41 protein-coding genes and 1 pseudogene (1 of these 42 running past the window's edge) are annotated in these 57,671 nt (G+C 56.3%); 20 read left to right on the top strand and 22 right to left on the bottom strand.

Annotated features, from left to right (window positions below):
- On the bottom strand, positions 1-29 hold the 5' end (the start) of the coding sequence (locus FHS27_RS28300; RefSeq protein ID WP_246421162.1) for a TadE/TadG family type IV pilus assembly protein. Its footprint begins 418 nt before the window's first position; the window shows 29 of its 447 coding nt (coding positions 1-29); the start codon lies at positions 27-29; its stop codon lies beyond the left edge, outside the window.
- Positions 30-102: 73 nt separating this feature from the next.
- A complete protein-coding gene (locus FHS27_RS28295; protein ID WP_184309381.1) occupies positions 103-570 on the bottom strand; it encodes a hypothetical protein in 468 nt (155 codons plus the stop codon).
- 323 nt (positions 571-893) lie between these two features.
- On the opposite strand from FHS27_RS28295, the gene FHS27_RS28290 reads away from it, so the two are divergent.
- From FHS27_RS28290 to mnmD, 3 genes are all read left to right on the top strand, one after another.
- Positions 894-1,817, top strand: a complete 924-nt coding sequence (locus tag FHS27_RS28290; protein ID WP_246421160.1) for an RluA family pseudouridine synthase — start codon at positions 894-896, stop codon at positions 1,815-1,817.
- A 213-nt stretch (positions 1,818-2,030) separates the two neighbouring features.
- Complete coding sequence (locus FHS27_RS28285) at positions 2,031-3,023, top strand: GGDEF domain-containing response regulator (RefSeq protein ID WP_184309377.1); 993 nt, start codon at positions 2,031-2,033, stop codon at positions 3,021-3,023.
- Positions 3,024-3,089: 66 nt separating this feature from the next.
- Positions 3,090-3,890 carry a tRNA (5-methylaminomethyl-2-thiouridine)(34)-methyltransferase MnmD gene (gene mnmD / locus FHS27_RS28280; protein WP_184309375.1) on the top strand — a complete coding sequence of 267 codons (801 nt, stop codon included), beginning with the start codon at positions 3,090-3,092 and terminating at the stop codon, positions 3,888-3,890.
- Here the strand turns inward: mnmD and xerD are convergent.
- Positions 3,875-4,828, bottom strand: coding sequence for a site-specific tyrosine recombinase XerD (gene xerD, locus FHS27_RS28275; RefSeq protein WP_184309374.1), 954 nt, complete (start codon positions 4,826-4,828; stop codon positions 3,875-3,877). The two genes, mnmD and xerD, sit on opposite strands and share 16 nt — an antisense overlap.
- Positions 4,829-4,947: 119 nt before the next feature.
- Between xerD and galE the strand changes: the two genes are divergently transcribed.
- A complete protein-coding gene (galE, locus tag FHS27_RS28270) occupies positions 4,948-5,931 on the top strand; it encodes a UDP-glucose 4-epimerase GalE (protein WP_184309371.1) in 984 nt (327 codons plus the stop codon).
- A 226-nt stretch (positions 5,932-6,157) separates the two neighbouring features.
- On the opposite strand, the gene FHS27_RS28265 is transcribed toward galE, so the two are convergent.
- From FHS27_RS28265 to FHS27_RS28255, 3 genes are all read right to left on the bottom strand, one after another.
- Entirely contained in the window at positions 6,158-7,195 is a 1,038-nt protein-coding gene (locus FHS27_RS28265; protein ID WP_184309369.1) for a ThuA domain-containing protein, read from the bottom strand.
- A 387-nt stretch (positions 7,196-7,582) separates the two neighbouring features.
- Complete coding sequence (locus FHS27_RS28260; RefSeq protein ID WP_184309367.1) at positions 7,583-7,876, bottom strand: DUF167 domain-containing protein; 294 nt, start codon at positions 7,874-7,876, stop codon at positions 7,583-7,585.
- Positions 7,877-7,913: 37 nt separating this feature from the next.
- On the bottom strand, positions 7,914-10,118 hold the full coding sequence (locus tag FHS27_RS28255; RefSeq protein ID WP_184309365.1) for a heavy metal translocating P-type ATPase: 2,205 nt from the start codon (positions 10,116-10,118) through the stop codon (positions 7,914-7,916).
- A gap of 237 nt (positions 10,119-10,355) precedes the next feature.
- Here FHS27_RS28255 and FHS27_RS28250 point away from each other — a divergent pair, with 237 nt between their 5' ends.
- Together FHS27_RS28250 and FHS27_RS28245 are read left to right on the top strand one after the other, a co-directional pair.
- Complete coding sequence (locus FHS27_RS28250) at positions 10,356-11,579, top strand: M20/M25/M40 family metallo-hydrolase (RefSeq protein ID WP_184309363.1); 1,224 nt, start codon at positions 10,356-10,358, stop codon at positions 11,577-11,579.
- Positions 11,580-11,695: 116 nt separating this feature from the next.
- Positions 11,696-13,063: a PP2C family protein-serine/threonine phosphatase gene (locus FHS27_RS28245; protein ID WP_184309361.1), complete on the top strand. Its 1,368-nt coding sequence runs from the start codon at positions 11,696-11,698 to the stop codon at positions 13,061-13,063.
- Between the two features lie 285 nt (positions 13,064-13,348).
- Here FHS27_RS28245 and FHS27_RS28240 read toward each other — a convergent pair whose 3' ends face one another.
- Positions 13,349-14,707 carry a DEAD/DEAH box helicase gene (locus tag FHS27_RS28240; protein ID WP_246421157.1) on the bottom strand — a complete coding sequence of 453 codons (1,359 nt, stop codon included), beginning with the start codon at positions 14,705-14,707 and terminating at the stop codon, positions 13,349-13,351.
- Between the two features lie 296 nt (positions 14,708-15,003).
- Between FHS27_RS28240 and FHS27_RS28235 the strand changes: the two genes are divergently transcribed.
- A complete protein-coding gene (locus tag FHS27_RS28235; protein WP_315854731.1) occupies positions 15,004-15,915 on the top strand; it encodes an esterase/lipase family protein in 912 nt (303 codons plus the stop codon).
- A gap of 25 nt (positions 15,916-15,940) precedes the next feature.
- Here FHS27_RS28235 and uvrA read toward each other — a convergent pair whose 3' ends face one another.
- The 4 genes from uvrA to FHS27_RS28215 form a co-directional block, all read right to left on the bottom strand.
- Positions 15,941-18,529 carry an excinuclease ABC subunit UvrA gene (uvrA, locus tag FHS27_RS28230; protein WP_184309357.1) on the bottom strand — a complete coding sequence of 863 codons (2,589 nt, stop codon included), beginning with the start codon at positions 18,527-18,529 and terminating at the stop codon, positions 15,941-15,943.
- Positions 18,530-18,558: 29 nt separating this feature from the next.
- Positions 18,559-19,824: a CPBP family intramembrane glutamic endopeptidase gene (locus FHS27_RS28225; protein ID WP_184309355.1), complete on the bottom strand. Its 1,266-nt coding sequence runs from the start codon at positions 19,822-19,824 to the stop codon at positions 18,559-18,561.
- Positions 19,825-19,828: 4 nt separating this feature from the next.
- Positions 19,829-20,509 carry a CDP-diacylglycerol--glycerol-3-phosphate 3-phosphatidyltransferase gene (gene pgsA / locus FHS27_RS28220; protein WP_184309353.1) on the bottom strand — a complete coding sequence of 227 codons (681 nt, stop codon included), beginning with the start codon at positions 20,507-20,509 and terminating at the stop codon, positions 19,829-19,831.
- Positions 20,510-20,747: 238 nt separating this feature from the next.
- Complete coding sequence (locus FHS27_RS28215; RefSeq protein WP_246421155.1) at positions 20,748-21,959, bottom strand: prenyltransferase/squalene oxidase repeat-containing protein; 1,212 nt, start codon at positions 21,957-21,959, stop codon at positions 20,748-20,750.
- Between the two features lie 443 nt (positions 21,960-22,402).
- Between FHS27_RS28215 and carA the strand changes: the two genes are divergently transcribed.
- Both carA and proS read left to right on the top strand, forming a co-directional pair.
- The gene (gene carA, locus FHS27_RS28210; RefSeq protein WP_009093522.1) at positions 22,403-23,587 is read left to right on the top strand and encodes a glutamine-hydrolyzing carbamoyl-phosphate synthase small subunit; all 1,185 of its coding nucleotides are present in this window, start codon (positions 22,403-22,405) and stop codon (positions 23,585-23,587) included.
- 304 nt (positions 23,588-23,891) lie between these two features.
- The gene (proS, locus tag FHS27_RS28205) at positions 23,892-25,391 is read left to right on the top strand and encodes a proline--tRNA ligase (protein ID WP_184309351.1); all 1,500 of its coding nucleotides are present in this window, start codon (positions 23,892-23,894) and stop codon (positions 25,389-25,391) included.
- On the opposite strand, the gene lnt is transcribed toward proS, so the two are convergent.
- The 4 genes from lnt to FHS27_RS28185 all read right to left on the bottom strand — a co-directional run bounded on the left by lnt (position 25,342) and on the right by FHS27_RS28185 (position 32,090).
- The gene (lnt, locus tag FHS27_RS28200) at positions 25,342-27,174 is read right to left on the bottom strand and encodes an apolipoprotein N-acyltransferase (protein ID WP_184309349.1); all 1,833 of its coding nucleotides are present in this window, start codon (positions 27,172-27,174) and stop codon (positions 25,342-25,344) included. The genes proS and lnt overlap by 50 nt on opposite strands.
- 227 nt (positions 27,175-27,401) lie before the next feature.
- On the bottom strand, positions 27,402-28,577 hold the full coding sequence (locus FHS27_RS28195; protein WP_221225455.1) for a hypothetical protein: 1,176 nt from the start codon (positions 28,575-28,577) through the stop codon (positions 27,402-27,404).
- 329 nt (positions 28,578-28,906) lie between these two features.
- Positions 28,907-29,665, bottom strand: a complete 759-nt coding sequence (locus tag FHS27_RS28190) for a hypothetical protein (RefSeq protein WP_221225454.1) — start codon at positions 29,663-29,665, stop codon at positions 28,907-28,909.
- 205 nt (positions 29,666-29,870) lie between these two features.
- Positions 29,871-32,090: a dockerin type I domain-containing protein gene (locus FHS27_RS28185; protein WP_246421153.1), complete on the bottom strand. Its 2,220-nt coding sequence runs from the start codon at positions 32,088-32,090 to the stop codon at positions 29,871-29,873.
- A gap of 284 nt (positions 32,091-32,374) precedes the next feature.
- Between FHS27_RS28185 and FHS27_RS30845 the strand changes: the two genes are divergently transcribed.
- The 3 genes from FHS27_RS30845 to FHS27_RS28170 all read left to right on the top strand — a co-directional run bounded on the left by FHS27_RS30845 (position 32,375) and on the right by FHS27_RS28170 (position 37,059).
- Positions 32,375-33,121, top strand: coding sequence for a pathogenesis-related transcriptional factor and ERF protein (locus FHS27_RS30845; protein WP_221225453.1), 747 nt, complete (start codon positions 32,375-32,377; stop codon positions 33,119-33,121).
- Between the two features lie 225 nt (positions 33,122-33,346).
- Positions 33,347-35,557, top strand: coding sequence for a protein kinase domain-containing protein (locus FHS27_RS28175; protein ID WP_184309347.1), 2,211 nt, complete (start codon positions 33,347-33,349; stop codon positions 35,555-35,557).
- A 227-nt stretch (positions 35,558-35,784) separates the two neighbouring features.
- Positions 35,785-37,059, top strand: a complete 1,275-nt coding sequence (locus FHS27_RS28170) for a TlpA family protein disulfide reductase (protein ID WP_221225452.1) — start codon at positions 35,785-35,787, stop codon at positions 37,057-37,059.
- Positions 37,060-37,235: 176 nt separating this feature from the next.
- On the opposite strand, the gene FHS27_RS28165 is transcribed toward FHS27_RS28170, so the two are convergent.
- Together FHS27_RS28165 and FHS27_RS28160 are read right to left on the bottom strand one after the other, a co-directional pair.
- On the bottom strand, positions 37,236-38,582 hold the full coding sequence (locus tag FHS27_RS28165; protein WP_184309343.1) for a nucleotide sugar dehydrogenase: 1,347 nt from the start codon (positions 38,580-38,582) through the stop codon (positions 37,236-37,238).
- A gap of 23 nt (positions 38,583-38,605) precedes the next feature.
- Entirely contained in the window at positions 38,606-41,404 is a 2,799-nt protein-coding gene (locus FHS27_RS28160) for an O-antigen ligase family protein (protein WP_184309341.1), read from the bottom strand.
- Positions 41,405-41,557: 153 nt separating this feature from the next.
- Between FHS27_RS28160 and FHS27_RS28155 the strand changes: the two genes are divergently transcribed.
- The 6 genes and pseudogenes from FHS27_RS28155 to FHS27_RS28130 all read left to right on the top strand — a co-directional run bounded on the left by FHS27_RS28155 (position 41,558) and on the right by FHS27_RS28130 (position 48,669).
- The gene (locus FHS27_RS28155; protein ID WP_221225451.1) at positions 41,558-42,997 is read left to right on the top strand and encodes an amidohydrolase; all 1,440 of its coding nucleotides are present in this window, start codon (positions 41,558-41,560) and stop codon (positions 42,995-42,997) included.
- Positions 42,998-43,781: 784 nt separating this feature from the next.
- Complete coding sequence (locus FHS27_RS31280) at positions 43,782-44,243, top strand: DUF4339 domain-containing protein (RefSeq protein WP_246421151.1); 462 nt, start codon at positions 43,782-43,784, stop codon at positions 44,241-44,243.
- A pseudogene (gene mch, locus FHS27_RS28145) lies at positions 44,207-45,269 on the top strand (methenyltetrahydromethanopterin cyclohydrolase). The gene FHS27_RS31280 and the pseudogene mch overlap by 37 nt, the downstream one beginning before the upstream one ends.
- Before the next feature lie 16 nt (positions 45,270-45,285).
- Positions 45,286-46,248, top strand: a complete 963-nt coding sequence (locus tag FHS27_RS28140; RefSeq protein ID WP_315854727.1) for an ATP-grasp domain-containing protein — start codon at positions 45,286-45,288, stop codon at positions 46,246-46,248.
- Entirely contained in the window at positions 46,245-47,990 is a 1,746-nt protein-coding gene (locus FHS27_RS28135) for a fatty acid CoA ligase family protein (protein ID WP_184309335.1), read from the top strand. The genes FHS27_RS28140 and FHS27_RS28135 overlap by 4 nt, the downstream gene beginning before the upstream one ends.
- Before the next feature lie 238 nt (positions 47,991-48,228).
- Positions 48,229-48,669 (top strand): hypothetical protein, encoded by a 441-nt coding sequence (locus FHS27_RS28130; RefSeq protein ID WP_184309333.1) that lies wholly within the window; start codon positions 48,229-48,231, stop codon positions 48,667-48,669.
- 356 nt (positions 48,670-49,025) lie between these two features.
- On the opposite strand, the gene FHS27_RS28125 is transcribed toward FHS27_RS28130, so the two are convergent.
- Positions 49,026-49,226, bottom strand: coding sequence for a small basic protein (locus FHS27_RS28125; protein WP_184309331.1), 201 nt, complete (start codon positions 49,224-49,226; stop codon positions 49,026-49,028).
- Between the two features lie 308 nt (positions 49,227-49,534).
- Between FHS27_RS28125 and FHS27_RS28120 the strand changes: the two genes are divergently transcribed.
- Positions 49,535-50,929 (top strand): sulfatase family protein, encoded by a 1,395-nt coding sequence (locus FHS27_RS28120; protein ID WP_246421149.1) that lies wholly within the window; start codon positions 49,535-49,537, stop codon positions 50,927-50,929.
- A gap of 15 nt (positions 50,930-50,944) precedes the next feature.
- Here the strand turns inward: FHS27_RS28120 and FHS27_RS28115 are convergent, their stop codons facing one another.
- Positions 50,945-51,151: a dodecin gene (locus FHS27_RS28115; protein ID WP_009093499.1), complete on the bottom strand. Its 207-nt coding sequence runs from the start codon at positions 51,149-51,151 to the stop codon at positions 50,945-50,947.
- A gap of 309 nt (positions 51,152-51,460) precedes the next feature.
- On the opposite strand from FHS27_RS28115, the gene FHS27_RS28110 reads away from it, so the two are divergent.
- Positions 51,461-55,057, top strand: coding sequence for a 3-keto-disaccharide hydrolase (locus FHS27_RS28110; protein ID WP_184309327.1), 3,597 nt, complete (start codon positions 51,461-51,463; stop codon positions 55,055-55,057).
- Positions 55,058-55,330: 273 nt separating this feature from the next.
- Here FHS27_RS28110 and FHS27_RS28105 read toward each other — a convergent pair whose 3' ends face one another.
- Genes FHS27_RS28105 through FHS27_RS28095 form a run of 3 tightly spaced genes read right to left on the bottom strand, consistent with a single transcriptional unit; the run spans position 55,331 to position 57,623 of the window.
- Positions 55,331-56,356 (bottom strand): LuxR C-terminal-related transcriptional regulator, encoded by a 1,026-nt coding sequence (locus FHS27_RS28105; RefSeq protein WP_184309325.1) that lies wholly within the window; start codon positions 56,354-56,356, stop codon positions 55,331-55,333.
- 17 nt (positions 56,357-56,373) lie between these two features.
- A complete protein-coding gene (locus tag FHS27_RS28100) occupies positions 56,374-56,832 on the bottom strand; it encodes a response regulator (protein ID WP_184309323.1) in 459 nt (152 codons plus the stop codon).
- Positions 56,829-57,623 (bottom strand): sensor histidine kinase, encoded by a 795-nt coding sequence (locus tag FHS27_RS28095; protein WP_184309321.1) that lies wholly within the window; start codon positions 57,621-57,623, stop codon positions 56,829-56,831. Before FHS27_RS28095 ends, FHS27_RS28100 begins: the two co-directional genes overlap by 4 nt.
- Positions 57,624-57,671: the final 48 nt, after the last annotated feature.

Below are 57,671 nucleotides of genomic sequence, written 5' to 3'. Positions count from 1 at the left end.
GGTCGAGCATGGCGTTGGGTTAGGTGCATCGTGGTCTCGAAAATCGGCAAGCAGGAATACAGTGTCTCTGACAAAATCCGTCGAACGGGTTTCCAACGACTGCTATTTGGTCACGTTGGACGCTTCGTTCTGTTCAGCGGTCAAACCGGCACGATCAATCAGAGTGTTGAACCCGTTTGCGATTTCAAGCCAATAATCGTTGTTTCGAAATTTGAGGTGACGCACCGGGCGTCCTTCGGCAGCGTTGGCGAGTTCGACTCGCAATCGCGAAATTGGACCTGCGAACCGATTCGTGAGCTTGAGCGTGTCGAGTACGAACGCGGGAATTAACGCGGCGGTAATTACGAAGAAAGGCAGGAATCGACGGAAGCTATCGACGACCGTTTGTTTCCAGCTGACGTCGGGTTGTTCGAACAGTCCGATCCAGATGACCAGAGCGATTGAATTGCATGCGAAGAGCGCCATCCAGTGAACCGCGATCTTCCAGACCACGCCGTACTGCACCTCACGATCAATCACCGTCCGTGAGCGTTTTTTTCGAAACAGTTTGTCTTTCGGCTCGGCTGACATAGCAAGAAAAATCTGGCGATACGAGTATGGTGGTGAACGCGAGAAAAATGTCGCAATCAACAATCGACAAAAAGGTTGTCGATGCCATCAACGCTAGGTCGCCCCCCGGCAGAACGAGTTCGCAAAACGACAAAATCGAGCCCCGTGGAAGTTCCCGAACGTCTGATATTGACGATTGTGGCGATTGTCCCGGTGACCATCCTCCGGCCGAAACTCGTTAGGGATACTGAGTCTCGAGTCCCGGTGGTACTCTACGCGTCAATCCGCACCTGTTACGAAATTGACTCCGAGCACTGCATGCAGGAAATGACCCCGATATGGCGATGAAACAGCTTTCCGAAACCGTCACGGAAGAGACCGCCGGACGCACCGACGCGTTCGTACGCCGCATCTGCGAGACGTCGCACAGCCAATCCAGAGGGTTGATCGATCGAGGCTGCGTATCAGTCGACGGCGAGCCCTGTGACGATCCAGCGAACCCGCTGGAACCCGGCGACAGCGTGACCGTGCGATACGACCCGACGCAGAGATATCGGGAGAAGAAGGAAAAACGATGGGATGACCGAACGTTTTCGGTCGCCTACGAGGACGAACACCTGATCGTCGTTGATAAGGCAGCGGGCACGTTGACCGTTCCGACAGATCGTGGTGATCCCAATACTCTGGTCGAGCGGGTGTCGATTTACATCAGCCACTCCCGCAGCGAACGAGAAGCCTGTCTGGTTCATCGCCTCGACCGCGAAGTCAGCGGTTTGCTGATCTTCGGCAAACACGCGGCCGTCGCGGAGCAATTGATCGAGCAATTCAAAAATCAGAAACCTCGACGAGTTTACTCGGCCATCGTCGCGGGAACGCTCCCAGATGACGAAGGAACGTTTCGTTCGCATCTAGCGACGGGAAATAACCTGGACCGCTATGTCACGGCGCCGTCAAAACACAGCGAAGAGGCGATCACGCATTACAAAGTTCTGCAGCGAATGGAAGACGCGACGCATGTCGAAGTCGTCTTGCAGACCGGCAAACGCAACCAAATTCGTGTTCAGTTCGCCTACGCCATGCACCCGATTCTGGGGGACACACGATACGAACCAGAGCGAGCCCAGCATCCTCGTTGGATTCGCAGACGGATCGCCTTACACGCCGCCTCGTTGTCGTTCGTTCATCCCGTCACGGGCGAACAAAAAACGATTGAGTCACCACTCCCAGCGGCGATGAGCAAGTTCCTTCGGGGCAGTAAAAAAACATAAGCTCCGGAGCCCGTGAAACCGACACAAACGGATCATTGCATAAAACCGGAATATAGGCTTCGGAGATTGCAGTGAATGCATGTCAACGTTCCGCATTCCGAAGGCAAGGCCATGTTACCTATCCCATGTTTTGACGTGGTCGTGCGGGAAAGCAAGTAAGTCTTGTGTTCCTTCCGACCGCGATTTCAATTCAGGCGCTGGGGCATTGAGAACATGGGCGAGTACGAAAACATCATCCGCGAACTAGAACAACAGAAACAAAGCGGGACGCTGGATTTTGCGAGTGTCCGATGTGCAGGCAAGCATCATCGCGTTCTCTTAATTGAAGACGATCCGATGGACGCTTCGATCATCGAACGGTCATTCGCGAAACAAAACAAAGTCAGCATCTCCGTCGATCACGTTAGCAACATGTGCGCGGCGATCGACCGATTGCAAAACCACGACTACGACGTCGCACTCGTGGACATCAATCTCCCCGATGCCCGCGGCGCCGAATCGTTTGAACAGTTACGTGCGTTCGATTCGTGTTTGCCGATCATTGTTTTGACCGGCCAGGACGATGACGATTTGGCGATTCGAGCGATCCAGTGTGGTGCTCAAGACTATATCGCCAAGGGCCATTTCACGACGGCGTCGCTGATCCGCGTGATTCGATTTTCGATTGAACGCCAACGGATGGTGCTCGGCTATCTCGCGGAGGCCGACAATGATCCGCTCACGGGATTGTCCAACCGGCGAAATTTACAACGACGATACTCGCGTTTTCTGAGCGACGCACAAAGCCAAGGCCGATCACTTTTTGTGGCATTAATCGATTTGGATCGGTTCAAAGAGATTAACGACACCTACGGACACTGTGTCGGTGATGTTGTTCTGCAACGCGTCGCAAAAGAGATGGTGGCAACGATTTCGGCGGACTCCTCGATCGTTCGATTCGGCGGCGAAGAGTTCTCGGTCATGATCACGGCACAAACGATTGATCCGGTTCGACAGCAAATCGAAACAATGCTGAATCGACTCGCTGAAATGACCATGCAAATTGGCGACATTGAAATTCGCGTCACGGCCAGTGCGGGGCTCGTGGAAGCCGGTGTCGACGAAAACTGGGAAGACGTGTTTGGTCGTTGCGACCAGATGCTCTACAACGCAAAAGCCTCCGGTCGCAATCGACTCGAAGCTATGGCAGAATCAGTGCTGTCGTAGTCCGTCAGAAGCGAACCCGTTGTGGGTTCGGCTACGACGAGATTCGGTCAATGGGATTCTCGCCTCATGGCCCCGCCACGACGTGTGCAATTGTCTTGCCCACAACCTGACTGGTTGATTGAAATTACGGACGACGACAGCCGAACGTTGGTCCATGTCGACAACGAGGTGTCGTATCACAGCCGATGCGGCGCCGCTTCGGAGTGCGATCACGTCTATCTGATCAACGGCGGCTGCTCGATCGAAACGGGAACGGACACGTTTTCCGGTTGGCCGTCGACGATACTCGAAATCGGTTTTGGCACCGGTTTGTCGATGCTCCGCACACTGGATCGAATGGTGCGTTACGAGCGTCCGTTGAAATTCATCAGTGTGGAACGACGCCCCCTGATGTGCGAAACGCTCCGCTTGCTCGATCTTTCGCGAGGGTTGCACCAGCCTGAGTTGGCAGAACAATTTCTGAATTGGTATGCCGAGCAGATCGAAACGACGTTCGTGGATCGGCAACGCGATTCAGGATCACTTTTTTCATCGCATTGGAAATTGTCGGCGATGCACGAGGTTGAACTTGTCGTGGGTGATGCCCGCGACTTCGCTGCACACGCGAACGTGATTGCAGACGCCGTTTATTTAGACGCGTTTGATCCAAAGACAAACCCAGAGCTTTGGGAGATCCCGTTCTTGCGGATGCTTGTACAACGTCTCCGACCAGGCGGTCGGCTGGTGACGTACTGCGTCGCGACCGAGATCCGTCACCGAATGGAGGCAGTCGGTTTGGACGTGCTCCGAGTCCCCGGTCCTAAGGGTGGCAAGCGTGAAGTGATGATCGCAACGAGACAATCCGATCGCGATTATGCCCGCGGATGAAACTCGCGGTGGACGCGTTGCAACCGGCTATGTTCAACATGCGTGTAGATCTGCGTTGTTTGGATGCTCGCGTGCCCGAGCATTTCCTGGACCTGCCGGAGGTCAGCGCCGCCGGCGAGTAGATGCGTCGCAAAACTATGTCGCAATGAGTGCGGACTGATCTCGGAAAGAATTCCGGCACGTTCGGCGTATCGCTTCACCAATCGCCAAAGTTGCACTCGATCGAGTGGTCTGCCACCTCGCGATAGGAACAACTCGTCGCAGAGAGATGGGGCCCGTGCTGCGAGAATCCCCCGAGCTTGCGAGAGATACAGTTCGATCGCTGCGATCGCGCGGCCGCCGATCGGAACCATCCGTTGCTTGTCACCTTTGCCGTGGCATCGCAGATGTTTTTCCGGCAATGAGAGATCACGAACTCGCAACGAGCAAACTTCCGATGCGCGACATCCGGTTGCGTACAGGACTTCGAGAATCGCGCGGTCACGTTCCCAAAATTGATCACTCTTCTTCACCGCCGAGAGGAACGCTTCAACCTCGGTCGGCGACATGACGCCAGGCATCCTCTGCCAGGACTTCTGCGTCGCGAGCAGCTCAGCCGGGTTTTCCGTCGCGATGCCTTCGAGTTGAAGGTATTTGTAAAACGTACGAACGGCGACGATGTTGCGAGAAATTGACGCGGGAGCGAGATTGCGATCGTGTAAAAACCCGATGAAATCAGAGAGGTCGTTCACCTTCATATCCGCCGGTTTACGTCCATCGAGCCACGCGACGAACTGTTTCATGTCGCGGCGATAGGCATCGATGGTATTTTTGGCGAGGTGGCATTCCCGTTTCAGATAGACGTGGAAATCTGAACAGATCGAATCTCCCGACTCGACTTTCTTAGGCGCTGCCGCCCCGTTTTGCAGTTGCTGCAGCTTTGTCAGTCGTTTCGCCATGTTTTTTCTCCCGTCGCCTGATCCGACCGTTGGTGGGCATTCGAGTCCCGTGTTAGCAAATCGTCTGATTGATTACCATGCAAGTCTTATCGACCCTTGCTCCCCATTGATTGATGCAGATGAACGTTTTGGTTGTAGGTGGCGCCGGATATATCGGATCACACGCCGTCGCACGGTTGATTTCCGAAGGTCACCGAGTAGTCGTTTTCGATAACCTCTCCCGAGGCCACTGCCAATCGGTCCCCCAAGACACGTTTGTCGAGGGCGAATTAACCGATTCCGCTCTCGTCGAAAAAACATTACGCGACAACGACATCGACGTAGTTATGCACTTCGCCGCGTTCGCCGAAGTCGGAGAGTCCGTACGCAAACCGGCGATTTATTATCAAAACAACGTCGTCGCGACACTCTCGCTTCTCGAGGCAATGCGACGGGCCGACGTCAAGAAAATCGTCTTCAGCAGTACAACGGCCACTTATGGGCAGCCGGAAAAAATGCCGATTGCCGAAACGACTCCGCAGAATCCGATTAACCCTTACGGTTTCACAAAACTAGTAATCGAACGGGCACTCGCCGATTATGCCCACGCGTACGGGTTCGGCTACGCGGCGCTGAGATACTTCAACGCCGCCGGTGCACATGCGGGCGGCGAAATCGGCGAACACCACGACCCGGAGTCGCACCTGATTCCGATCGTGTTGCAGGTCGCACTTGGGCAACGGGAGAGCATCACGATTTTCGGCGACGACTACCCAACGCCGGACGGAACGTGCATCCGGGATTACATCCACGTCGAAGACTTAGCCGACGCGCACCTGCGAGCCCTCGAGAGGCTGCAACCGGGCGAGGGGATTTGCGTCAATCTCGGCACGGGCAAAGGCGTCAGCGTTCGTGAAATCGTCGACGCATGTCGCGAAGTCACCGGACACCCGATTCCCGTCGTGATGGGCGAGCGACGACCGGGAGACCCGGCGGAACTCGTCGCGGACGCTACGCTCGCCGAAAAGGTATTGGACTGGAAAGCCAAGTACACGGACGTTCGAGAAGTCGTCGCAACCGCTTGGCGATGGCACCAATCGCATCCGCGTGGCTATGAATCGTAACGGATAGGATCCGCTACGGCCGCGAATCGAATCACGGCAATGGTCACGAAGGTTGAAAACGACTGCCCCGAGTTCGCGAGCAACTTAGATCCCTCGGTCACTTGCTCAAGTGAAAAACTGACCGTCGGAGATCGCCGCAGAGGCTACCAGCGTTCAAACGCCTGATGGACAATGTCCGTTCGCGGAAGAGGCAAAGGCGTCGATTAAGAGACAACCGCGCCGGCGTTTACTTTTTCTTCTTCGGCTTGTTGGTGTTGTTGTTTGCCGGAATTGGGCTTTCAAACCCCTCATACATTTCGGGTTTGATTCCCAGTGCATGAGTTTGGTTACCAAACGTATTCGGTTGGAATGGACCGACGAACTCAACGTTGAGATCAGGCGTGATAGCGTCTTCCAAACCGATCGCCCAGAGCATTCCGTTGACCATCATGCGGCGATAACCATCATTCGTAATGTCTTCGGGTGTACCGTATAGCGAGGTAAAAACGCGTCCTTCCTTGCCATCGGCTGACTGATAGGTGCGAGTCCATTCGGACGGCTGTGGCGGGAGACTTTCGACGACGGGAGAATCCGGGGTCATGCCTTCGAGCGGTTGTGCCATCGTCAAAATTTGACCATCAACAGGCTTCCCAACGTACGCACCGGCTTGAACCCAGACGTCTTCCACTCCACGCAAAATCGGGTGGTCTTTCATCGAGTCGAGTACAGAGATTCGTGTGCTTTGTCGATGATTGCGCCCATAGTGACCGACCCAGGTCTGGCCGAGCACTTGATGGCCGAAGCCGAGCTCGTAACCGCTGGCGTCACTCTTGAAGGAATACTTCGAGTACGGCTGGTCTTTGGGAATTTGGAACGCGTGGGTTGCGGTACGCATTCCGACAACCGGGCCTCCGCGACGCAGGTACGTGTCGAGGTGTTTCATTTGGTCGCCTGGAAGATTTTGAAACCGCAAGAACACGACGGCGAGATCCGCGGTCTCAAGTGCTTCGAGGCCCGGCATGTTTGAAGGGGTTCCCGCCACAATTTCGCCGGTTTCCGGATCAATGTTGAACAGGACCGTGCATTTGAATCCATGATGTTTCGCGAGAATCCGAGCCAGTGCCGGCAAAGATTCCTCGGAACGATATTCATGATCGCCTGCCAGAAAAACAATGTGTTTCCCCTTTCCGATGCCAGATTCGCCTTCGAAGACCAGCGGTGCCGCCTCTGCAACAATTCCATTGAATGCGAACAACGCGAGGAGCAGGTATTTGATTTTTGCCATTATCGAAGCTGAATTTACGGACATTGACTAGTGGGGATTCGCACGAAGGCGAGAGATCATCGGATCACTTTAATGATCCACATTGCCCCCCAGTTTAACTGCGATTTCACGGCCCATGCGACCCGTGCGACGTATTTTTAAGCGCGCGATTAGACAGAACAGTTCACTGATCGGCGGGTTGACGTTTTGGCGAACGATGTCTGACCGGGCCCCTACTGCTTTCTGCCCGCCAGCCCAGCCTTCTAACAGCCCAGTCGCGGCGCATCTCTCGCTCAACGGGCTAAACCAACGGTTGCGTGCGGGGCCGTATCGGCGGATCGTTTTTCTCAGCGATCATCCGTTGAGGGAGCTTATCGGCATACGGGTCGCCGGATGAAGGGACACCTATCACCCGGCCGATTCGATCGCACCGATCAGAGTCTCTTTCGGCATGCCGGTCACGTGAATGGTTTTCACCCTCGCGGTGTGCCCGGCAATAATGTCGATATGCGATTTACTCGTTCCCAGCCATTTCGCGATTGCGGCAATGACGGCCGCGTTCGCCTTTCCATCTTCGGCGGGCGCGGCAACCACCACCTTCAGCGAACCGTCGTGTTCTCCGCCGATAGAAGGTTTCTTGGCCTTCGGGGTCGCGCGAATTTTGAAGGTGCAGCCGTCTTTCGTTTCGCGTACTTCGATCATGGAAGTTTAGGTAGTGACAGTTTTCGTGCGGGCACGCTTACCCGGTAGTGGATCGCGTTTGCAGTAACCGCAGCGCGTTGAAAATCACCAACAGCGATGCCCCCGTGTCCGCGGCGATGGCGGCCCACAAGGAGGCATACCCCAAAAAGGTGAGTAACACAAAGATGAATTTGATGCTTAACGCGAAGATGATGTTTTGGCGAATGATCAAGAGCGTGCGCACAGAATGCTCACGCAACCAAGGCAGCAAATTAAGATCATCGGACATCAGAGTGATATCGGCAGTTTCGATGGCTGCGTCGCTGCCGCTACCACCCATCGCAATCCCGAGTGTTGCGATCGCGAGAGCGGGAGCATCGTTCACCCCGTCGCCCACCATCGCCACGTTCCCATACTCTTCGACCATCAGCCCGATCACTTCGACCTTGTCCTCAGGGAGGAGCTGCGAGTGCACGTCATCGATGCCCGCTTGCTCGGCAACCCGCTGAGCGGCCGCATCATGATCTCCAGTCAACATGGAGATGTTGTGAATCCCGGACTCGCGAAGCCGAGCAATGACACCGTGAGCGATGCTGCGCACCGGATCTCGCAACAGGACGATCCCAAGCACACGTTCTGAATCACCTACGATAACGACACTGTGGTCGCGAAACTTCGCTTCGTTGAGGAGCCCCTTGGTGCGACTGCAACTGATCGCACGATCCTTCATCAACCGCTCGGATCCCATCCAAATCGATTGCCCATCCACCATCGCCGTCGTTCCCTTGCCAGGAATCGCAACAACATCCGTAGCAGCGGTGGTCTGAACGTCGCTCTCACGCGCATAGTCGACGATCGCGAGGGACAACGGATGACTGCTCTGAGACGCGATCGAGGCGGCGAGCGATAGGAAGGCTTGCTCGTCGAGGATCGGCACGTCGCTTCCATCAATGCCGAGCACAATTTCGGAAACCGCGGGTTCGCCGTGCGTGAGCGTCCCTGTTTTGTCGAACGCGATCGCATCGAGAGCAGCGGGCAGTTCGATGAACACACCCCCTTTGATTAAAACGCCGTGCCGGGCCGCCGATGTCAGCGCGGAAATGACGCTAACGGGTGTCGAAATCACCAACGCACACGGGCAGGCAATAACCAACAGCACGAGTGAGCGATAGATCCAATCATTCCAGGAAGCCGCAAACAACAACGGCGGAATGAGCATCACGAGCAGCGCTGATGCGAAAACAATCGGTGTGTAAATCGCGGCGAACTTTTCGACCCACTGTTCGGCGTTGGCTCGTTTCGATCCCGCTTCACTGACCATGCGAATGATCCGCGCGAGCGTCGAGTCGTCGGACGTCTTGGTAGTCTGCATCGTGAGAACACCGTCACCATTGATCGTGCCGGCATAAACAGTGTCACCCACTTCTTTTTCGATCGGGACGCTTTCGCCTGTAATCGGTGACTGATCGATGTCACTCGTCCCCGAAAGCACGACGCCATCGAGTGGCACCTTGTCGCCCGGACGTATCTGCAGCGTCGATCCGATCGCGATCTCATCGGGTGGTGTCTCCAGCACGTCGCCTGATTCACTAACCAGCCTCGCGACCGGCGGTGTCCATTGCATCAGAGCGCTGATCGCGCGTCGAGCACGTCCGATGCTCCACGATTCGAGCAACAGAGATAGCGAAAACAAGAATGCGACCGTGGAGGCCTCGAACCATTCTCCGATCGCAATCGCGCCAACGACCGCGACGCTCATGAGCAGGTTCATGTCCGGTCGCATCGAGACGAGCGATCGCCATGCTTTGGGCAGCACAAGGATCAACCCCGCAATGATGCCGACCAAGTAAATGGTCGCGGCGATCGGCGAGATACCGAGTTCGGATGATTGAGCAAGTTCTCCGGCAACATTGTCCGACCGACCGTAAAAAGTCTGCAGCAACCACCCGATCACACCACACAGGCCGCTGATCGCGGTCAGGATGGCACGACGGTGTTTCTGCCAAAACGAAACGGGTTCGTCCGATGGTGAGGAATCCACCCACGGTTCGAATCGCAATCCGGTACGTTGGATCGCCGCGTCGATCTCCTCTGTCGATCGAGATGTGCCGTTGACATCGATCGTCAGCTTGGCACGCAAGAGATCAAACGTCAGTCGCGATTCATCTTCGACGAGCGGGAGCAACTCACGCTTGAGCATCGAGACCTCTTCGACACAGTCGAGACCGTGTATTTTTCGCTGCAGCGGGGCACGGGAAGGCATTCGCAGTCTGGGGGGAAGTCGAGCTGAAACGTTCTATTGATGGATTGCCGAGCGGTCAGGATACCCGATACGATTGGTGGCAGAAGCTCCCCGACACTTTGGTCCGCGAATTTGTATGGATGAGACATATTCGTTACCCTACCTTTTCTGGATTCGATAACGGGCCTTTTGTGGACTCGATAACGGACACGCGAGCATTCTGAACCGACGAACCTAACCTTTTACCAAGAGTCCTGAATGTCCACCGCAGCTGAGAACTCGCTTGTCGCTATTGATTCGGATGACGCCATCGCGCGTTTCATGCAGTTGACTGCGATTCCGGGACGAAGCGGTGACGAAGCCGCCGTCGCGGCCGCGATCACGCAAATGCTTACCGATGCAGGTGTCGATCCGAATTGGATCGCAGAAGACGACGCTCACCTACGCACGCGGATCGAAGGAAACAGCGGGAACCTGATTGTATCGCTGCCCGGCAATCCATCGCTGCCACGGACGCTGTTGTCGGCACATATGGACACCGTCCCCATTTGTCTAAACGCCAAACCGGTTTTGCGAAACGATCCTGAACTCGGACGAATCGTGGTCGCCGAAGGACCAACGGGACTCGGCGGTGATGATCGCTCGGGGTGTGCGGTCATCTTAACTGCCGTTATCGAGCGACTCCGGTACGCCAGCGCGCATCCGGAGGCAGACCTCGCGCCTGCGGTGATTTCGTTTCTGATTCAAGAGGAAGTCGGACTCGAAGGCGCTCGCCATCTCGATCCGACAAAGATCGGCAAGGTTGACCAAGCGTTCAACTTTGATGGCGGAACGCTGGACAAAATTCGACAGGGTGCGATCGGTGGCGAGCGGATGCAGGCGACTGTCTATGGCTATGCGTCTCATGCGGGAGTGGCACCGGAAAAAGGTGTCAGCGCGATCGCAATTGCGGCGAAAGCAATTGCGGCGTTGCACGACGCTGGGCTGCATGGCTTGATCGAACGCGATGGTAAGCGAGGCACCGCGAACGTTGGAGTTATCCAAGGAGGCGAAGCAACCAACGTGGTGACGCCGGAAGTTTCTTTGAAGATCGAAGCACGCAGCCATGATGCGGAATTCCGCACCTGGATCGTCAGCCAAATTCGCGAGGCGCTCGAACAGGCGGCCCGCGAAGTCACCGATGCAAGCGGTCGATGTGGACGAATCGAGTTCAGCAGCCACGTCGATTACGAAGCGTTCGCCTTGGACCTTGATCACCCATCCGTTTTGGGGGCACAGCAATGGATCTCGCGCCTCGGCCGTGATCCGGTCTGCGAAGTCGCCAATGGGGGACTCGATGCGAACTGGTTGTTCCTTCATGGAATCGAAGCTGTTACGCTCGGCTGCGGACAGGCGGCGATTCATACGGCCGACGAGTACCTGCTGGTTGACGAATACCTCGACGCATGTCGGCTAGCTGCGTCAATCCTGCTGACGAATTAACTCTCAACGGTACTAGGTTCGTCGACCTCCGAACCTTATAATAATTTCGACCTGCTCCCGCCCGTTCCACTTGCTTTATTGGCCGTTGTCGTTTGTCTGAATCTTGGCATCCTGGAGTGACCGTGTCCGAGCTGACCCATGTGGGCATGCGTCGGGCGAATAATCAAGATTCGTACGCGGTCATGGTGGCGGAGTCTGCCGAGCGGTTCGAACGACGTGGTCACTTGTTTGTCGTCGCCGACGGCATGGGTGCACACGCGGCGGGGGAACTGGCGTCGAAAATTGCGTGCGAACAGATCGCGATGCGGTACGTTAGCTCACAGAAATCGGACAAAGGTCAAGCGCTCGGCCAAGCCGTTCATCAAGCGAATACGGCGATCTATGACCGGGGACAAAGCAATCCCGAATTCCACAATATGGGCACAACGGCCAGTTCATTGGTGCTCTCACGTGGGCAGGGCTACGTTGCCCAAGTCGGTGACTCGCGAATTTATCGGCTTCGTCGAGGCGTGTTGGAACAACTGACCTTCGACCACTCTCTCGTATGGGAGATGCACGCCAGCGGCCAGATTCCGAGCGACAGCCCGTTAGGCAAATCGATCCCGAAGAATGTGATCACGCGTTCGCTCGGCCCTGGGGCCCACGTGATGGTGGACCTCGAAGGGCCGTTTGATCTCGAACTGGGGGATCGCTTCCTGCTGTGTAGCGATGGCCTAACGGGATTGGTCGACGACGAGGATCTCGGCGTGCTGATGGACAGCTTACCGATCGAGAAACTCACCCCGGTGCTGGTCGATCTGGCGAACCTTCGAGGCGGACCTGACAATATCACCGTGATTGTCGTCGACATCACGGGCGAGCAATTGGTGAATCCCCCCAAGGGCGGTCAGGGAGAAAAGTCCAGCAAGGGATTTAAGTGGAACAGCGGTCATTCATCGAAAGCACTGCTGGCCGCGACGACGGTCTGTTGGCTCGGTGCCGCGGGATTTGCGGCCGCCGCGTACTGGGGCGGTGCCAAACTAGCTGGATCGGCGATTGCCGCGTTCATTCTCGGTGCGATCTCCCTCGCGGTGTGGGCGAGCGGCATTTTGGCCACTGACGATCACCGGCGAGCCCTCAACGCGAGGCGACGAAGTAAAGCCGGACCACAAAGCCCCGTTCAGGGCAGCTACGACTCCGGCCTCGAGGAGTCGGTCCTGGCGACAGGAACCGGACCGTATCGCCGATACGATGTCGACCAGCATCAAACGGTTTGCGTACGGCTGGCAGGAGTCGTATCCGAGATCCGCCGCTCGTCGGACCAGAACCACTGGATGCTAGACTGGAATGCCGTCCAATCGCTGCAAGAAAAATCGAACGAAGCCCAGGCTGCCGGGCAATGGAAAGTCGCGATCGGCCACCAATGCGACGCAGTGCTCGAGGCAATGTCGCTGCTACGCAAGCATCAAGACGACTCAGCCAGCGATACCGCAGTGGATCTTTAGCAGACGCGGCGGGTGCGTTGGGCTAGCGCAGCTTCGCTAAGACGCGAGCCCTTGTTAGGCAGGCACGTTCTCCCAGAAATCGTCCGCCGTCTAACAACCGCAGACACCGTCTAGCAACCGCAGAAGCACGGATACTCTGACGAGATAGAGCGACGTGCAGAACAACGCGGCCCCACTAACATGGACGATACCAAGCCGCAAACACTCGAGAACTCGCCCCAGCAGCATTCACTTGAATCCAAAGCGGCCAAGGCGTCATCGAGTGACCGTCGCCACCCGCCTGATTTACCGACGCCGTTTCTTCTTTCGCGTCATCGGGTTGAGACTGCGGCGTGCTTCCGCGGGAGCCTCTTCTTCTTCCGATTTGACAGCGGCAACTGGTGCTGGCACGGGATCAAACCCTTCCAGCGAGTCTCGCACGAGCTCTTTGTTGATCCGTTGCTCGATACTGGTCAGGACTTCACCTTCACCGGGAACGACAAACGTGTAAGCAACCCCGTCACGTCCCATTCGTCCGGTCCGCCCAACGCGGTGGACATAGTCGTCACAGTCTTGGGGGACGTCAAAGTTGACGATATGAGAAATCGTCGTGATGTCGATTCCACGTCCGACAACGTCCGTTGCGATCAGCAACTTAAGCTTGCGATCACGCAGACTTTGCAGGACACGGTCCCGCTCGCGTTGTTGAAGGTCACCGTGAATGCAACCACAGGCACCGTGGTAGGTGCGGGATAATTGTCGGTGCAATCGGTCCGTGCCACGCTTCGTGCGGCAGAAGATGATTGCTTGCTCGGGGTTTTCTCGCTCGAGAAGCTGTTCGAGCAATTCGACTTTGCGGTCATTCGCGACGGTGAAGTAGCGTTGCTCGATCGTGTCGACGGCCATCTCATTTCGGCAGCAATCGATCACCGTCGGCTCGGTCATGTAGCTTTCCGCGAGACGACGAACGACGGGCGGCAACGTAGCCGACAAAAGCAGCGTTTGGCGATTGCGTGGGCACTTCCGCATGATCCGTTCGATCTGAGGGCGGAAACCGATGTCCAACATCCGGTCGGCCTCATCGAGCACGACGCACCAAGTTTTGTGCAGGCGGAGGGTGCCGCGTTGCAAGTGATCGTGGATCCGCCCGGGAGTCCCGACGACGAGCTGAACGCCGTTTTCGAGTTGGCGGAGTTGGCGGTTCATGTTCTTGCCGCCCGACAGAATCGCGATCTCCGTTGGCACTCCGCGTGCCAACCGTGCCGCTTCGCCGGCGACCTGGTCTGCCAGTTCGCGAGTCGGCACCACGATGATCGCCTGTGGATCGCGGCATTCTTCGAGTGAATCGAGTTGCTCGAGAATCGGAATCGAGAACGCAGCGGTCTTTCCGGTTCCCGTTCGGGCCTGGCCAATCACGTCGGCCCCCTCAAGGGCGTAAGGAATCAGCGAAGCTTGGATTGGGGACGGCTTTGTAAAACCGGCTTTCGCGATCGCTCGCCGCATGACGGGCGACAAATCCAATTCGTCAAAGGAGTCCATTTCCGGCGGCAAAACGACGGGCCCCACGGATTCCAATAGGGCAATCGTATCTTCGGGTTCTTCGAAGCGGGACGGACGGCCGCCACCACTCTTCCGGGCATTTCGGGGACTTCTTGAGTAGCTCATGTCGAAAGTTTATCGTGTCCCATCGTTTTGCGACACTGGCCCGCGATGATAGCGGAGCGTGCACAGCAAATTTTAATGCTTTTTTAGAGTCAAGTCGCGCAATGTCGGGGGGCGATGGGGCACTGAGATGATGGATTCCCCCCCATCTTCCCATCCAACGTTTCGTATACTCCTCTTCGATCGCCATGATTCACAACTCGCGTCGTCGATTTTCCACTGCCCTGTCCATCGGCGTGATAATGGTGGGGTGCTTCTTCGGCGGTTGCGAAGTGATTGGTCAAACCGAAAGTGATACTGTGGCCAAAAATTTAAACGTGCCGCTGCCGACAATCGGTGGTGCCCAATTGTGGACCGATTTGGAGAACCGCGCGGGCTATCGACTTCAACGGAATTCGGTTTCGGGACATTGCCGCGTCCTCGACCCCAAAAACATCCGTCGTGGCTGGGGCAGCGAAACCGATGCCCTGCAATTGCTCGACGAGTTATGCCCGGCACCTCCGGAACCCTCGGCCAAACCGATGGTGGTGCTGATTCACGGTTTGATGCGAACCGATTCCTCCATGAAGTCGCTCGAGAAAGCGTTGCGGGCGGACGGATACGATTCGGTAATCCGCTTTGGCTACGCGAGCACCCGATCAGGACTCGCCGAATCGGCGGCCGCGCTTCGCCGGGTGCTCGAGGGCCAGCACCGAGACACGCAGTTTTGTTTTGTCGGCCACAGCATGGGCAACATCGTGACGCGGCATTTGATCGGCGATTTGCAACGCGACGGCGATCCTGCGGGAATTCTGCCGCGTTGCCGTGCGATGGTGATGCTCGGCCCTCCCAATCATGGTGCCGTGATCGCGAAACGTCTCGCGGCAACGGGGGTATTCGGATTGGTCGCAGGTCCCGGCGCCATGGAACTCGGGACGGGATGGGATGAAATCGAAGCGAACCTCGCCACGCCCCCGTTCCCGTTTTCGGTAGTGGCGGGCAAAGTCGAACCGGGGCCGATTCGCAACCCATTAGTCGAAGGCGACAGCGATTTTGTCGTCGGATTAGAAGAAGCCAAACTCGCCGGTGCTGAATCAATCCACGAAGTCCCTGTGTTGCACTCGTTCCTGATGAACGACGAAGCCTGCCAAAAGTGGACAGCAACGTTTTTAGATGAACACTTGGGCGAAAGCCCCAACGACACATCCGTCGCCATCGCCCCGAGTGAGTAATCTCGGATTGCTCGACAACGACCTTCTATTTCAGTCGACGTCGTAGAAATTCGCCCGTCAGTGATTCGGCACACTCGGCGACCGTTTCGGGACTGCCTTCGGCGATAACACGACCGCCATCGACACCACCTTTGGGACCGAGATCGATGAGCCAATCGCAGGCGGCGAGCAGATCGGTGTGATGCTCGATCACCAATACGGTGTTCCCTTGCTCGACGAGCCGGTCGAGAACGACGAGCAAACGCTGAACGTCGGAAAAGTGCAGACCTGTGGTCGGTTCATCGAGAAGATACAACGTCTGTCCCGTGCCCGGGCGAGCCAATTCTGTCGCCAATTTAATCCGCTGGGCTTCACCGCCGCTGAGCGTGGTGCTGGACTGACCGAGCGTAACGTAGCCGAGCCCGACGTCGAACAACGACGAAAGAAGAACGTGAACCTTGGGTACGTTCTCAAAAAATTCCATTGCCGCTTCGATCGTCATGTCGAGCACGTCGGCGATGGTCGCTCCCTTAAAGCGAACCTGCAGTGTTTGTCGGTTGAAACGCTTGCCTCCGCAACGCGAACACTCGATCAATAAATCGCTGAGGAAGTTCATCTCAATTCGTTCAAACCCATTCCCTTTGCAAACGTCACATCGTCCCGCGGGCGAATTAAAACTGAACCTTGATGCCGAAAAGCCGAGCGTTTTGGCGGCTCGCGTGGTAGCGAACACGTTGCGGATCGGATCGAGAACACCGGCGTAAGTGGCAGGGCACGACCGTGTCGTCCGCCCGATCGGGGATTGATCGATCGCGATTAGTTTGTCGATTTTGTCTGCGCCGGTCAGCTTGCTAAACGGGCCGGGCACTTTCCCCACGAGCCCGAGTTCGGATGCGACAGCGGGATAGAGCGTGTCGACAATCAGCGAACTCTTACCGCTGCCCGACACGCCGCTGACTCCGACCAGCATTCCGAGCGGCAGTTTCAGATTGACGTTTTGCAGGTTGTGCAGTTTTGCCCCGCGTAGTGTCAACCACTCGCTGCGCCGGGGAGTCCGCCGCTCTCGCTCGAGTCCGATCGCGTGATGACCAGAGAGAAACCTGCCCGTGGGGCTGGATTCATCAGCGGCAACCTGATCGGGAGTTCCCTGGCTTACCATGTGACCGCCGTGAACGCCCGCACCGGGACCAATGTCGATCAGGTGGTCGGCCGCTCGCATCGTGTCTTCATCGTGTTCGACGATGACGATCGTGTTTCCCTGGCCTTTGAGTTCATTGATCGCGCCGAGCAACCGATCGTGATCGGCCGGGTGCAGTCCGATCGAAGGTTCATCGAGGACATAGCACACGCTGACCAGCCCGCTGCCGATACAGGTTGCCAAACGGATGCGTTGTAACTCACCGCCGCTGAGCGTGTCGGCGGACCGATTGAGCGATAGATAGTCGACACCCACGCGGCGTAAGAAATCAATCCGCCGAGTCACTTCGTCTTGAATCGGTGCGGCGACGCGGCGGTGAATTTCCGACAACGAATCGGTAATTTCGCTGATCCATCTTTGCGTTTCGGCCATTGGCATCGACACAACACTGGCGATCGATTCGCCGTCAATTGTCACTGCCAGGGATTCCGCGCGTAGCCGACCGCCCTCGCAGCCGGGACAAACTCGGATCACCTGAGGCTCCTCCGCGGAAACCGATTTCCGTCGCCCTGATTTGGACGTCTGCTTCGCGGATGATTGGGTTTTACGGGATTTCGATGCAGGCTCCTCCGAAACCACACCTAATCCGTCGCAGGTTGGGCAGGCGCCGTAGGGGCTGTTAAAACTGAACGTTCGCGGCTCGAGTTCCTCGAAACTGGCACCACATTCGATACAAGCCATCGAGGTGCTAAACAGTTTCGATTCCGGATCACGTCCAGGCGGTTCGATCAGTGCCGAACACATTCCGTCGGAAAGCCGGATAGCCAATCGAGTGGACTCATCGAGCCGAGACTCGACGCCCTCCTTGAGGACGATGCGATCCACGACCGCTTCGATGGTGTGGTTCTTTCGAATCGCCAGCGGCGGGACGTCTTCGAGCAGGTACACTTCGCCATCGACGCGAGCACGCACCAATCCCTGCGACGCGATCTTTTCAAAAACATCGCTGTGCGCCCCTTTTCGCCCCCGCACCATCGGACTCATCAACGTCAACTTCGTGCGGGCTGGGTACGCGGAGAGTGACTGAACGATCGCGTCGGGCGTTTGGGTGCTGATCGTGTTGCCGCAGTTCGTACAATGCGGCGTCCCAACACGGGCATACAACAAACGCAGGTAGTCGTAGATTTCGGTGACCGTCGCAACGGTACTTCGTGCCGACTGCGTACCGCTCTTTTGGTCGATCGACAACGTCGGGGCCAGCCCGTCGATCAAATCCACGTCTGGACGAGGAATCGCATCGAGATACTGACGCGCGTACGTCGACATCGTATCGATGTATTGACGCTGGCCTTCGGCGAACAGCGTATCAAAAGCGAGCGAGCTTTTTCCGCTGCCAGAAACTCCCGTGACCACGGTCAGCGCGTCACGCGGAATGTCAACGTTGAGATTTTTGAGGTTGTGAACGCGGGCGCCGCGAATGCGAATCGGTGGGCTCAAACGGATAGGCTCGACAAGGGAGAGGACAGCTAACGCAACAGCTCAAGCAAAGTCGCGCTCATCGTGAAGCCGTTAAGCACAAAATGCACAACGATCGATGGCACGAGCGAGCCGGTCTGGCGGTACAAATATCCTAGCCCCATGGAAAGGAAGAACAGCGGGATCGGCGCGAGCCCCTGGCCCCAGTGCATGACCGCAAAGAGAATGCTCGCCACCACGATCGGCCAAATCGCCGTTGGAGTCCAATCCGAACGTGTCGCAAAATCCGATGCGATATCAGCCGGCTGAACCGGAAGCGTCTCGGGCGCCAGTTGAGGCGACGCATAAGGATTGTCGAGCCCCGCCTCGTGCGCGGCACCTGGTTTACCCGAGAGACCGCCGACTGCAGCGTTCAGATTCGCCGACGAACTCATTTCGCCAGGCATCGCGGATTCAGGAAGTATCTCGGGTGGCGCCATTGCCGGGACGCCGTCGACCGGTGTTGCGACCGTCCACTTGCGAACGTCATTGGCAGCATCGGCGATTCGTTGCAGTCCCCCCTGCAACATGCCACGGAACCAGAACTCTTCCACGATTGGAGTCACGATCGCAGTCGTAAAAAAGAGAGCGGCAAAAATTCCAAAATCGGGAGACGCGCCAGGCCCGTCCGGCTTGAGAGCCTCGAGCACGGGGTGAGAGTACTTTTGCAAGACGGAAACCAGCCCCATCAACATCATCGTTGGCGGCAGGATCAACCAGGCTGATTTGAAACCCAGCCAGAAATCACCTTGTGCAGGCAACCAACCGATCTTCGGTCGCTCGTGACCCTCCGTGGCGTCGACACGAACTCGCGGCCGGAACGTACGGGCGAGCCACATCGTGACGATCGTTGCCGTGACCATCGACGCTGAACTGAGCAGAAGCTGTAGGACGGAGATTGTCGGCGCGGCATCCGCCTCCACCGCTTCATCAGTGCTCACCACCACTTCCGCCGGAGCGTACTCCGCCGCGAGTTGGTTGAACTGCAGGTTGGCGACAATGAGGACGGCAAAAAAGAACAGGAAATAGAGCGGATTCCAGTACGGCCTCGCTCGAGGGCGTTCGGGCAGCAACGCACCTTCGCCAAAAAACTTCACGCGTCGGCGTAGCAGCGAGACCCACTTCGTAATCGAAGTCACGAATGCGAACAAAATCAGCAGTGAGATGCCAGTCAGCAACCAATCGAAACCCGATAATTCAACGACTTCCATTGTCGCAGTGGCATCAGGCACGATCGCCTGCGAAGACGCTTCGGTCTCAGTGAGTGTGTTTTGCATGAAATCAGTCTCGATCGGAGACCGAACCGGCCGCTTCATCACGGTGAGTTTCGTCGCCCGCGTCCTCATTCGGAACCGCCGGAATCGACGCCGAAGCCGGCACGTCAACTTGCGTGAGCGTTTGGGGATCCGACTGCATCACACGGGCAGCGATCAATGTGTAGTCGACCCCCGAATAGACCGTGATAAAAATGGCTCCCCACAAAAGAACCAACGTCGTGATGTTGAGCCACGCGGGGACGGGCAGAACCACAAAAGTCAGCAAGGCAGCAACCACCGCCGCACACTGCACAACCATTTTCCACTTCCCGAGCCAGCTAGCCGAGAAATCGCCGCCCGCACCCTCGATGATGCCACGTAAGCTCGTCACGAGAAGTTCGCGAGCAACGACGATCGTTGCCATCCACGACTTCACCGGGCTGTCGTCCACTTCCACCAACGCGATGAACGAACCACAGATGATGATTTTGTCGACGAAGGGATCAAAGATTCGCCCCAGCTTCGTGACCTGCCCGTACTTCCTCGCCCAGTAGCCGTCCATCCAATCGGTCGAGACGGCGATCAAGAAAACGATTAACGCGGGCCACGTTTCGCCCATCGGGATCAGAACAACCACGGCGATCGCCAACGCAAACCGCACTGTTGTCAGCGCGTTCGGCACGTTGTAGATCGAAGAACTCGCCATGGAAGCATCCGGGTCGAAAGGTGACGTTGTCTGCCAATGAATTTCAGCGACGTTGCCGTGGTCCGCCGAAGCGCCAGCAAGGTCGGTATGAAATCTCAGACAGCCTGTTCAACGATAACTTATCTCACCGCTCGGTTCTCGCCAACCGAGCCAGCGACAGACCCAGACAAGGTTCCGTGCCGATTTACAAACGCACGTTCCCTGTTCGCCGACGCAGTTTTCGCCCGTGATCACTCGCTTAACGTGATGCATCCGACTTCGCGTGCGACAACGCCAACAAACAGTAAGCGGTTACCAATTGGCGATCACCTTCCATCCAGCGGTCGCTGTCGCGGTTAACCCACGATCCATCTTGCTGCTGCAACGATTCGAGCGTGTCGACGAGCTCGACTCGCCAATCATGGACTTTGCCGCCCTCGGCATCGACGACCTCCAACCCCGCAACATCGAGAGCCTTGGCAAAGGTGTGGTAGTAGTAAAACAGCCCCTGCGGTCCCATTCCAGGGTTTTTCTCGAGAGAGTAGTTCTTCCGAATGAACCCGAGTGCGGCTTCGACTCGGGGGTCCTCGGGAGTCAAACCTGCATAGATCATGCTTTTCAGCCCCGCGTAAGTCATCGAACCGTAGCTGCGGAGTCCACCGTTGACTTCTTCTCCCGCTTTACTTTCGCCACCGGCCGCGGGGGTGTAATAAAAACCTCCGTCGCCGATTTTTTCGCCATGAGCGGTGTCATTTCCAGCGGCCGCTCCCTCTGGAGGACTCAGGTTTTGAGTCCGTGCGACGAAATTGAGTGCCTTCTGAATGGCCTCGTCCTCGGCATCGTTGCCCAATTCGTGAAGAGCCTCGACCAAGAACGACGTGTTGGACAAATCCGGCCGCGAGTGGCTACCGTAACCGGCCCCGCCGTAAGCGGTATCGCTGGGTGTCACGCCTTCGCCTTCATCCCACTGGATTTCCTTCAGGAACATCTCGGCGCGTCGCAGGATGCTGTCGTATTTTCGGTGCCCGTCACCTGCGTCACCGGCCGCTTCGCTAGCGGCGACCAACGCGAGGACGGCGGAGGATGTTTCGTAATTTCGGTACCGCGATCCGGTTTCGTAAATCCCGCCGTCGGGCTGGATTTTTGATTCGAGAAATTCCAACGACTTTTTCACCACCGGGTCGTTATTGACTGCCGCCGGGCGGTGTTCCAATATCGCTCGCACGCACAGACCCGTGACGGCCGCGCCGGTTTCGCCGCTAAATGCGCCGTTCTCATTTTGCCCGCGTGTTCTCAGGAATTCGATTCCGCGGTCAACGAGCACGTTGATTCGACGGTCCAGATTGCCCCCCTGTTCAGCCTCGGTCGTCGCTGCGACGCCCTGCTCCGGAGACTCTGCGCGAGCCAAATTGCCATGGGTAAACGGAACCGCACTCAGAGCGGCAGCGACCACAAAAGGGGTGGCGGTCATGGAAAGGCGATGAATCATTTCGTGCATTTTCTCCACGGCGGACATTGGCAGATTTCTGGGGAATGTTAGGCGGGGGGGCTGACGTCGAACAATACTACGGCTCTTGTGAGTCGTCCTCATTGAAAACGCTCCCAACGGGCATGATGTTCGCCGTCAGGTGCCTTAATGGTACGAGGGTGTGGCAACAAAGGTGAGGCGACGAAGCAAAAAAGAAGACGTTTGAGCATCCTAACAAGTCGCCGCATCCGTAATTGTCACTCACGAACGCGAGCAGAGACGCAATTTGCGTACCTTTCGTGATGAGAATGTGAAGGCTACCCCTGGAACAGATCGATTCGCGAAGCGATACTTTCGTCAAACAATTCGCCGCCCGCGGTTTTCGTTTAATCTCGTTTTAAGCTCGACTAATCGCGAGTGTGCCTCCCGCACTGAAGACATTGTCTATGACCGATTCAAATAACGTTTCCAAACCGGCAAAACTCGCTCTCCAGGATGGCACGGTCTATTCAGGCCGCTCACTCGGTGCCACCGGAGAGGTGGCCGGCGAGGTCGTCTTCAACACGTCGATGACCGGCTACCAGGAAATCCTGACGGATCCAAGCTATTGCGGCCAGATTGTCACGATGACCTATCCGGAAATCGGCAACTACGGCGTCAACTCGATCGACGTTGAACGACAAGGCACATCGCTAGCCGGATTTGTGATCCGCAACGAGAGTCGGATTCACAGTAACTATCGATCCGAAGGTCCGCTGGCCGAATACTTGGCCCGCAACAACGTGATGGGACTGATGGGTGTGGACACTCGCGCCCTCGTGCGACGCATCCGAAGCGTCGGCGCGATGCAAGGGATCTTGTCGACCGAAGACCTCGATGACGCATCGCTCGTCGCCAAAGCCAAGGCCGCACCGAGCCTCGTCGGCCGTGACTTGGTCAAGGAAGTGATGCCCGGTCAGCAAGAAATGTGGACACACGAACTCGACGAATGGACAGCGGTCGAAGTTGCCCGCGGCGCGAAAATCGTGACCAACGCGGACAACGTCGACGATTCCGATCGCCCTCACGTCGTGTGCATGGACTTTGGGATGAAATGGAATATCCCTCGCCACCTGCGATCACGAGGAAACCGCGTGACGATCGTTCCTGGAAACACATCGGCGGACGATATCCTGCGTCTCGAACCGACCGGCGTGTTCTTATCGAACGGACCTGGCGACCCGGAACCGTTGACGTACGCTCACGAATCCATTTCGAATTTGATCGGCAAAGTGCCCGTGTTCGGAATTTGCCTGGGCCATCAACTCTTGTCACTCGCATGTGGTGCGAAGACGTTCAAGTTGAAATTCGGCCATCGTGGTGCCAACCAACCAGTCTTCAACGTCAAGACGGAGAAAGTCGAAATCACGACTCAGAATCACGGTTTCGCTGTCGATGACAAGGACCTGCCGGATTGCCTTGAGGTGACCCACCGTCACCTCAACGACGATACGATCGCAGGAGTGCGTCACCGTGAAGCCGACGCTTTCGCGGTTCAGTATCACCCCGAAGCCGCCGCCGGCCCCCACGACAGCCACTACCTGTTCCAGCAGTTCCAGGAAAGCCTCACTGCGGCCCAACCGAGCAGCTAGTTCGCGGGCCATCACTCCCTGAGCGTTGCATCCGGGAACGCGAGCACCGACCAGCACGTGATGAAACGGAGCGATCCAACAACAGACCGGCTTCCCTAGAGAGGCCGTGTGGCTTGCCCGTGATCTACCACTCATCTCTGCAACGCGAGATCTAGAACGCACAACAAAGCGTTCCAATCTCGCTTTCGATGCGGAAATCACGCAGTGGTGAACGTTGTCACCGTGTTCGATGCGCGGTACTGTCCGTCGTTGTCGGCTTCGTCCGTTTTTTCTCTCAAACCTCCTAACTCTCAACCCTCGTCCTATGGCCCCAAAGACAGCGATCAGCCCAACTCGTGAGGCCGATTATCCCGAGTGGTATCAGCAGGTGATTCGTGCGGCTGATTTGGCCGAGAACTCGCCCGTGCGTGGGTGCATGGTGATCAAGCCGTGGGGCTATCAACTTTGGGAGAACATTCAACGTGCCCTCGATGACATGTTCAAAGCGACCGGGCACCAGAACGCGTACTTCCCGCTGTTCATTCCAATGAGCTACCTCGAGAAGGAAGCCGAACACGTCGAAGGTTTTGCCAAAGAGTGCGCCGTCGTAACTCACCACCGACTCGAGCCCGACCCCGATGGCGGATTGCGTCCGGCCGGAAAACTCGAAGAACCTCTGATCGTTCGGCCCACCAGCGAAACGATCATCGGTGCAACCTACGCCAAATGGGTACAGAGCTACCGCGATCTGCCGATCCTCATCAACCAATGGGCCAACGTCGTCCGCTGGGAAATGCGGACACGGATGTTCTTGCGGACCGCTGAGTTCCTTTGGCAGGAAGGACATACCGTTCACGCAACGGCCGAGGAAGCGATCGCCGAAACCGAACAGATGGTCGACGTGTATCGCGACTTCGCTCAAGACTGGATGGCGATGCCAGTGATCGTCGGCAGCAAAACACCGAAAGAGCGATTCCCGGGTGCGGTCGAAACGTTGTCGATCGAAGCAATGATGCAGGACCGCAAAGCGTTGCAAGCGGGCACGAGCCACTTCCTGGGTCAGAATTTCGCCAAGGCCCAAGAGATCAAATTCCAAAGCGAAACCGGCGGCATCGAATATGCTTGGACGACATCGTGGGGCGTCAGCACCCGGTTGATCGGCGCATTGATCATGACGCACAGCGACGACGATGGCCTCGTTTTGCCGCCGCGTTTGGCACCGGCACAAGTCGTGATCCAACCCATCTACAAAGACGATTCACGCACCGAAGTGATGGAATTCGTCAACTCGTTGCGTGCCGAGCTCGCGGCTCAAACCTACGCCGGCGCTCCGGTTCGCGTCATCATTGATGACCGCGACATTCGAGGCGGCGAGAAGAAATGGTATCACGTCAAACGGGGCGTCCCGATTCGATTAGAGGTCGGTCCCAAAGACATCGCCAAAGGCAGCGTCTTCTGCAGTGTTCGCAACCAACCGAAGAGCTTTGGGATCTCGCGTGAGGAAATCGTCAGCACGATTTCAGACAAACTCGAAACGTTGCAAAGCGAATTGTTTGCCGCCGCACTCGAGCTGCGAGAATCCAACACGGTGAACATCACCAGTGAGACCGAATTCCGCGAATTCTTCACGACCAAGGACGAAGACAAAATTCACGGCGGTTTTGCCAATTGCTATTTCGCCGACGAAGACGCGATCGAACCGTTGCTAAAGGAACTCAAAGTCACGATTCGTTGCGTGCCACGTGATGGCAACGACGAACCAGGGACGTGCTTCTTTACCGGTCGCCCCGCTGAAAAAATGGCCGTCTTCGCCAAAGCTTACTAAGCACGGCAAGCAATCCCGCGATCCAGGCGACGCCCATCGGGAAAGCGAACGACGCGCCGTATCGCACATAAGTGCTAACACGGTCGTCGACCTTTGGGGTCGCGGTGATTTCACCAGCAACGTCGAACCCTAACTTTTCGACAACGCGACCGCTGCTGTCGATCCAGGCCGTCGGACCACCGTTGGCTGCCGACAAGATCGGACGCCGGCATCCGATGGCGACCATTTGCGCGCACCGGAGGTGATGTGCGACGACGGCGCTGTGATCAAACCAAGCATCATTGGTCAGCGTCACGATCACGTTCGGCAGCGAGGCGGCGTCGCGATCCAAGATGGTTCGCATGTGATTGACGGTGATGCGTTCGACGGCCGTTTCGATACACAGGTTCGGCAACACTCTCGCCGCGCCGATGTCGAAAACGGCAGGCCCAGTTCCAGCATCCAGTCCCAATCCCGGTGGAACCATCTCTTTGAGAACCGGAATCGATTTGATCAACGGAATGTATTCACCGAACATGACCAAGTGATTTTTCGCGTAGGTATCGCGAACCTGACCATCGCTTCCAACATGGATCACGCCACTGAACTGCTTCGCGGTTTCACCATATCTCACCACGCCGCATCCGCCGATGATTGATGGTGATCGAATTGTCTTGTCATCTTTCATCGCCGTTACAAGGTCGACGGATCGGCGGGTGAAATCGCCCTGTGTTTGCGCGATGATTTGACGCATTTGGCTAACCGTCATTCCCTCGCCACGCATTTCAGCAGGAACGGTCAGATTCTCTTCTGCGATATACCAGGGCTGGCCGCCTGACAACATCGATTCGGGCCAAACGATCGCGTCAATCGGGCGGTTACCTCCACGGACCGCGTCGATGGATTGCCGAGCATACGCAGAGAAGATATCCAACTCGCGCTGATAGTCTTGCTGGTACTCCGTCTGTTCGTCACGCCCCACCAGCATAAATGTGGTCTCCGAATCGACGGTTGGATAGTCGAGTGCACGCTGCCCATAGGCATGCGTGAACAACAGTGCCGCAAACGCGATCGGAACCGACGTACGATAACTCGAGCAGGCGTGACTCCATCGCCTCGGTGACCGTTCAACCGAATCCGATTGCGAGCTTGATGCCTGCCCCTCTTTCAACCATTTGCCAAAGACGACGTCGGCAACCGCCGCGTTGGCCAAGACGATTAGAAAGCTGACTCCGTAGGTGCCAAAGCAATCGGCAATTTGTATTAGAGTCGGAGACGGCATCGCCGCGAGCGAATGACCGAGCATGAGCACCGAGATGCCCGTTGCGAAGTAGTTCCGTACAAACTCACCGCCGACCCAAATAACGCCCGCCACCAACGACAGCGGAATGAGCCGAAACACTCCTGAGAAACGACTCGATACTGAACTCGTCGTCCGCTCATACTGTTTCAGCATGGCGACGAACAGCAACGGATAAACCGCGAGGTAGCCCGCCAGCGCAATGAGCGGAAAGATCATCAAGGGATGTGCGTACCGAAGCCCCTGCAACGAAACGAAAAAGTACCCAAAGAACGACGCGTAAACGGCCAACTTCCACATCCGCGATTCATTCCGCGAAATCAAAAAGAGAGGCGAGATCGCGGCGAACGACAGGAACCATAGATTCGTTGCCGGACCGCACAGGGACAGCATTGTGACCGATGCTAACGAGGCGATCCACGTGCCCCTTGCCGATCGTTTGTCCGCCGGCAAATCGGTCGCCAGCAAATCGGTCGCCGAAGTTGCAGTAGCCTGAGGTTTCATTCGGTCACTTCCGTGTGAAATTAACGAGGGGCGGATCAATCGTAGCGGGGAACATCGCGCGTCCAACGGCCGGTCGGACGAGGTTTCGAGGCACTCCCAAACCCCCTCACCAGGAATTCATGCCCTCGTGCACGGCACCGCCTTTTGCATCACGACGACGCAACTCACCGCATCACGATTCAACGCCCTCCACCGCGAAGAACTTCGCAAATGGCATTCGCCAATCATTATCGCGTCGGCGTGAGCAAGTGATTGCGTAAGCGTGCCTCGACTCGATGGTCGCTAATGTATTCTAAAAACGAGTGTTCGGCACCAACGGCGCGTGATGCGTTAAATTGATCCACACGATACGGGTGATCGGCGAGGCGGTTCAAGCCACAAATACCGGTGTATCCAAGAGCGGGTGTCTTTCCGCTAAATCGAGTGAATTTGAACAGCCCCAAATACTTGTCGCGACTGTTGTAGACCAAAAACAGGTGATTGATTTGGCTGTAGGCTTTCGAACGCGTGCCGATCAAGCAACTGTTGCGAATCGCGGGAACGACCAACGTCAAATTAACCCGATGCGATGGATAGCCTGCAGGGGTCATTCCAGTCGTGGTTTCCAAACCACATCCGTCAACGCGACCTCCCCCCATGAGATGAAGTGCCCCCAACGCGACGCGTCCACCGTAGCTGAATCCCATCAAGGAGATGGGCGTTTGCGGGGAAATCCCGTTTAGAAAACGGGCGAGGTGAAACGAATGCTGATCGGCCTTGGACGCTTTGACTCGGACGTCTCGAATCGGGCCGGGGATCTCGTCCGCCGGCCAAGTCCAAATCACGTAACGAATCGACGGCGCCTCGTCCCACGGGACGATTGTCTGGTCGTAACCCTGAAGCCCGCGTCGGATCGCCGTGTTCAAATCCCAGCGATTGCCATGGACGAAGATGACCACGGGACGATTCCATCCCGTCGGGTCGCTCCCAAGAAGCGAATGCGGCGACTCGGATTGCCACCGTGAACCATCGACGCGTCGCCGCACGTCGAGATGTTCGACGCTACCACCTCGCGACCGGAGGTGCCGGCTGCTGACCAACCAAATCTCATCGTTCGCTCGGGCATCAAATTCTGCGGTCGGCGTTGCCTGCAACCGCTGCTCAATAACCTCCTCAGGCAAATCCGTCGAAACTGCCGGCTCGATGCCGCTTGGCTCGGGACTGACTTCATCGTCAACGGATGGCTGATCAACTGCCTGCAAACTGTCATCTGCCCCCTCGCCAGATTGCACATCGCCAGATTCGACGACATCGAACTGAACAATCGACGGCCCGGAGGAAAACGTTTGCCCGCTCGCCAGCGTCGCTCCGGCGAAGGAGAAACAGAGCACTGGCAGAAGACCGAACGGACGAAGAGTGGGCATGAAAAGACTCGCGAGGCATTGAGAATACGCAGTCTAATCTTACGCCAAAAAACACCTTTTCATGCGGTTAATTTTACGCGAATTAGCCGAACGCCCAGCGCTGACTGAATCGCCGAAACGGAAGCCGAGCGGGTCAGAAAACCACCGCCGACGAGCGAGCCGATTCGAACTCGGGCGATCCACAATCTCACCACCGCAGGATTGCACACGGCGAAAAGCCACTGGTGTCGCACCGAGCCTCCAACGCACTTTCAGTCGCTCTGGCGTTCGAATCGTTGTCCAATGAAATGGCTGGGACCGTGGATTGCAACCATCATGTTCACGGCGGACTATCTCAGCCGGAATTCCACCGCACCCGTTAACGCCAAACCGTCATCGGTCGAGATCTGTCCGGCGTGCCAGGTTGTCATGTCTCGTAGGTAGTCGATTCCCCCGACAAAACGCATAGGAATTCCGAATCGATCACAATCCGCTTTGACATCCAATCCCCACGTCGTGGTGACTTTGGAAATGGTTTCGTTGTTGACTCCGTCGTCATAACTGCCGTCGAAATCGTAGATCCCGAGCGTGAGATCGATCCAAATAGGTTGCCGGCCGAAGGTCGTTTCCCATCCGCCGCGAATTTTGGCACCGGTGTAATCGTTACCGATTTCTCGGTTTGCCCATTCGCGGTCCCACTGCATTTGGCTGAAACCAGTCCCCGCGGAGAGTTCACCGACATCAAAAGACCAGGTATCACGAAGTAGGAATTCATAGCCGAACATCTCGACGGTATCGGTGATTCCATATTCGACGCCCGCCTCCACGCTGGTCAAATAGCCGTCAAAGCGGTGGTGTCCAGAAAGTTCCAGCAACGTCCCGACGGAATCGCCCGAATCGGATGCACCGCCCACTTCGGTGAGTTCAGGCAGCAACGGCGCCCAGATGCCAACGCTTCCCTCAATGACCGATCCATCGACTGCGAATGCGGTCGAACTGACACCTCCTGACAGACATAACGCGACTGCAAGACAAGCGACGACCGAGGTTTTGGACACATCCAGCCCACGTCGATGAAGGGCTGAAACAGATTGGATAATTGCAAGCATTGAAAACGGCCGAGGGAATCGCGGTCGAAGAATCGGTGTTCTTCGTCGGATCGGTCGGTCGATTCGATGGTCTGCACCCAATTCGACGGAACTGTGGGTGAGAGAAAACGTGATCGCCGGACGTCTTGCCCGGTTTACCTATTTTGGGAGAACTCGCACCGTATGCCCTGTGCCCTGCGTTGCACAGATTTGAGCTCGCCGTGCTCTACAACAACGCCGCAAGTTGCTCGACTTCTCGCTCAAGTGGTTCGGGATCAGCCGAGGAAAAATCCTCAGCGAAGACACGATCGACGAAAACGAGCGTCGCGGGGACCGTGGGTTCCGCAGTCCACCCCGCCAGGCCAGACGGTTTATCGCCGTGCAGGTCAGAGGCTATCGCAATATCCTCCAATTCCGTGATATCGGCACCAGACAAACCTGACGCGGCCGTTGCCTGCACGCCCGGTCGAGGCACGGTCGTGTCGGAATCAGGGGAAGGTGCCAATGTGAGTTCGCCGGCGGGTTCGGAACCGGCGCCATTATTGTTGAGGTAATTGATCACCTGCAACGCGTCGACGGCCGTGATTTGTTTGTCACCTGACACATCGTAGAAACCTACTCCACTGACGTTGGGAGCGTCGATGGAAGGGTTCCCATCGGAGAGGTTCAATTGATTGATGATTTGCAGCGCGTCGACTTCCGTCACGGTGCCGCCTCCGTTGACGTCTTGCGGGAAGAGGACGTTTGTCCGTGGCGTGGCGGCGTCAAATCCGGCAGGCAATGAGATTGAGAAATTTCTCGCGGTGAGTCGAGGAAAGAACACAAGTGCGTACGGTTCGTCTTTGACGAGGGCGGCGGACGCCAAGCCCGTCGAACCGTATTGCCCGATCACGTTCTGGTTCTTGTCGATCAAAAGGACCGCTTCGCTGATCTGATCCACGTTCGTTGCGGTGACACTCAGCGTTTGGGAGGCCGCGGCACGAAATACGATCGATCGCGGTTGATTATCACCAGGGATCGCGAGCGTGTTTGCGATGGCTGCCGGATCCAAACGCGGAACTTTCGACCAATCGACACCATCGTCGTCAAAGATCGTCAGGCGGAAATCAGTCGTCGAACCTTGCTTGACTGTGACGATGTCATTGAGAGCAATCGTCACCGCTTCGGTCGTTTCGTCTGCCGTGTCGTCAGTGACGTTGACGGTGATGGTCGCGGTGCGTTGGCTTGGCGCGAAGACAAACGCGGTCGACGAAAGCTGAATGTCCGACGCGGCCGCACCTGTGATCGAGACCGGGATCGTAATCGTGGAGGAAGGGGCAGCCGACAACGTCGCGGTGACCTCGATCGATCCGACGCCCTCGGTGACGACAGCAGATTGCGTTGTCACGTTGACGGTCGGTCGCGCATCACCGGTTAACTGCCACCCGATATCGTCGAGAACCGCGAAATCGAGTGCCGAAAAAAGCTCATTCGAATCGATACTGGCGGTCATGATGGTGGGCTGTTCGGATGCCACGGACTGCGCGATGTGTGCCCCGTTAAGCGGAACATGCCCTGATCCGACGTAAGCAGCATCAGTCTTGGGACCGTTAAAACGACCGCCGCTGATGCGATTGATAAACGACTGCGAGACACCGTGACCGAGGATATGAGCGAGCTCGTGTTGGGCGAACGTCATGAACCGCAACTGGTTTTCCTCGAGCGGTTCGTCATCAAAATTCCACGCGTTCACGGTCTCGCTTCGGCTGTCAAAACTGATCGACCCGACGAAGGGTGCAAAATCGTTTGCGCCGCTGCCTGACGTGACACCCTCACCTCGCGTCAGCAACGTCGAACCGAACGCGTCGCACTGAGCCTGTGTCCCGGTGCTGCACGAATAGCTGAACGGTGCATTGATTCCGTCAGCGTGCGCCCGCGTTTTCTGAACCGACGATTCGTCGAGGCTCTGCAGATTCCGTGTCCCCACGAAAACGACGATCTCGTTTGCCGCGACCGAAAACCCGTTCGGCAATCTCGTATTCGCGCCGGACGTCGGGTTGGTGTAATGGGCCTGCCAGGTGTAGCTCGAAGTCGATGCCGGAATCGCGGCGAGCGTATCGCTCAGCCGGTCGGTCAGAAACTGCCCTGCCTGTTCGAGCAAGGCTTGACGAGCGGGGTTGTTCTTAAAAAAGCCGGTGTCGTGGGTGTAGTCGAACCGGAAGTGCACCGAGCTTGTGTTCTCACCTTCCGCCTCACGATCGGTCGAAAGATCTCGAATCACGGGCTCGCTAGAGGATGACACTTCCGCCGGTGTGTCAGCGAATTCACCGGACGGAGAATCCACTGACGCGAGGACATCGCCGGCGAGCAGTTGCCGCTTCTCAAGCGATTCGATCCGCACCAGACGATAACCGCGTTTTTTCCCCCGCGGCGCGCAACGCTGTTTTCTGTGGCTGAGAGACTTCATAGAGTGCGATCGATAAACCGAGTTCGGAAGTTTGCACAAGATAAGGTGAACAGCCCCATATCGTATTCGATAGGTAAGCCTCGGCGTCAGAGCTAAAATAACAACTCTTCGCCCGAGGAACATATCCACATGTACACCATCCCATTATCAGTACAGAGCCTCGGCCCTCGCGTGATCTCAGGTTCAACGGGTTGTAATCCATGAAGCCTGTGATTTTAATGTTCGCTGGTTTTTCCTGAGCCTTTTCGGGCTGTATCCCCTTCCAACTCTCGAGCTGTTACTGAATGTCTACCACGACCGTCGCCAAGGGGATCACCCGATTCGAAATGGAAAATCGCAGCGGTTACATGGTGCGGATCTCGCGCGGCGGCACGCGGATCAACAAATACTTTTCAGACAGCAAAAACGGTGGAAAACGGAAGGCGTTTGCGGCGGCAAAAAAAGCCTACGAATCATTGCTCGAAGAGATGGGCCCACCGGAGAACTCCACCCGCAACCGTTTGACCTCGCGCAACAGTACAGGTGTGGTGGGCGTTCACGTCGCCTACTCTCAAGACAACCGATATCCCGGGTGTGCCTACTCGGCATACTGTGCCTCGTGGGTGACCGAAGACGGACGCCGCGAAAAGGCTAGTTTCGCTTGGAATAAGTACGGGGAAGATCGAGCGTTCGAATTGGCCGTCTTGGCTCGCGAGCGTCAGATCACCGATCGGGATGAAGTCGTCGCAATCTTCGAACGATCAGCGGCTGGCAAGAAGTCAAAACGCAAGACATCGAAGAAATCGGTCAAGAGTCCTGCCAAACGAACCGCGAAGAAAACCTCCGCTAAGAAAAAGAGTGTCAAGAAGTCGGTTCGCAAAGCAACCAAAAAGTCGGTAAAGAAAAAAGCCGTCAAGAAAACGGCCAAGAAATCGGCGAAACGCCCCGCGAAGAAATCGGTTAAAAAGTCCATCAAGAAATCAACCGCTAAGAAGTCGTCGAAGAAGCCAGCGAAAAAGACCGCCAAGAAAAAGTCGATGCGGCGACGTTAAGCCGCCCGGCGACGACACCGTGGTAAGCGACAAGATGCGAGGTACCCGAATCCCATGCGTCTCGCGTGCATTGACAGGAGATCAGTCCCTTTTGGGTGACAAGACATTGAGCGACATTGCGGCTAGCGATTGACGGACAACGCAGACGCTCACTCGAATAACAGGCGAGGCAACGAATTCATCTTTTAGAATGGGGTGTTGGCCGGGCAAATTAAGGAATTTCCGATGGCGACATTGCTCGACACAATTTTTGGCGATGAGAACTTGTCGCGACGCTTGGCAGACATGCCTTCGGATGCGAAAACGATCACGTTGTCGTTGGCCGACAATCGGCTCAACCTCCAGCATCCCGAATGGACAGACGACGAACCGCTCACGAGCACTCTTCATAAGACCATTGATGAGCCGACCGATTTTGCAGCGCTCCGTGCGGATGAAGGGTTCGTACCACCTCGCAAGGTAATCTCCCTTGGGCAATTAACGGCATCCAAGGACAGCGACGTGTCGCTGGGGCAATGCAAAGTGAGCGCAGGGTTCGAGGACGTTGAATATCGCCTGATCGGAAAGCTCGGCAGTGGTGGCACGGGAGTCGTTTACCAGGCACACCAACGTGCCATCGATCGCGAGGTCGCCGTCAAAGTACTACGACATGAACTCGCCGGCGATCGGCAATCTCGCCATCGTTTCCTTACCGAAGCACGCGTGATCGGTTCGCTCGATCATCCCAACGTGATCGCATTGCATGACCTGTGCATCGACGCCGACGGGCATCTCTTTTATGCGATGAAGCGGATCGACGGCACGAGCTGGGACCAACAAATTGACCAGTTCAGTGTCGAAGAGAACCTGACGATCTTGTTGCGAGTCGCGGATGCGATTCGGTATGCCCACTCCCGAGGACTGATCCACCGCGACATCAAGCCTGAAAACGTGATGCTGGGTCGGTTCGGGGAAGCCTTGGTTGCTGACTGGGGCCTCGCGATTCAATTAAACCGATCCAAAGGTGCCGACACTTCACCGCAGTGGCGTGACGGTGGTAGCGCGATCGGTGGCACACCTGCGTACATGGCGCCCGAGCAAGCGTCGGGAGTCCTCGAAGACATCAGTCCGCTGACGGACGTGTATTTACTCGGTGCGATCCTGTATCAGATCCTGACCGGACGCCCGCCACATCACGGCAACAGTTTGCTGGAGTGCATTCACTCGGCGGCAAACAACATTATCCAGTCGACCGAGGTCGTTGGTGAGTTGATGGACGCGGCCATGAAAGCGATGGCGACGGACCCTCGCAACCGCTACGAAAGCGTTGAAGCGTTAGTGTCGGCAATCACTGACCACCGCACGCACCAAGAGAGCGAGCGTTTGGTCCGGCGTGCACGACGGCGTGTCTGGCCTGATGAAAACGACACGTCACGCAAACCGATTTCCGAACAAACAACGGAAGAAACGTACGAGCGGTTCCGCGTCAGCCAAGCGTTGCTGCACGAAGCGATCGAGCTTTGGCCGGAGAATTCTCGAGCAACCGAGACGCTCAAGAAAGTACAACTCGAGTTCGCTCGATTCACCGCCGGTCGAGGCGACCTCGATCTCTCACTGCGATTGTACGCTGCTGCGGGCGAAGCCGACTGCGAAGCGGCGGTTCGCGTACGCCGGGACCGTGACCGACGAGACAGGGTTCGCGAGAGCCACGCGAAGTACTCGGCTCTCTTCACCCAGTCACCCGAAGCGGGGCTCCTGATTCGCTGGGCCGATGGCGTGGTGCTGGAGGCAAACGTGGCTTGCATGACGATGCTGGGATACCAGGAAGGTGAGTTGGTCGGTCGAGAAATCGCCAAGCTGGATATTTGGAATTGCCCCAAACACCGGCAGAAGTTTGTCGAAACGCTAACGCAGGAAGGACATGTCGAAAACTTCGAAACGCAGTTCCTGAGAAAACGCAGCGGAACGGATCAAACAGAAGTCGATCAAGTAATCGACGTGTTGATCAGCGCAAGAACGGTGAGCGTCAGTGGGAACGAGTTACTGCTGTCGACGATTCGCGACATCACACAGCGAAGAAATGCGGAACGCGATTTGGAACAGAGCCGTCGACGTCTGCGTGATTTGCAAAGCCTCGCGGGATTGGGAACGTGGTCGTTTGATCCGCGGACCGAGGTCCTGCAGTGGTCTGCCGAGTCGTTTCGTTTGGCCGGACGTGATCCAGCCAAAGGTGAACCCAATTACAGCGAGTTCCTCGAACAAATTCACCCTGACGACCGGGAGAAATTGCGTGTTGTGCTCGATCAAGCAATCGAGACCGGGACTACCTACCAACTTCACATTCAACAGCGAGATGACGAGGGAAATTATCGCTCATTGTTAACGCGTGGCCGACCGGTTGTTGATGACGACGGCAATACGATCGAAGTGTACGGTATTGTCATGCCTGCGAACTGATTGTTGCATCGACACGCATCCCATCCTCGATTGATGACTGAGAGTGGCTCCCGACTCTCATAAAAACATGAAGTCTTCATAGGCGTTGGCACTTCTCAGACCGGTTCACTCGGAAGCGGAGACATGTCTCTCGATTGTCAACAACACATCAATCGAAGGGTTCGATATGATGAGCAGTGAAGGCAATCCTCCGTTTCGTTTCGCACCCAATCTACAAAGAGAATTCGATGGTCCGTCTATTCACCACCACACCCGCATTTGCGTGGTGTCGCTTGATTTCGCGCATAATTTGCGTCGTGATGATGATGGGATTCTGCATTGCGAGCAGTTCCGCTCGGGCTGAGTCACCGGCCGATTCAGATGCCGAAGTCGCCGCGGCAGCCGATGAAACGGAAGAGAAAGCCGAAGAGGAAACCGACGAAAACGCTCCCATCGAAATTCCAGACGGGACCGCGGAGGAGCTACTCGAGTTCGCAAACGAAACAATGCGGAACCGCGGACGCACCCGCGAATCGGTAATTCGATCTGCCCGAGCGGTGGTCGATGCTGGCACCAAAATTCGATCCTTGGACGACGTGACCTTGGAAATGGAACTTAAGGCGATCGGGTTGCAAATGCCAGCGTTGAAGTTCCTTGCACGTGTTGATCAAGACGCGGCGAAAGAACTCGAAGAATTAATCGAGTCGTTTGCAGATGACGATCGTCCTGAGATCCAAAATTTTGCACGCATGGAGAAGTTAGCGACAGAGGTCCGCGGAGCTCGAGCAATGGACCAGGACGAACGGCAGAAACTCGTCGATGAGGTTCTGCAGATTGCCGACGAGAGCGGCATGAACGCGGAACTCTATTCTCTCGCCTCTCAACTCGCGGGCGCACTCGGTGCGGCGGAACAGACCGAGATGGCCGTTTCGCTGTACAACAACATCGCTGACCGGATGGAGCAATCCGACGACGAACGGATGAAGGAGATGGCATCTAGAGCGCGAGGTTCCGCTCGCCGGATCGGATTGCTCGGCAACGAAATGGAACTCAACGGCACTACCGCCGAAGGTGAACCGTTTGACTGGTCCGAATACCGAGGTCGCGTCGTCTTGGTCGACTTCTGGGCGTCGTGGTGCGGCCCTTGTCGTGGTGAAATCCCGAACATGAAACGAAACCTCGCGGCGTATGGAGATGAATTCGCAATCGTCGGTATCAACATGGACCGAACCATCAAAGCGATGGAAGAGTGCATCGAGAAAGAAGAAATCGCGTGGGTGAATCTCGTCGGTGACGAAGAAAACGGCACCGGCTGGAACCATCCGATCGCGAGATACTACGGCGTGTCAGGCATCCCAACGGCGATCCTCGTTGATCGTGACGGAAAAGTCGTTTCGCTCTCCGCAAGAGGCAATCGGCTCGACAAATCGCTCGAAGAATTACTCGGCCCACCGAAGAAAGTGGAGGCCCCCGAAGAAGACGAGGCGACCGAAGAGACAGAGCCGTCCGACGACGCAGAGTAACCTAGCACTGCACCGGAGCAGAGAACCTTGCCGCACGACGTCGAGTGGACCTTATCCCTCGACAGCGAGAGCGTGGTCCACCGTCTGGCGACGGTGGCTACCGAGTAGATTCTCGATTGACGTCTCTGGAGGATTGGATCCACGCCCTCACTTGAAGAGCGACACGTCGACAGTCACTATGCCTTGAGTGTTTTGGCCAGTCGAATTTCAGGTGATAAGCCACCGGTCGCGTTGCGGGTATCGACAATGAACTGCGACCACTGCGCCAGTTCATTGATGTCTAAGCATTCGTGCCATGTCGAAATTAGAACGAGATCGTATCCGGCGATTGTGGCCCGATCCCACGGAACGCTTTCCTTGCCTGCCCAGTGTGCATGTTCCCGCGATGGCCGGATGACGGGCACATAGGGGTCGTGATAGTCGATCTCAGATCCCGCCGCGTGAAAACGTTCGAGCAATTCGTACGACGGCGATTCACGGTCATCGTCGACGTTCGGTTTGTATGCCAACCCGATCATCAACACGCGACTGCCGTTGAGCGGTTTCTTTTGCATATTCAACGCATCGGCACACCGGCGGACGACGTGCGCCGGCATGGAACGGTTGATCTCGCCGGCGAGTTCGATGAAACGCGTATGAATACCGAACTCACGCGCTTTCCACGTCAAATAGAACGGGTCGATCGGGATACAGTGTCCGCCCAGTCCTGGGCCGGGATAGAACGGTTTGAAACCGAACGGTTTGGTGCTCGCTGCGGCGATCACTTCCCAAATGTCGATCCCCATCGAGTCCGCGACCAGCTTGAGCTCATTGACCAGACCGATGTTCACGCTCCGGTAAATATTCTCGAGCAGTTTCGTCAACTCGGCGACCGCCGTACTACTGACCGGAACGATTTGATCAAAAACGCTTCCATAGAGAGCCGAACCGGCCTCCAAGCATGCCGGCGTCTGGCCGCCGACAACCTTGGGGATGTTGGTGGCTGCGAATTCCGGGTTACCGGGGTCTTCGCGTTCGGGCGAGTAAACCACAAACACGTCTGTACCCACTCGCAATCCTGCGGCTTCGACGCGCGAGACCAACTCTTCCTCCGTCGTACCGGGATAAGTGGTGCTCTCCAGGCTGATGGTTTGCCCCGAACGAAGGTGAGGAACAATCGCTTCGATGGTTTTTACCACGTAGGACAGATCAGGTTCGAAGTGTTCGTCCAACGGCGTGGGGACGCAAAGGATGATCGCGTCGACTTCGCTGATCTGGCTGAAATCCGTCGTGGCGGCCAGCTTGCCCGACCGAACTCCACGAGAAATCGTGTCTGCCGCGATGTGTTTGATATAGCTGCAACCGGCGTTGATTTGCCGAGTCTTCTCGCCATCGATATCAAAACCGACGGTGTTGAACCCACCATCGGCATAGGCGATTGCGAGTGGCAGGCCGACGTATCCCAAACCGACGATCCCAATCGTGGCTTGTTTGGTCTGGATTTTGTCGAAAAATGAGACGGAGGCGGCAGGTGATGTATTCATAGGGCGATAGTTTAATTAGTTCGCTACCGAGTGCCATTCAGGATCGCGTCGACTTTCTTACGATCGACCGGTGCGACGTCGCCCGGTGCATTGAGTGCTTCGCGATTTGCGTCGGCGATTTTGTCGATAAAGCGTTGGAATCGTGGATCATCCGAGATACTCTGCCGTCCCTGTCGTGCCTGAGCCAATGCTTGGGAATTCATCCCTTTGGCCATAAGGTGTTCAATCAGGCTCACTCGATACCTTGCCTGATCCGGTGCCAATCGAATAGCCCGTTGATAGTAGTCCTGCCCCTTTTCGGTATCGCCGAGATAGAAATGCACATCGCCGACAACGGCGTGGCAGGATGCACGTTGCGCCATGGATTCGCCTTCACCGCATCGAATGGTTTCGGTCGCTCGGTGGAAGAACTCAGGATCAGGATTTTCCCACTTCAGATAGTCCGTCGCCGCCAATCGCATCGCTCGCGACTCATTCGGGATAACATCCGCGACGGACAACGCAGGATGCTCGCGGAGTAATCGCATGACCTGGGGTGTCAGGTTCGCACTGCTCTCAAGCGCGGCGTGGAAAGCCTCGGTTGCTTGGGCCATGTCCCCACGCGATAGCGCGTCCTTGCCCAGTGCGAATTGACGAGCGGAGTCACCGGCGTAGAAGACCAGCAGATGCTTCGCCGCGTTATCGGCAACATTCGCCGGGGAGAGTTGACCGGGTTGGATTTGGGATTCCGTGCTCACCATTACGGGTTTAAGCCTCAGCAAACTGCCGCGGGGTTCTTGGGCGAGCGGGCACACCGGAAGCGTATCGAGGCACGTTTGCCATGCGTCGGCGTAATGTGATTGACTCTCAAACGTTTTGGGAACCGGCGGCTTGGGCTGGGGAGGATACGGAAGCTCGCGGCGCTGCAGATCGACTTGCCGATAGATACTGAGCATTTGCTCTTTCGTCTGCGGACGCCACTCGGTTGTTTCCGCGATGCGTCCACGATCACGCTGCACCATCGCAAGTCGGCCACGAATCAGGGGTGATGGTCTCGTCGCAACCCGCTCCTTCAACGCGTCCTCCATTTTTGCAAGCGATTCGGCATTTAAACGCCACTCGTTGTATTCATCCTTGAGGCGGCTCAGCATCGAGCCCGAGATCGCATCCTGGCGGAGCCCAGGCATTGCCAACGCCCCCAACGCGATCGAAGTCACTGCCAACACGGTCGAGCCTACCCACCCCGGTGTAGACAGACTCGCGATACCGGTTCCCTTTCGGTTCGACTTCAACCGGATTTTGGGAGAGGAAGACGCAGTCGAGTCGTCTTCTTTCGCAGGCTCCTCATCATCGTATTCGTCTTCATAGTCACCGTAATCGCCGTGGCCGTGATAGCTCTCCGCATCGAGCGATGGTGGCTTCGCGCTGGCGCCACCGTTGGCGATATCTCGCGAGATGATTGCCGTGCAGATCAATAACGCCGCGATCAAGTTCGCAGGGATGGCCATTCCCATGTCAAAAAATTGCGAAACCGCGATCGCGGAAATCGCGTACCATCCTGCCACTCGTACACCCTGGTCGAGCGGGTCGGCGGAGTACGACAATCGATTCAATGCGATCAGCAGAATTGTCAAGAACCAAACGGCCACGATCACTCCAACGATGCCGGTCTCGACCAGCATCTCCAACCAGAGGTTGTCTGCGTGTTCAAACCATGAACTCGGCGAAACCACCTGATGTGGCAAATAGGCGTACGCGTACGCGGAGACTCCCGCTCCCCCGGGCAAGTGTGCCTTCGCCGCTCGCCATCCGTCCTGCCAGTGAAGCAATCGTCCGTCACTCTGCAACGTATCAGCCTCTTCGGAGAAAAACTCCCAGCGACTGATCGATTCCAAATTCAGATTCATCGGCGTGATCAAAACAGCCACCGAGATCGCCAACACGACCAGGAGAACGGGAACGCTGATCAACCCGCGACGCGGTCGGACGTAACCGAACGCCAACATCAACCCGAACATCGCGGCAACCACGCCACCGCGAGACCCGTTCACCAATAACCCCGCGATGCACGCCGTCCCGGAAAGCAGACCGACGAACGACTCGCGATCGGAAACCAACGCCAACAAATCGTTAAATTCAAATTCCGGATCGTCTAATTCCACCGCATGCAATGCCATCATTCGCCATGACAACAACCCAAGACTCGAGGCGAGTCCGAGGTTGAGCATTAACGCGGCATTGTTGCGATTAACAAAACCTCCAAACGATGTCGAACGTGGTGTAAACATCCACAGATCCGCAGTCGGATCCAGTTTCCGGTAAAAGCCCAGAATCGCGACGCTCGCTCCCGTGATCGCGATCGCACTGAGGAGCACCTGTAATCGCAAGCGACCGTGAAAGACGAGCGACGCGGCAAAGCACAACGGGATCAGAACAGTGAATAGCGACGCGACATGAATGGTATCTTCCGGCGAAATCGAGATCGGATAACTCGCGGCCTGTTGAGCCGATCCGACCAGCCCATCTAGCCACTGCGTGTAGGCGACGTGTGACCCCGGACTCAACCACGCCACAATCCCACCGGGAAGAGGCAACGTTTGGAACCATGCCCATGCCACCAAGATCCCCAGCGGCAACAAAATCGCGTGCTGCCGGATGCTCGTCGATGCCGTCGTATCGCTCAATCCAGGAATCGCGAAGAGAACCGCGACCATCATCGCGATCGCCGCGACGTATTGGCTCCAGTGATAAACGCCGCCGAAGTCGACCGCGAGCAAAAACGGAATCGCAACCAACAGGCCGGCCGATATCCACAAACAAATACTTCGTGCGATTGAAATCAAGGTGAATTCGGGAAAGACAGGAGAGATAGGCGGCAGGAATCGGCAGTCGAAGCTCAATCCTGAAGATGAGACACTCGTTTATCCCAAATATTGGCTCGGAAAGCGAGCCATTGGAGGGCCAACTCGCGAGGCGATGATTGAGGTAATATAAGAATGCCTGCCGGCCGGACGTTTGCCGATCGGCGACTCGAAAAAACGGACTTCCAGGAAAGCCCCATGATGAATGCGACATCGGATCGACTTACCCGCTCAAAATGCATGGCTGCGTTGTTACTTTTCGCGATTTGTGTGATCTATCCCGCTTCCCGCTCAATCGCTGATGACGCGAACACGATTCGCGAGACACCCGCGGCGAAACCCGATGTCAACGCTTGGCTCGATTCTGAAATGAACAACGTCTTGCAACTCTACACTTGGCTGCACGCTCACCCGGAGGTTTCCTTCGAGGAGGAAAAAACGGCGGCAAAGCTCACCGAACGATGGCGCGCCGCGGGACTCGAGATGACCACGGGTGTCGGCGGGCACGGGATCGTCGGCACTTTAAAAAATGGCGAAGGGCCCGTCGTCATGCTACGCACCGATCTCGACGGATTACCGGTTACCGAACAAACGCCCGTTGCCTACGCGTCACAGCAAACCACCGCGCGCGCGGACGGCAGCACGACAGGGATCATGCACGCATGTGGTCACGATGTTCACATGACCAATCTCACCACCGTCATCGAGTGGCTCGCCGAACATCGAGACGCTTGGTCGGGAACGCTGCTCGCGATCGGACAACCTGCCGAAGAACGGGGCGCGGGCGCCAAAGCGATGCTCGAGGACGGGCTGTTTGAGCGGTTTCCTCAACCAGACTTCGCCCTTGCGATGCACTGCAGCGCCGACACCGCGACCGGCGAAATCGGCCTTAGGCCCGGCTACGCGTTGGCGAACGTGGACAGCATCGACATCACAATGCACGGACGTGGCGGGCACGGTTCGGCCCCTCACACCACGATCGATCCGATCACCCAAGCGGCCGAACTGGTCATGTCGCTACAGATGATCGTCAGTCGCGAAGTAGCGCCGATCGATCCGGCGGTCGTCACGGTCGGTTCCATCCATGGCGGCACCAAACACAACATCATCGGCAACGATTGTCACTTGCAACTGACCGTACGTAGTTACAGTCAGGAGGTGCGAGAGAAAGTACTGGCCGCGATCAAACGGCGCACGTTTGCGGTCGCTCAGGCTCACGATGCTCCCGAACCGACTTTCGAAATCAGCGAAGGAACCCCTTCGCTGAAGAATGACGCGGAACTTGCCGCACGGATGAGAAAGCTGTTCGGTGAACAATTTGGCAGCGACAATATTTTGGAAGACGACCCCTCCATGGGTGGAGAAGACTTCAGCCGGTACGGGATCGCGGGCGTACCGATTCTGATGTACCGGGTGGGAACGGTCAGCCGAGCAAGGCTCGATCGTTTTGAAAAACTCGGTATTCCGCCCGCGTCGTTGCACTCGGCCATCTATTACCCGGATGCGGAGGAGACCTTCCGTGTTTCAGTTCCGGCAATGATTACCGCGGTTCTCGATCTTATGCCGGCGAAATAATCGTTTCGTAGCCGGCGAAGATGACGAGCGACGATGATGGGCACCGAGCAATCGAATCGGTCGCCGGGGTCGATCCTGCGAGGGCATTAGCCTATTCAGCTACCGCCGTTTCAATCGCCACCACGGCCGAGTCCTTAAATACCGATTTGCTCGGCGGGCAGGCGTGTGTAAATTCCACGAACGCGGTGCGATCAATTATACTGGGGCGCTTATCGTGTCATCGGGCGGTGTTTTCTAAATCTGAATGTCGCCGTTTCCAAACCTCGCCTCTCAGCCGCATCACGCTATTCATCGCCATGTCGGATCCGCACACCGCGAATGCGGCCTGTAAAGGAAAGTAAAAATGGGAGTTCGTTTTGCTTGTCACGCTTGTGGCAAGCGATTGAACATAAAATCAGAACTGGCCGGACGAAGGGGAATTTGCCCTTCGTGCTCGGTGCGTTTCCGCATTCCCACTCATGACACCGAGACCTCGACGCCGATTCACTCCCACGACGCTGACGAGTCGACCAACAGCGTCGCGGCGACATCTGGCCATGGGCAACCTGCTCAACGAGTGGCGCAGGCTTCGACAACCTCCTCAGGCGATTCCGACATCCAATCAGGAGGCACGGCAGTCGCGCAAGAGCCTGTCTCAGCATCCCCTTTGGCTTCACCAAAAACCAGCCACGACTCCGGTCACTCAAACCACTCGCAGGCGGCGCAAACGAGTCCTCACTCCGTGGCGTCTCATCCGGGCTCCCAACCCGTCGCCCCCCGGGTATCCGCACCTGCCCAGCCGAGCATGGACGATATCCTTGGCGACGCCTCGTCGACGTGGTACGTACGACCGCCGAGCGGTGGGCAATACGGCCCCGCCAACGGCCCCACACTCGGTCAATGGATACAAGAAGGCCGCGTCGCCGATAACGCAATGCTGTGGCGTGACGGTTGGGCCGATTGGCGAATCGCGAAAGAAGTACTGCCGATTTTTGGTGCCAGTGCGACGACGCAGAACAACGGATCCGTCTCACCGAATTCGATGGCTCCCGCTTCAACACCTGCCACTGCGATGCCTACCGCCGCGTCCGCGACGATCAATAGTGATCCGGCCTCGGACTCGAGGGTCGAGATCCGCGCCGGAGGCAAAGTACTCGACACGAACAAAAAGCGAATGTCGCGAAAACGGGTCGCGATCAGCATGATGCTGGCATGCATTTTCGTCGTGTTATTGGTTGCCCTCATACTCGTTCTCAAGCAACCCTAGCTGGACAATCGAATCATCAGCGTTCAACATACGCGGATGACATTCCAACCAGCAATCAACGCCGCCCGGCTTCACCAGCGTGCCCACACGCTATTCGATGAGTCATGGAATCGCGTTAATGATTTCCGGGCAATCGGCGCCGAGATCGGAGGAGCAAAAGTTCTCGATTGCGGGATCGCGTGCCCCGGATCGTTGCACGCCGGATTGCTCTTGGCGAGGTTCTGTTTAGGTGATGGTGCCGCTGTTTCGGTCGGTCCTGCCGAACCCGAGATGGTGGCCGACAACGCGGTCCATGTCCGCACTGACCAACCCATCGAAGCCTGCTTGGGAGGCCAATATGCAGGGTGGCCGGTCTCCGTTGACAAATTCTTCGCAATGGGGAGCGGCCCAATGCGAATGCTCCGCGGCCGCGAGGAAATGCTGGAACATCTCGGACTCGTGCAGTCCGCCGGCGAAGATGATTTTGCCGTCGGTGTTCTCGAGTCGGATCGAATGCCTGACGAAGACGTGATTGCTCAAATGGCGTCCGAGTGCGGCGTGACGGCGGATCGACTCTGCCTCGGTATCGCCCCGAGCACCTCGATCGCAGGCAGCGTTCAAGTTGTCGCTCGCAGCATCGAAACGGCGTTACACAAACTCCATGCCTTGGATTTCGATGTCGCCAAAGTCATCTCCGCGACCGGCGTCGCGCCATTGCCACCGTGTGCGAAATCCGGTGACACCGTCGGTGGTATCGGACGCACCAATGACGCGATGCTCTATGGCGCCAAAGTCGCGTTGTGGATCGACGCGGAGGATGACGCGATTGACGCGGTCGCCGAGAAAGTCCCCAGCCGATCGTCGGGCGATTTTGGACAGCCGTTCGCGAAAATCTTCAAGCAATACGATTACGATTTTTACAAAGTCGATCCGATGCTGTTCAGTCCCGCCGTCGTGACGATCCATTCGCTCGTTAGCGGTCGAGCATGGCGTAGCGGAGAACTCGCTCCCGCGATCCTTCGCGATTCCTTTGGATTCGACTCGTGATGCCGGACATCTCGGCGTGAGTGCGCCACGCATCCTCGTTCTCGGAGGTCGGTCTTTTCACCGGTCTCCCTTGCTACCGCTCGGGTGGCACCTGTCTGAGTTGCATGCTGCGGCCACCAAGTTGGGCGTCGAACTGTTCTTTGCAGACTACGAAACGCTCACCGCCGAAGTAGACGGGGCGGGACCTCACACCCGCGCGGCGTGCCAATCGGTTGACGTCGATCGACCGCTTCCCATGAGACTCGACGAGTTCGATGGCCTGTACACGCGAACGATGCCCGCCGGATCGACCGAGCAAATCGTTTATCGATTGTCGACGCTGCACGATGAATACTATCGCCGCAAAGCAAAGGGACAACATCCTAGTTTTGTGAATCCGCCCGCATCGCTCGAACTCGCGATCGACAAGTACGCAACGCTGGCTCGCGTCGCGCGTTTGGGAATCTTAACCCCGGCGACGATCGTCACTCAGTCTCGCGCCGACGCGATGGAAGCGTTTGAGAAATTCGGCGGCGATGTCGTTGTGAAGCCGATCTTCGGTGGCGAAGGTCGCGGCGTGTTGCGTCTGCGTGATGCCGAATTGGCGTGGACGACATTCACGACGTTACAACAAATCGGATCGGTATTCTACGTTCAAGAATTCTGCCCGCCCGGGGGCAGTGACGTGCGTCTGTTGGTCGTCGGTCACGATGTTCATGCAATTCGCCGGACGTGCCAAAATGACTTCCGTACAAACGTCCGCGCGGGAGGCCGTTCCGAGGCAATCGAATGCACCGACCAATGGCGTGAACTCGCGTTACGTGTTTGTCGCGAGTTTGAATTGACGATTGCGGCCGTCGATCTGATCGAGCTGGATCGAGGAGGTGAGTACCGACTCATCGAAGTCAACGCCATCCCCGGCTGGAAATCCGCTCAATCCGCCGTCACGAACAACCTGGCTGAACAAATCATTTCCGTTTTAAAATCGAGATCTGTATGAACGCATCCGCAGACGACCACGAACCATCGTCCGAGTCGAACACGGCTGCATCCTGTTCGAGCACGCCGTCAGTTGATTTTACGACAGGAAATGTAGCTGATCGGCTTACGCACATTGCCAAAATGTTGCCCGGAGCGATCGCGATCGCTGAACCTTCCGGACCTCCCAAACCGGATGGCTTGGACCGGGATTACACTTTGACCACGTTCAAAACGTTGGATGACCGAAGCACATTGATCGCTCGCGGACTAACGGCGTGGGGCGTGCGTCCGGGAATGCGACTGATCAGTCTGGTACCGTTCGGGGCCCAGTTCATCGAACTCGTGTTCGCGTTAATGAAGGCTGGAGTGACCGTCGTGCTGATCGATCCGGGGATGGATCGCAAACACCTCATCAACTGCCTGCAGGAAATCAACCCGGACGGTTTTGTTGGGATCCCAAAAGCGCAAGCGATTCGTACCGTGCTGCGAAAACGATTTCCCTCGGCACGGTGGAATGTCACCGTCGGCAGACGTTGGTTCTGGGGTGGCAAAACCCTTTCGCAGATCACCGCAATGGGAACGCAATCCAACATCGTGCTGCCGCAAATCAGCGCCGAAGACGAGGCCGCGGTTATCTTCACCACCGGCAGCACCGGCCCTCCCAAAGGCGTCGCCTACACGCACGGGACGTTCCATTCGCAGATCGATCGCATCGCCGAGCGATACAATATCAAACGGGGTTCTCGCGACCTCGCGTGTTTTCCGTTGTTCGGATTGTTTGATGCCGTGATGGGCGTCACCACCATCATTCCCGACATGGATCCGACACGCCCCGCCGATGTGGATCCTAAAAAACTAATCGCGGCCGCCCGCCAGTGGGAAGTTGACCAAGCATTCGGTTCACCGGCGCTTTGGCGAACCGTGACACGATGGTGCGAGACCAACGCGATCGGACGACCATTCCCAACGCTGCGCAGAGTTTTGTCTGCGGGTGCGCCCGTGCCCGCGGCAACACTCGCGAGCCTACGACGGTTCGTTCACGAAGACGCTGATATTGAAACGCCGTACGGCGCCACAGAGGCGCTTCCGATCGCATCGATCGAGTCCCGACAAGTCATCACGGCGACGGGTCCCGCCGCGAACAAAGGCAAAGGCGTCTGTGTCGGAACTCGGTTCGCCAGCGTGCAGTGGAAGGTTATCGAGATCAATGACGGAGCAATCAAAACGCTCGACGAGATCAACGAACTCGCTCGAGGCAAAATCGGCGAACTACTCGTTAGCGGCCCGATGGTCACGCGTCAGTACGTGACCCGAACGGATCAAAACCTCATCCACAAAGTCGCCGACGGAGACCAAATTTGGCACCGCATGGGCGACGTCGGCTATCTCGATGGAGATGACCGTTTCTGGTTCTGCGGACGCAAAGCTCATCGAGTCATCTCGGCGGATCGAACGTTCTATACCGTGCCCTGCGAAGCGGTTTTCAACGTGCACCCTGACGTCGAAAAATGCGCACTCGTCGGACGTGGTTCGGTTGGTCAGCAGACGCCGGTCATGATCATCCAACCCTGCGATCTATCGCTCGCCGATTCCCCGTCCCATCGAGACGCGTTGATCCAAAGCCTTCGCGATGTCGCGTCTCGCAATCCGCTGACACACCGGATCAACGACTTTGTTATCCGCAACACGCCGCTCCCTGTCGACATCCGCCACAACAGCAAGATTTTCCGCGAAAAGCTCTCCGCAGAAATCAACGGCTGATCCCGTTCAGCTACGCTGGAAAGCGACACGGCAAACCAAAACTCACGCACTCACTTTCGCATCAAACGCCGAGAGCCCTGTGACTAAAAACCCTTACGATTCGCCTTTGTTTGCGTCCGTTTCGAACAACAGTGCGTTAGTGAATGCCCCTCGATCTACCAAGCGACCTGTGGGGGTTTCCGTACTCGCAGTGCTTCACTTATTAGGCGGATTGGTGCTCTTCGGGGTGCAGTTCCTTATGTTCGCCCGACTTGACTCGATGGAGGAGTCTTTACGTGCAATGGGCATCCCGCCAGTGCTCGTTATCGTCGGCGTGATGTTTCTATCCGTATTGACGATCGCGTCCGGCATCGGAATGTGGATGGGAACTCGCTGGGGATGGTGGCTCGCTGCGTTTTACTATGTCTACGGCGTACTTCGAAATGCGTCGGCACTTTACACCGTTGTCTCGATGGCCGATCAACTCGAGGGCACCGCTCGCGGCCCCGAGTTCTACATGATCAAACACAGCGTGCGGATAGTCATTCAGTCGCTCTTGCTGATGTATTTCTTCAAAGGCAACGTCCTTGATTACTTCGATTTATCGACTTTGAAGAAAGGCAAAGCCCTAGGCATTCTCGTCGGGATCTGCGGAACCATCGGAGCAGCGTTGACAGCACTCACGATGATATTTGGCTAACCCGCGTTTCCAATTTGCGTCTTTACTACCCCAAAGCACCGTGCAGAAGATCTGCATTTCAAACCGACCGGTGCCGGACGCCTATTTCTAGCAACTTTTCTTTGCCATCCCCTGAGGATGCTCCGTGCTGTTGCAGGAAGCGATTAAGCGTCCCATTTTGGTTCGCCCAAAGTCCAAGAGAGGACTGGCACGCGAAAATCAAACCAACGAGCCAATCAAACCAACGAGTGGGCAGCTCGAACCGAGGTCAAGAAGCCAGACTTGACACCCATCGGCGCAGCGAAAACGGCCAATCGCACGAGACGTTGGCCGTTGCATGTTTTCGATTATTGATCGAAGAAACTGAGCCGCGAGGACTATTTTTCCTCGGCCTTCTTCACTTTCTTCTTCTTCTTCAGCGAGATCTTTTGCACGCGAGTCTTCGCCATGCCAATGATGCTGGCGTTCTCGTCGAACTTGTCGAGTTCTTTCAAGCGTGCGATGCGCTCGGCGCGGGTCAAAACGTTGCGACTTTTAATGGCCCCGGCTTGCACCTTGAGGCTACGATCCATGGTCATGGCAGCGAATCTGAAATGAGAGAACGGGAAGGAGGGTAGGGGTATTTTGGAAGCGACGAAGTCTAGCGAACCGCCCCAATGTTGACAACCTCACCAAACACAATCGGTCGTTTCGGCAACGAGAAACCGGAAAAATCCCGATATTCTTCCGCCCAACCGCGTTTCCCCCTGGAAACCACGATGAACAGCCACTTTCACGCCCGCTCCCGGAGGGCGTTTAATTCCAATTACCGGCCGACTATATTGGCCCTGCGCCCCCATCGGGGGCTGCCCCTGCCTCCCACTCCCCACAACCGAGATGCATGCCAATGCGTTACGCCCATCCCCTGGCCGTCTTTCTGGCCACGATTTGCTTGATTGGCGGCCCCGATTTCGCGTTTGCGCAGGCGCCGAATCCGGGAGGGAACTCAGAGCGACCACCGAACGTGGTGTTGCTGATCTCTGACGATCAGGCTTGGAACGATTATAGCTTTATGGGGCACCCCGATATCCAAACACCCAATTTGGACCAGTTGGCCAAAGAGAGTGCGGTGTTTCGGCGAGGCTACGTCCCCACGGCACTCTGCCGTCCGTCGCTGATGACGATGCTGACCGGTCAATACGCGTCCGTACACGGCGTGACGGGAAATGATCCGTCGCCTAAATACGCCGAGCGCAATTCCGACTTGTATCGTCAACGATGTTCTCAGTTGATTTCCTACGTCGAACGGTTCGAGACACTGCCTGAAACGCTCGGTCGAAAGGGATACCTCAGTCACCAAAGCGGCAAGTTTTGGGAAGGCAGTTACCAACACGGTGGCTTCACGCACGGGATGACTCGAGGGTTCCCGCAACCGGGCGGCCGACACGGTGACGACGGGCTCGCCATCGGACGCCAGGGGATTGAACCGATTGCTGAGTTCGTTGACATGGCCGTTGAAGAGGCACGCCCATTCTTACTTTGGTACGCACCGTTCCTGCCACACTCGCCACACAATCCTCCCGAACGCATTCTCAACAAGTATCGCGACAATCATCCGATCTCGATTGCGAAGTACTACGCAATGTGCGATTGGTTTGACGAAACGTGCGGCGAAGTTCTGAAATTAATCGACGACAAAGACCTACGAGACAACACGTTAGTCGTGTACGTCACCGATAACGGCTGGATCCAGAGTCCTACGAGTTCCAAATACGCTCCGCGCTCGAAGCAAACGCCGTATGAAGGCGGAATCCGAACACCTATCCTCTATCGATTACCGGGCAAGATTCGTCCGGGCGAGAGAACGGAACTGACGTCGAGTATCGACATCTTCCCCACGATTCTCGCGGCCGCAGGTGCCGAAATCCCCAATGGGCTGCCGGGCCTTAATCTACTGCCCGAACTCCAATCAGGTAACGCGATTGAGCGTGACACGATCTTCGGTGAAAGCTTCGCACACGATATCGCAGATATCGAAAACCCGGAAGCGTCGCTGTTGTTCCGGTGGGCGATCCGCGGAAAATGGAAACTGCTGCTGACGTACGATGGCGAAGCAAACCGATACGCGTCCACTCACCCAAGAACGGAAAAGGGGCCACAGTTGTTTGACCTCATTGCCGATCCAAACGAACAGCACAACATCGCCAGCGATAACGCGGACGTTGTCGCTGAGTTAGCCAAAGCGATCGAACAGTGGTATCCGGTGCAACAACGAAAAACGATCGTTTCAGTGACGCCCTAAGCTCATCGGCAAAGCTCAATCGAGCGTGAATCCGATTTTCACGGTCACTTGCCAATGAGCAACTTTGCCCTCACCGATCGTTCCTCGAGTTTCCACGACTTCGAACCAACTGAGGCCACGCACCGTCGAGGAAGCATGCTCGACCGCATTATTAATCGCATCCTCGATGGACACGGTGGACGTCCCGACAATCTCGATCTTTTTATAGGTATGATGAGGCACCCTGTTCTCCTTCTGAAGGCCATGAAGTCCGAAACCGCCTACTCATTGATGAGCGTTATTCAAATGGACGTCCGTTAATACCGCGTGTCGTCTGCGATGCAGGCAAACATGTGGTGACGACATTTGCATCCGCTCATTCTAGAGGCATTGTCGGCATCATACCGCGCCCGGGAGACGGTCGAGGCCCCTACAGCGTATGCATATTGTCGCAGCCATCGGTCGCGACCACTCAAACACGCCCTTTTGTACTTCGCTTCCGCTCTTACATCTTCCAAGACGCTCCATTTCCCTCGAACCCCCGGTCTATCCATGTACAGTCGCCGTCAATCGTTGAAACTACTCGGTGCGTTGTCCGGCACGCTCGTCTCCCCCGCATTTGCCGACAACACGGAGGGCGTCGCCGACAATCCTGGATCGCTCGGCGTGAATCCGCATCTCTCGTCGTGGCAACGAGATCATGACCGCATCTGGTTGGGTGCCGAGTACTGGGCCAACCCGATGGAAAATTGGGCGATCGTCGACGGTGCAGCAGAACTCGTCTCCGCAGCCGGCTATCGAAACGTTCACCTGCTGACACATCACTTGAACAACCCGACCGGTAGCTTTCGGATGAGCGCCGTCGTCAGCGAAGTTCAGCACGGAGATGTCGACAGCAGTGTCGGATTTATGATCGGTGTACGCAGTGAACTCGACGAGGTGAAGAGCAACTGCTTCGCGGCGAATAACGGACCTCGCAAACCAAAGAAGGCGGGGGGGATAGTAAAGCAAGGTCCCGTTGTCGCGGGGATCCGCGAAGGAGAACTGTTCATCAACGACGAATCGAAGAAATTCGATAAGCCCACCGCGTTGGGAAACGTGACGATCAAGCTCGTCGGTATCCCGCACGGAAACGACGTCGAACTGACCCTCCACGCACTCAACGAAGAACACGAGACCGTCGGATCCATGTCGACGATCGTCGCGTCAGACGCAGTTCGCGGGAACGTTGCAATCGGGTGCAACCTGAATTCGAATTACCGCACCCGCATCGGCATGTCACGCTATCGCATTCATAACTGGGAGGCGTCCGGCGATGCGTTCACCGTTAATCGCGATGCCGCCTGGGGTCCTATTCTATGGACGATGTATTCGCTCTCCGATTCACGAAGCGATGAGGGCTTCGTACTCAAGCTCACCGCGTTGACTCCGCCACTCGGGGAAAACGACTCCGACGAACTGCAATTGCAGGTCAAGCGTGGCGAGCAATGGGAACCGGTCGCCGACGCCACACTCGATCACGACGCGTGGACAGCCACATTCCGCATCCCCAACTGGGACGAGTCGTCGGATGTCGTATTCCGAGTGGTTTATGAACAATCCTATCGTGACGGTGAACCGAGCCAGCATGAATGGTCGGGCACGATCAAAGCCAACCCGAAAGACCGTCCGGTGAAGTTCGCGGGTTTGACCTGCCAACATGATTCCGGCTTCCCTTACGCCCCGGTTGCCGAGAACCTGCTGCGTTTGAATCCCGACCTGCTTTACTTCTCCGGAGACCAACTCTACGAAGGCAACGGCGGTTACGGGATCATCCGGGAACCAGCTGAAAAGGCAATCGTAAACTACCTTCGCAAGTTCTACATGTTCGGATGGGCGTTTGGTGAACCGATGCGACACAGCCCGACACTATGCCTTCCTGACGACCATGACGTCTTTCAGGGAAACATCTGGGGTGAAGGTGGCACACCCATGAACATGGAGGACGGGAAAGACAGCGGCGCCTCATCAAAAGGCGGCTACCGCGAACCGGTCCGAATGGTCAACGCCGTCCACCGAACCTGTGTCGGTCATCATCCCGAACCTTTCGATCCGACGCCGGCGGCGCAAGGCATGAGCGTTTATTTCGGCGACATGGTCTACGGCGGCGTTAGTTTTGCAATTATCGCGGACCGGCAATTCAAAAGCGGTCCGGAGAAAGTCGACACAGGATCGGGCCGGGCGGACCACGTCACCGAACGAGGATTCGACACGTCAGCTCTCGACAAACCGGGCCTCGAATTGCTGGGCGAACGCCAAGAGGCATTCCTGAAGCATTGGGCCGACGATTGGCGAGGCGCCAACATAAAAGTGCTGCTCTCGCAAACCGTCTTCGCGGGCGTTGCGACTCACCACGGGAACTACAACGGCTATCTCCTGGGCGACCTCGATTCCGGTGCATGGCCGCAGACCGCACGTAACCGTGCGGTCGATTTGCTCCGAAAATCAAAGGCATTGCACATTAGTGGCGATCAACACTTGACAACCCTCAGCCAATACGGGGTCAAACAACAACGCGATTCGAACTGGTCCTTCTGCACTCCCGCAATTTCGGCCGGCTATCCACGATGGTGGCGTCCCGACGAAGAAAACATGCCTCACACGAACCGCCCAATGCATGACCTGCCTAACACGGGTGAGTACGTCGACGGTTTTGGCAACCTCGTTTACATCTACGCCGTTGGAAATCCGATCGTCCCGAAATCGTCGAATCGGTACGAGCGGGCACACCAAAAGGGAAGTGGCTTCGGCTACGTATTGCTGGACCCCAAAACCCAAACCTACGAAATTCACAGCTACCGGTTTCTCGTCGATGTGACCGACGGAAATCCGGAAAACGAATTCCCTGGCTGGCCCGTTACTCTGCACGCCGACGACAACTCCGGTGCACGCCGTTTGTTCAACGGTGTGAACATGGACGGGTGGCACGGACGACCGCACTTCGATCCGTACAAACTCGATGAGATGTCCGCGAAGGAGAAATCAGAAAAGATCAGCGAATGGACCGCAGACGCCACCAAGCACTGGAGCATCGAAAACGGGGAACTCCTCAATGACGGCACCGGCCCGTACCTGACGACCAACGAGGAATTCGAAGACTACGAATTGCAACTCGAATACAAAACGGTTCCAGAGGCTGACAGCGGCATTTACCTCAAAGGAACCCCGCAGGTTCAAATCTGGGACGCAACTCAGGAGTCGAACTTTTCGATCGGAGCGAACCTCGGCAGCGGCGGATTGTGGAACAACTCCAAAGGCAATCCCGGCAAGAACCCGCTCGTGCTCGCGGACCGCCCCTTCGGCGAATGGAATAAAGTTCGTGTCGTTCAAGTTGGCGCACGAACGAGCGTTTGGCTCAACGACCAAATGGTCGTCGATCGTGCGATCATGGAAAACTTTTGGCGGCGAAACGAACCGCTGCGACGTCGTGGCCCGATCCAGTTGCAGACACACGGCGGCGAGATCCGGTGGCGCAACATCACGCTGCGCCCACTCGACACCGACGCGTCCAACGACTTTTTGGCGGAGGACGACGACACCGGGTTCACATCCCTGACCGACGGCAAAACGCTCAATGGTTGGATCGGCGCGATCGACGATTATGAAGTCACACCCGAAGGCACGATTCAGTGCCGCCCCGGACGCGGTGGCAATTTGCTCACAAAAGACGAATACGACGATTTCATCGTGCGACTGTACTTCCGGCTTCCACCGCGAGGCAACAACGGTTTGGCAATCCGGAGCCCCGAGAAAGGCAATCCCGCGTACCTCGCGATGTGCGAACTACAGGTGCTCGACAACGATCATCCGGCATACGCAAAACTAGACAAACGCCAATACCACGGCTCCGCCTATGGCATGGCAGCGGCGGCACGCGGTTACCTGCGGCCGACGGGGCAGTGGAACTATCAGCAGGTACGTGTGGAAGGATCAACCATCGAAGTCGAGTTAAACGGCAACGTGATCCTCCAAACGGATCTTTCCCCGATCACCGACTACATGGCCGACAGTGCCCATCCAGGCAAAGATCGCAAGAGCGGCCACTTCGGTTTCGCCGGCCACAACGACCCGGTCGAATACCGAGACGTCACGATCCGCCGCTTGAAATAGAATTCCAATACGCTACTGCGAACAGCAGTGCAGTCGCGGACATCGCATCTGCCGCTGAAGCCTCGAAGGTTTCTCTACAACGCTTGCTAGATGTTTTTCCGCGTGCCCGCTGACGCAGTCCAGATCTGAAGCCGAAGAACAAACAAGCCGCTGGCGTCTGCCCTCCCGATCATGGAAAAGGTGACTCAGGACGCGGCCATTGGATTCATAGCTGGTGCAAATATCCACAAGTGTGATCACTGTGGGGTTACGCAGGCCTCCGTTGAACGGCCCTCACAAGGGGTGTTCCTGCGGTACAGACAATTGCTGAGAAAAGTTTTCAGCTAGAGCAGCGAGACGAACAAGTTCCGCAAGGCTACGCACTCGAAGCTTCTTCATCAGGTTGGACCGATGACGCTCAACCGTTTTTGTACTGATGTCAAATTTGCGAGCAATCGTTTTGTTCATTCCGCCAGCGGCTACTTCAATGAGGATTTGCTTCTCACGATCAGATAACATCTCAATTTGCGTTTGCGCGATTTCAGCTTGCCGCGCACGCGTTTCCGCTAGGCTTCGAATCGTAACGTCTTCCACCAATCCATCGATCCGCGGGGGCTCTCCCGCCACATGAATCTGCCTGCCGTTGATGCGCAATACACGTAATGCTCCAGGGTCCGAGTTGAACTCGACCGTGGTTTCCTCAGACGTATTCGCGGCGGCTATCTTTTTAAGGAAAGTGCCTGAATCCACCTGCGATGGAAAGAACTCGCGCAAAGAACGCCCGGGAAGATCCGATGCTGATTTACAGCCAAGCAATTCGAGCATCGCGTCATTGGCATCCGTAAATAGTCCGTCCAACGAGCAACTGAATGCACCTATCTGCAATTGCGTTAAGAGGTTCTGCAATCGAGTCTCGAGATATGCCGCCCTGCGGACGATGGCAGCATTTTCCAACGCATTGCGAACTGCTCCACTGAGTCGCACCATGTGTTGCGAATTTTTAATGACGTAGTCACTCAATCCCGATTTCATTGCTTCGACAGCAATTTCTTCACTTCCCGTCGCCGTAAACATCAGCACTGGACACGTGGGATGCTGGAGTTTGACATGACGCAGCACATCGAGACCATTTGTCCAGCGAATCTGAAAGTCAGTAATCACCAGATCAAATTCGTCACCACTAATTGCTGCTGACAACTCGTTGGCATTGGTGACTTCATGAAAATGCAGCTCTCCAAATTCCTGGCGTAGCTCACGTTTGACAATCCCACGATCGAGAGGGTTGTCGTCAACTAAAAGGATATGCAATTCGTTATTCATTCGAGAACCTTCCCGCATCAGATATCAGTATCAAGTTCCGGCAATTGATTCATCACCATCCAATAGACGTCCAGTTGCCGAAACATTTCAACAAGTGATTCTCCTTCGACCGGTTTGACTAAATACGAGTTAGCCCCTAGATCATAGGCCCTATTCACATCAGGAGATCGGGCGGAAGAAGTAAGCACAACAATTGGCAACCGCTTAAGGCCATCCTGCTGCCTCACCCATTTCAACACATCAAATCCATCGCGTTTAGGAAGCTTTAGATCGAGGAGCACCAACACCGGAAGCGGGTGTTGCTTGCGATCGGTATAGATTCCGGTCCCCTCGAGGTATTCGATTGCCTGCTCACCATCTGTTACCACGACGATGGGATTTGCAATCTTTGCTTTCTTCATCGAGCGTGCTATCAACCGAGCATCCGCCACAAGATCCTCGACGATTAGGATAGGAGTTTCACGCTGATTGCTCATATCATCTCTCCCGCTGGAAGCTCGATCCAAAATCGGCTGCCTTCCCCCGGGTTCGATTCGACCCCAAACTCACCGTCCATGGACTCGACAGCCCGCCGAACGATCGCCAGGCCAATTCCGGTGCCGGGGTAGGTCTCAATTCCATGCAGTCGTTCAAAGACTCGAAAAATCTTACTGTGAAATTCCGGTGAAATCCCAATTCCATTGTCTTGCACCGAAAGGCGAATGGATCCAGGCTTCATTTCAGTAGAAATTCGGATTTCAGGTTTGACGTCAGGCGATACAAATTTCATTGCATTTGCTAGTAAGTTGGAAATGACTTGCACGATGGTGCTGCGGTGTCCTCTGACAAATCCCAGTGGGCTGTCAACATGGATAAGCGGCGCAAATTTGGCGATATCTGATTCGAGCTGCGTTAGACTCCGTTCAACTACTTCGTCCAGGTCGACGTTGTCGATCAACATCTTACTGCCACCGACCTTGCTGTATTCCAATAGGTCACTCGTAAGAACGTCCATTTGAACTGCTGCGGATTCAATGAACTCAGTGAACTCCCGACCTTCCTCATCCAGCCGATCACCATAGTCTTCACGAAGCGCTTTGGAAAATCCGAATAGCGCTCGCAACGGTGCCCGGAGGTCATGTGCCACCGAATGCGCGTACGCCTCAAGATCCTCGTTTGCTCGTTCCAACTCTGCCGTGCGCGCCAAAACTCGCTGCTCTAATTCTGTATTTAGCTTGCTAAGGACTTGTTCGGAAATAACTTCGGCAATCTTGTAGAATCGAGGCATCTCGATTCCACGGAGGCCAACGATGAAGGACGTTTACGGACAGGACAT

It is taken from the genome of Aporhodopirellula rubra, from assembly GCF_014192335.1.
In the GTDB taxonomy this organism is placed as follows: Bacteria; Planctomycetota; Planctomycetia; order Pirellulales; family Pirellulaceae; genus Rhodopirellula; species Rhodopirellula rubra.
This window is presented reverse-complemented; position numbering and strand designations above follow the sequence as displayed.

What these genes read in the sequence shown, in the direction of transcription:
- FHS27_RS28295 (WP_184309381.1), bottom strand. Translation starts at nt 570, where the DNA reads ATGTCAGCCGAGCCGAAAGACAAACTGTTTCGAAAAAAACGCTCACGG.
- FHS27_RS28290 (WP_246421160.1), top strand. Translation starts at nt 894, where the DNA reads ATGAAACAGCTTTCCGAAACCGTCACGGAAGAGACCGCCGGACGCACC.
- FHS27_RS28285 (WP_184309377.1), top strand. Translation starts at nt 2,031, where the DNA reads ATGGGCGAGTACGAAAACATCATCCGCGAACTAGAACAACAGAAACAA.
- mnmD (WP_184309375.1), top strand. Translation starts at nt 3,090, where the DNA reads ATGGCCCCGCCACGACGTGTGCAATTGTCTTGCCCACAACCTGACTGG.
- xerD (WP_184309374.1), bottom strand. Translation starts at nt 4,828, where the DNA reads ATGGCGAAACGACTGACAAAGCTGCAGCAACTGCAAAACGGGGCGGCA.
- galE (WP_184309371.1), top strand. Translation starts at nt 4,948, where the DNA reads ATGAACGTTTTGGTTGTAGGTGGCGCCGGATATATCGGATCACACGCC.
- FHS27_RS28265 (WP_184309369.1), bottom strand. Translation starts at nt 7,195, where the DNA reads ATGGCAAAAATCAAATACCTGCTCCTCGCGTTGTTCGCATTCAATGGA.
- FHS27_RS28260 (WP_184309367.1), bottom strand. Translation starts at nt 7,876, where the DNA reads ATGATCGAAGTACGCGAAACGAAAGACGGCTGCACCTTCAAAATTCGC.
- FHS27_RS28255 (WP_184309365.1), bottom strand. Translation starts at nt 10,118, where the DNA reads ATGCCTTCCCGTGCCCCGCTGCAGCGAAAAATACACGGTCTCGACTGT.
- FHS27_RS28250 (WP_184309363.1), top strand. Translation starts at nt 10,356, where the DNA reads ATGTCCACCGCAGCTGAGAACTCGCTTGTCGCTATTGATTCGGATGAC.
- FHS27_RS28240 (WP_246421157.1), bottom strand. Translation starts at nt 14,707, where the DNA reads ATGAGCTACTCAAGAAGTCCCCGAAATGCCCGGAAGAGTGGTGGCGGC.
- FHS27_RS28225 (WP_184309355.1), bottom strand. Translation starts at nt 19,824, where the DNA reads ATGCAAAACACACTCACTGAGACCGAAGCGTCTTCGCAGGCGATCGTG.
- pgsA (WP_184309353.1), bottom strand. Translation starts at nt 20,509, where the DNA reads ATGGCGAGTTCTTCGATCTACAACGTGCCGAACGCGCTGACAACAGTG.
- FHS27_RS28215 (WP_246421155.1), bottom strand. Translation starts at nt 21,959, where the DNA reads ATGACCGCCACCCCTTTTGTGGTCGCTGCCGCTCTGAGTGCGGTTCCG.
- carA (WP_009093522.1), top strand. Translation starts at nt 22,403, where the DNA reads ATGACCGATTCAAATAACGTTTCCAAACCGGCAAAACTCGCTCTCCAG.
- proS (WP_184309351.1), top strand. Translation starts at nt 23,892, where the DNA reads ATGGCCCCAAAGACAGCGATCAGCCCAACTCGTGAGGCCGATTATCCC.
- lnt (WP_184309349.1), bottom strand. Translation starts at nt 27,174, where the DNA reads ATGAAACCTCAGGCTACTGCAACTTCGGCGACCGATTTGCTGGCGACC.
- FHS27_RS28195 (WP_221225455.1), bottom strand. Translation starts at nt 28,577, where the DNA reads ATGCCCACTCTTCGTCCGTTCGGTCTTCTGCCAGTGCTCTGTTTCTCC.
- FHS27_RS28190 (WP_221225454.1), bottom strand. Translation starts at nt 29,665, where the DNA reads ATGCTTGCAATTATCCAATCTGTTTCAGCCCTTCATCGACGTGGGCTG.
- FHS27_RS28185 (WP_246421153.1), bottom strand. Translation starts at nt 32,090, where the DNA reads ATGAAGTCTCTCAGCCACAGAAAACAGCGTTGCGCGCCGCGGGGGAAA.
- FHS27_RS30845 (WP_221225453.1), top strand. Translation starts at nt 32,375, where the DNA reads ATGTCTACCACGACCGTCGCCAAGGGGATCACCCGATTCGAAATGGAA.
- FHS27_RS28175 (WP_184309347.1), top strand. Translation starts at nt 33,347, where the DNA reads ATGGCGACATTGCTCGACACAATTTTTGGCGATGAGAACTTGTCGCGA.
- FHS27_RS28170 (WP_221225452.1), top strand. Translation starts at nt 35,785, where the DNA reads ATGGTCCGTCTATTCACCACCACACCCGCATTTGCGTGGTGTCGCTTG.
- FHS27_RS28165 (WP_184309343.1), bottom strand. Translation starts at nt 38,582, where the DNA reads ATGAATACATCACCTGCCGCCTCCGTCTCATTTTTCGACAAAATCCAG.
- FHS27_RS28155 (WP_221225451.1), top strand. Translation starts at nt 41,558, where the DNA reads ATGCCTGCCGGCCGGACGTTTGCCGATCGGCGACTCGAAAAAACGGAC.
- FHS27_RS31280 (WP_246421151.1), top strand. Translation starts at nt 43,782, where the DNA reads ATGGACGATATCCTTGGCGACGCCTCGTCGACGTGGTACGTACGACCG.
- FHS27_RS28135 (WP_184309335.1), top strand. Translation starts at nt 46,245, where the DNA reads ATGAACGCATCCGCAGACGACCACGAACCATCGTCCGAGTCGAACACG.
- FHS27_RS28130 (WP_184309333.1), top strand. Translation starts at nt 48,229, where the DNA reads ATGTTCGCCCGACTTGACTCGATGGAGGAGTCTTTACGTGCAATGGGC.
- FHS27_RS28125 (WP_184309331.1), bottom strand. Translation starts at nt 49,226, where the DNA reads ATGACCATGGATCGTAGCCTCAAGGTGCAAGCCGGGGCCATTAAAAGT.
- FHS27_RS28120 (WP_246421149.1), top strand. Translation starts at nt 49,535, where the DNA reads ATGCGTTACGCCCATCCCCTGGCCGTCTTTCTGGCCACGATTTGCTTG.
- FHS27_RS28110 (WP_184309327.1), top strand. Translation starts at nt 51,461, where the DNA reads ATGTACAGTCGCCGTCAATCGTTGAAACTACTCGGTGCGTTGTCCGGC.
- FHS27_RS28105 (WP_184309325.1), bottom strand. Translation starts at nt 56,356, where the DNA reads ATGAATAACGAATTGCATATCCTTTTAGTTGACGACAACCCTCTCGAT.
- FHS27_RS28100 (WP_184309323.1), bottom strand. Translation starts at nt 56,832, where the DNA reads ATGAGCAATCAGCGTGAAACTCCTATCCTAATCGTCGAGGATCTTGTG.
- FHS27_RS28095 (WP_184309321.1), bottom strand. Translation starts at nt 57,623, where the DNA reads ATGCCTCGATTCTACAAGATTGCCGAAGTTATTTCCGAACAAGTCCTT.